Annotated in this window: 58 protein-coding genes (1 of these 58 running past the window's edge); 28 read left to right on the forward strand and 30 right to left on the reverse strand. The window is 63.8% G+C overall.

Annotated elements, in window-relative coordinates; translation table 11 throughout:
- Positions 1–41 precede the first annotated feature (41 nt).
- From CN311_RS33835 to CN311_RS10065, 7 genes are all read right to left on the reverse strand, one after another.
- Positions 42–116, reverse strand: coding sequence for a hypothetical protein (locus tag CN311_RS33835; RefSeq protein ID WP_425351062.1), 75 nt, complete (start codon positions 114–116; stop codon positions 42–44).
- A gap of 65 nt (positions 117–181) precedes the next feature.
- Entirely contained in the window at positions 182–418 is a 237-nt protein-coding gene (locus CN311_RS10040; RefSeq protein ID WP_097573280.1) for a DUF680 domain-containing protein, read from the reverse strand.
- Between the two features lie 351 nt (positions 419–769).
- A complete protein-coding gene (gene dapB, locus CN311_RS10045) occupies positions 770–1,552 on the reverse strand; it encodes a 4-hydroxy-tetrahydrodipicolinate reductase (RefSeq protein ID WP_097573389.1) in 783 nt (260 codons plus the stop codon).
- 100 nt (positions 1,553–1,652) lie between these two features.
- Positions 1,653–3,860: a cation:proton antiporter domain-containing protein gene (locus tag CN311_RS10050; protein WP_097573282.1), complete on the reverse strand. Its 2,208-nt coding sequence runs from the start codon at positions 3,858–3,860 to the stop codon at positions 1,653–1,655.
- 184 nt (positions 3,861–4,044) lie between these two features.
- Positions 4,045–4,743 carry a DUF2270 domain-containing protein gene (locus CN311_RS10055; protein WP_097573391.1) on the reverse strand — a complete coding sequence of 233 codons (699 nt, stop codon included), beginning with the start codon at positions 4,741–4,743 and terminating at the stop codon, positions 4,045–4,047.
- Positions 4,744–4,842: 99 nt separating this feature from the next.
- A complete protein-coding gene (locus tag CN311_RS10060) occupies positions 4,843–6,951 on the reverse strand; it encodes a molybdopterin-containing oxidoreductase family protein (RefSeq protein WP_097573284.1) in 2,109 nt (702 codons plus the stop codon).
- A gap of 136 nt (positions 6,952–7,087) precedes the next feature.
- Positions 7,088–7,990, reverse strand: coding sequence for a LysR family transcriptional regulator (locus CN311_RS10065; protein WP_097573286.1), 903 nt, complete (start codon positions 7,988–7,990; stop codon positions 7,088–7,090).
- A 195-nt stretch (positions 7,991–8,185) separates the two neighbouring features.
- Here CN311_RS10065 and CN311_RS10070 point away from each other — a divergent pair, with 195 nt between their 5' ends.
- The 3 genes from CN311_RS10070 to CN311_RS10080 are packed head-to-tail and all read left to right on the forward strand — an operon-like array spanning position 8,186 to position 11,236.
- Positions 8,186–9,466, forward strand: coding sequence for a serine hydrolase domain-containing protein (locus CN311_RS10070; RefSeq protein WP_097573288.1), 1,281 nt, complete (start codon positions 8,186–8,188; stop codon positions 9,464–9,466).
- 35 nt (positions 9,467–9,501) lie between these two features.
- Positions 9,502–10,383, forward strand: coding sequence for an NmrA family NAD(P)-binding protein (locus tag CN311_RS10075; RefSeq protein ID WP_097573290.1), 882 nt, complete (start codon positions 9,502–9,504; stop codon positions 10,381–10,383).
- 25 nt (positions 10,384–10,408) lie between these two features.
- A complete protein-coding gene (locus tag CN311_RS10080; protein WP_097573292.1) occupies positions 10,409–11,236 on the forward strand; it encodes an aldo/keto reductase in 828 nt (275 codons plus the stop codon).
- Positions 11,237–11,300: 64 nt separating this feature from the next.
- On the opposite strand, the gene CN311_RS10085 is transcribed toward CN311_RS10080, so the two are convergent.
- Positions 11,301–13,178: an ABC-F family ATP-binding cassette domain-containing protein gene (locus tag CN311_RS10085; protein WP_097573294.1), complete on the reverse strand. Its 1,878-nt coding sequence runs from the start codon at positions 13,176–13,178 to the stop codon at positions 11,301–11,303.
- 285 nt (positions 13,179–13,463) lie between these two features.
- Positions 13,464–13,637 (reverse strand): hypothetical protein, encoded by a 174-nt coding sequence (locus tag CN311_RS32525; RefSeq protein WP_097573393.1) that lies wholly within the window; start codon positions 13,635–13,637, stop codon positions 13,464–13,466.
- 119 nt (positions 13,638–13,756) lie between these two features.
- Here CN311_RS32525 and CN311_RS32530 point away from each other — a divergent pair, with 119 nt between their 5' ends.
- The 3 genes from CN311_RS32530 (at position 13,757) to CN311_RS10105 (ending at position 16,620) form a co-directional block, all read left to right on the forward strand.
- A complete protein-coding gene (locus tag CN311_RS32530) occupies positions 13,757–13,924 on the forward strand; it encodes a hypothetical protein (protein ID WP_097573296.1) in 168 nt (55 codons plus the stop codon).
- A gap of 105 nt (positions 13,925–14,029) precedes the next feature.
- Complete coding sequence (locus CN311_RS10100) at positions 14,030–16,111, forward strand: ATP-dependent helicase (protein ID WP_097573298.1); 2,082 nt, start codon at positions 14,030–14,032, stop codon at positions 16,109–16,111.
- Between the two features lie 206 nt (positions 16,112–16,317).
- Positions 16,318–16,620: a DUF982 domain-containing protein gene (locus CN311_RS10105; RefSeq protein WP_097573300.1), complete on the forward strand. Its 303-nt coding sequence runs from the start codon at positions 16,318–16,320 to the stop codon at positions 16,618–16,620.
- Between the two features lie 206 nt (positions 16,621–16,826).
- Here CN311_RS10105 and CN311_RS32535 read toward each other — a convergent pair whose 3' ends face one another.
- Both CN311_RS32535 and CN311_RS10115 read right to left on the reverse strand, forming a co-directional pair.
- Entirely contained in the window at positions 16,827–16,997 is a 171-nt protein-coding gene (locus CN311_RS32535) for a hypothetical protein (RefSeq protein ID WP_165779651.1), read from the reverse strand.
- 139 nt (positions 16,998–17,136) lie between these two features.
- Positions 17,137–17,649 (reverse strand): DinB family protein, encoded by a 513-nt coding sequence (locus CN311_RS10115; protein WP_097573304.1) that lies wholly within the window; start codon positions 17,647–17,649, stop codon positions 17,137–17,139.
- 67 nt (positions 17,650–17,716) lie between these two features.
- Here CN311_RS10115 and CN311_RS10120 point away from each other — a divergent pair, with 67 nt between their 5' ends.
- The 4 genes from CN311_RS10120 (at position 17,717) to CN311_RS10135 (ending at position 20,421) form a co-directional block, all read left to right on the forward strand.
- Positions 17,717–18,409, forward strand: coding sequence for a glutathione S-transferase family protein (locus CN311_RS10120; protein ID WP_097573306.1), 693 nt, complete (start codon positions 17,717–17,719; stop codon positions 18,407–18,409).
- A 107-nt stretch (positions 18,410–18,516) separates the two neighbouring features.
- On the forward strand, positions 18,517–19,152 hold the full coding sequence (gene bluB, locus CN311_RS10125) for a 5,6-dimethylbenzimidazole synthase (RefSeq protein WP_097573308.1): 636 nt from the start codon (positions 18,517–18,519) through the stop codon (positions 19,150–19,152).
- 104 nt (positions 19,153–19,256) lie between these two features.
- Positions 19,257–19,679 carry a nucleoside-diphosphate kinase gene (gene ndk / locus CN311_RS10130; protein ID WP_010915217.1) on the forward strand — a complete coding sequence of 141 codons (423 nt, stop codon included), beginning with the start codon at positions 19,257–19,259 and terminating at the stop codon, positions 19,677–19,679.
- A 136-nt stretch (positions 19,680–19,815) separates the two neighbouring features.
- On the forward strand, positions 19,816–20,421 hold the full coding sequence (locus tag CN311_RS10135; RefSeq protein ID WP_097573310.1) for a class I SAM-dependent methyltransferase: 606 nt from the start codon (positions 19,816–19,818) through the stop codon (positions 20,419–20,421).
- A 10-nt stretch (positions 20,422–20,431) separates the two neighbouring features.
- Here CN311_RS10135 and CN311_RS10140 read toward each other — a convergent pair whose 3' ends face one another.
- Positions 20,432–21,193 (reverse strand): YbaY family lipoprotein, encoded by a 762-nt coding sequence (locus CN311_RS10140; protein WP_097573311.1) that lies wholly within the window; start codon positions 21,191–21,193, stop codon positions 20,432–20,434.
- 365 nt (positions 21,194–21,558) lie between these two features.
- Here CN311_RS10140 and CN311_RS10145 point away from each other — a divergent pair, with 365 nt between their 5' ends.
- From CN311_RS10145 to CN311_RS10160, 4 genes are read left to right on the forward strand one after another with little or no spacing between them, the layout of a single operon-like run.
- Positions 21,559–21,882 (forward strand): BufA1 family periplasmic bufferin-type metallophore, encoded by a 324-nt coding sequence (locus CN311_RS10145; protein WP_165779655.1) that lies wholly within the window; start codon positions 21,559–21,561, stop codon positions 21,880–21,882.
- Between the two features lie 33 nt (positions 21,883–21,915).
- Positions 21,916–22,839 carry an MNIO family bufferin maturase gene (gene bufB / locus CN311_RS10150; RefSeq protein WP_097573313.1) on the forward strand — a complete coding sequence of 308 codons (924 nt, stop codon included), beginning with the start codon at positions 21,916–21,918 and terminating at the stop codon, positions 22,837–22,839.
- A complete protein-coding gene (locus CN311_RS10155) occupies positions 22,826–23,632 on the forward strand; it encodes an HvfC/BufC N-terminal domain-containing protein (RefSeq protein WP_097573315.1) in 807 nt (268 codons plus the stop codon). Before bufB ends, CN311_RS10155 begins: the two co-directional genes overlap by 14 nt.
- A complete protein-coding gene (locus CN311_RS10160) occupies positions 23,629–24,126 on the forward strand; it encodes a DoxX family protein (RefSeq protein WP_097573317.1) in 498 nt (165 codons plus the stop codon). Before CN311_RS10155 ends, CN311_RS10160 begins: the two co-directional genes overlap by 4 nt.
- 40 nt (positions 24,127–24,166) lie before the next feature.
- Here the strand turns inward: CN311_RS10160 and CN311_RS10165 are convergent, their stop codons facing one another.
- The 5 genes from CN311_RS10165 to CN311_RS10185 all read right to left on the reverse strand — a co-directional run bounded on the left by CN311_RS10165 (position 24,167) and on the right by CN311_RS10185 (position 28,490).
- On the reverse strand, positions 24,167–24,655 hold the full coding sequence (locus CN311_RS10165) for a molybdenum cofactor biosynthesis protein MoaE (protein ID WP_097573319.1): 489 nt from the start codon (positions 24,653–24,655) through the stop codon (positions 24,167–24,169).
- Position 24,656: 1 nt separating this feature from the next.
- Entirely contained in the window at positions 24,657–24,914 is a 258-nt protein-coding gene (gene moaD, locus CN311_RS10170) for a molybdopterin converting factor subunit 1 (protein WP_097573321.1), read from the reverse strand.
- A 1-nt stretch (position 24,915) separates the two neighbouring features.
- Entirely contained in the window at positions 24,916–25,512 is a 597-nt protein-coding gene (gene pgsA, locus CN311_RS10175) for a CDP-diacylglycerol--glycerol-3-phosphate 3-phosphatidyltransferase (RefSeq protein ID WP_097573323.1), read from the reverse strand.
- A 156-nt stretch (positions 25,513–25,668) separates the two neighbouring features.
- Positions 25,669–27,729 (reverse strand): excinuclease ABC subunit UvrC, encoded by a 2,061-nt coding sequence (gene uvrC / locus CN311_RS10180; RefSeq protein ID WP_097573325.1) that lies wholly within the window; start codon positions 27,727–27,729, stop codon positions 25,669–25,671.
- Positions 27,726–28,490, reverse strand: a complete 765-nt coding sequence (locus tag CN311_RS10185) for an SDR family oxidoreductase (RefSeq protein ID WP_097573327.1) — start codon at positions 28,488–28,490, stop codon at positions 27,726–27,728. Before CN311_RS10185 ends, uvrC begins: the two co-directional genes overlap by 4 nt.
- A 410-nt stretch (positions 28,491–28,900) precedes the next feature.
- Here CN311_RS10185 and CN311_RS10190 point away from each other — a divergent pair, with 410 nt between their 5' ends.
- The 6 genes from CN311_RS10190 (at position 28,901) to CN311_RS10215 (ending at position 35,117) form a co-directional block, all read left to right on the forward strand.
- Positions 28,901–29,551: an outer membrane protein gene (locus tag CN311_RS10190; protein ID WP_097573329.1), complete on the forward strand. Its 651-nt coding sequence runs from the start codon at positions 28,901–28,903 to the stop codon at positions 29,549–29,551.
- Positions 29,552–29,805: 254 nt separating this feature from the next.
- On the forward strand, positions 29,806–30,738 hold the full coding sequence (locus CN311_RS10195; protein WP_097573331.1) for a sugar ABC transporter substrate-binding protein: 933 nt from the start codon (positions 29,806–29,808) through the stop codon (positions 30,736–30,738).
- 123 nt (positions 30,739–30,861) lie between these two features.
- The gene (locus CN311_RS10200) at positions 30,862–31,860 is read left to right on the forward strand and encodes an ABC transporter permease (protein WP_245440797.1); all 999 of its coding nucleotides are present in this window, start codon (positions 30,862–30,864) and stop codon (positions 31,858–31,860) included.
- A gap of 5 nt (positions 31,861–31,865) precedes the next feature.
- Positions 31,866–32,657, forward strand: coding sequence for an ATP-binding cassette domain-containing protein (locus CN311_RS10205; protein ID WP_097573335.1), 792 nt, complete (start codon positions 31,866–31,868; stop codon positions 32,655–32,657).
- Positions 32,654–33,613 carry a cyclase family protein gene (locus CN311_RS10210; RefSeq protein WP_097573337.1) on the forward strand — a complete coding sequence of 320 codons (960 nt, stop codon included), beginning with the start codon at positions 32,654–32,656 and terminating at the stop codon, positions 33,611–33,613. The genes CN311_RS10205 and CN311_RS10210 overlap by 4 nt, the downstream gene beginning before the upstream one ends.
- 25 nt (positions 33,614–33,638) lie before the next feature.
- Entirely contained in the window at positions 33,639–35,117 is a 1,479-nt protein-coding gene (locus tag CN311_RS10215) for an amidase (protein WP_097573397.1), read from the forward strand.
- Positions 35,118–35,304: 187 nt separating this feature from the next.
- Here the strand turns inward: CN311_RS10215 and CN311_RS10220 are convergent, their stop codons facing one another.
- Positions 35,305–36,576 carry an ROK family protein gene (locus CN311_RS10220; RefSeq protein WP_097573339.1) on the reverse strand — a complete coding sequence of 424 codons (1,272 nt, stop codon included), beginning with the start codon at positions 36,574–36,576 and terminating at the stop codon, positions 35,305–35,307.
- Positions 36,577–36,678: 102 nt separating this feature from the next.
- Positions 36,679–37,275 carry a glutathione S-transferase family protein gene (locus CN311_RS10225; protein ID WP_097573349.1) on the reverse strand — a complete coding sequence of 199 codons (597 nt, stop codon included), beginning with the start codon at positions 37,273–37,275 and terminating at the stop codon, positions 36,679–36,681.
- A 255-nt stretch (positions 37,276–37,530) separates the two neighbouring features.
- Here CN311_RS10225 and CN311_RS32935 point away from each other — a divergent pair, with 255 nt between their 5' ends.
- Positions 37,531–38,016, forward strand: a complete 486-nt coding sequence (locus CN311_RS32935; protein WP_208866469.1) for a hypothetical protein — start codon at positions 37,531–37,533, stop codon at positions 38,014–38,016.
- A gap of 177 nt (positions 38,017–38,193) precedes the next feature.
- Here CN311_RS32935 and CN311_RS32205 read toward each other — a convergent pair whose 3' ends face one another.
- Both CN311_RS32205 and CN311_RS10240 read right to left on the reverse strand, forming a co-directional pair.
- Positions 38,194–38,580, reverse strand: coding sequence for a hypothetical protein (locus tag CN311_RS32205; protein ID WP_133117161.1), 387 nt, complete (start codon positions 38,578–38,580; stop codon positions 38,194–38,196).
- Positions 38,561–39,118: a DinB family protein gene (locus CN311_RS10240; protein WP_097573355.1), complete on the reverse strand. Its 558-nt coding sequence runs from the start codon at positions 39,116–39,118 to the stop codon at positions 38,561–38,563. Before CN311_RS10240 ends, CN311_RS32205 begins: the two co-directional genes overlap by 20 nt.
- 114 nt (positions 39,119–39,232) lie before the next feature.
- Here CN311_RS10240 and CN311_RS10245 point away from each other — a divergent pair, with 114 nt between their 5' ends.
- Positions 39,233–39,832, forward strand: a complete 600-nt coding sequence (locus CN311_RS10245; protein ID WP_097573356.1) for a TetR/AcrR family transcriptional regulator — start codon at positions 39,233–39,235, stop codon at positions 39,830–39,832.
- Positions 39,833–39,854: 22 nt separating this feature from the next.
- Here CN311_RS10245 and CN311_RS10250 read toward each other — a convergent pair whose 3' ends face one another.
- From CN311_RS10250 to CN311_RS10285, 8 genes are all read right to left on the reverse strand, one after another.
- Positions 39,855–40,691, reverse strand: coding sequence for an EamA family transporter (locus CN311_RS10250; protein WP_097573357.1), 837 nt, complete (start codon positions 40,689–40,691; stop codon positions 39,855–39,857).
- Complete coding sequence (locus CN311_RS10255) at positions 40,688–41,263, reverse strand: TetR/AcrR family transcriptional regulator (protein ID WP_097573359.1); 576 nt, start codon at positions 41,261–41,263, stop codon at positions 40,688–40,690. The genes CN311_RS10250 and CN311_RS10255 overlap by 4 nt, the downstream gene beginning before the upstream one ends.
- Positions 41,264–41,396: 133 nt before the next feature.
- Complete coding sequence (locus tag CN311_RS10260) at positions 41,397–41,846, reverse strand: hypothetical protein (protein WP_097573361.1); 450 nt, start codon at positions 41,844–41,846, stop codon at positions 41,397–41,399.
- 107 nt (positions 41,847–41,953) lie between these two features.
- A complete protein-coding gene (locus tag CN311_RS10265) occupies positions 41,954–42,814 on the reverse strand; it encodes a 23S rRNA (adenine(2030)-N(6))-methyltransferase RlmJ (protein ID WP_097573363.1) in 861 nt (286 codons plus the stop codon).
- Positions 42,815–42,822: 8 nt separating this feature from the next.
- Positions 42,823–43,443 (reverse strand): hypothetical protein, encoded by a 621-nt coding sequence (locus CN311_RS10270; protein WP_097573399.1) that lies wholly within the window; start codon positions 43,441–43,443, stop codon positions 42,823–42,825.
- A gap of 40 nt (positions 43,444–43,483) precedes the next feature.
- Positions 43,484–43,933, reverse strand: coding sequence for a DNA polymerase III subunit chi (locus CN311_RS10275; RefSeq protein WP_097573364.1), 450 nt, complete (start codon positions 43,931–43,933; stop codon positions 43,484–43,486).
- 80 nt (positions 43,934–44,013) lie between these two features.
- The gene (locus CN311_RS10280) at positions 44,014–45,525 is read right to left on the reverse strand and encodes a leucyl aminopeptidase (RefSeq protein ID WP_097573401.1); all 1,512 of its coding nucleotides are present in this window, start codon (positions 45,523–45,525) and stop codon (positions 44,014–44,016) included.
- A gap of 198 nt (positions 45,526–45,723) precedes the next feature.
- On the reverse strand, positions 45,724–46,893 hold the full coding sequence (locus tag CN311_RS10285; RefSeq protein WP_097573366.1) for a flavin-containing monooxygenase: 1,170 nt from the start codon (positions 46,891–46,893) through the stop codon (positions 45,724–45,726).
- Between the two features lie 352 nt (positions 46,894–47,245).
- Here CN311_RS10285 and lptF point away from each other — a divergent pair, with 352 nt between their 5' ends.
- The 6 genes from lptF (at position 47,246) to rsmA (ending at position 55,017) form a co-directional block, all read left to right on the forward strand.
- Positions 47,246–48,448, forward strand: a complete 1,203-nt coding sequence (gene lptF, locus CN311_RS10290) for an LPS export ABC transporter permease LptF (RefSeq protein WP_097573368.1) — start codon at positions 47,246–47,248, stop codon at positions 48,446–48,448.
- Complete coding sequence (gene lptG / locus CN311_RS10295; RefSeq protein ID WP_208866470.1) at positions 48,445–49,530, forward strand: LPS export ABC transporter permease LptG; 1,086 nt, start codon at positions 48,445–48,447, stop codon at positions 49,528–49,530. Before lptF ends, lptG begins: the two co-directional genes overlap by 4 nt.
- Positions 49,530–51,947, forward strand: coding sequence for an LPS-assembly protein LptD (locus tag CN311_RS10300; protein WP_165779652.1), 2,418 nt, complete (start codon positions 49,530–49,532; stop codon positions 51,945–51,947). Before lptG ends, CN311_RS10300 begins: the two co-directional genes overlap by 1 nt.
- A 251-nt stretch (positions 51,948–52,198) precedes the next feature.
- Positions 52,199–53,131: a peptidylprolyl isomerase gene (locus CN311_RS10305; RefSeq protein WP_165779653.1), complete on the forward strand. Its 933-nt coding sequence runs from the start codon at positions 52,199–52,201 to the stop codon at positions 53,129–53,131.
- Between the two features lie 13 nt (positions 53,132–53,144).
- The gene (gene pdxA, locus CN311_RS10310) at positions 53,145–54,173 is read left to right on the forward strand and encodes a 4-hydroxythreonine-4-phosphate dehydrogenase PdxA (RefSeq protein ID WP_097573371.1); all 1,029 of its coding nucleotides are present in this window, start codon (positions 53,145–53,147) and stop codon (positions 54,171–54,173) included.
- A gap of 10 nt (positions 54,174–54,183) precedes the next feature.
- Entirely contained in the window at positions 54,184–55,017 is an 834-nt protein-coding gene (gene rsmA, locus CN311_RS10315; protein ID WP_097573373.1) for a 16S rRNA (adenine(1518)-N(6)/adenine(1519)-N(6))-dimethyltransferase RsmA, read from the forward strand.
- Positions 55,018–55,154: 137 nt separating this feature from the next.
- On the opposite strand, the gene gmk is transcribed toward rsmA, so the two are convergent.
- On the reverse strand, positions 55,155–55,727 hold the 3' portion of the coding sequence (gene gmk / locus CN311_RS10320) for a guanylate kinase (RefSeq protein ID WP_097573407.1). 84 nt of this gene lie beyond the right edge of the window; 573 of the gene's 657 nt are visible here — the last part of the coding sequence; the start codon falls outside the window, past its right edge; it ends in the stop codon at positions 55,155–55,157.

Here is a 55,727-nt window from a genome sequence, read left to right on the forward strand (position 1 = left end):
GGACAAGCCCGCCGCTCTGAGGTCTTGGGGACCGGTGGCCGTCAGCGGTTGCCGAACAGGTTGCGGTCGCTGCCCTGGGTCACAGGCTTCTGGACGGACGCGTCCGACTTCTTCATCGAAGCGGTGAACGAGTTGTCGATGTTCGCGGCAACAGGGGCAGTCGGCTGGTTTTGGTCCGCGATTAGCGGCCCCAGATGCCCTGGCCGGATTGCGGCTGGACGGCATCGGACGTCGCCTTGGCGCCGCTATGCTCGACCGGCTTGCGGATCGAAGCCGTGTATGAATTGTCAACATTGGCAGGCGCGGTAACAGCGGATGCCGGCTGGTTGACATTGTCCGAACCATAGTGGTCGCTGCCGGCGAAAGCGCTGCCGGTGGCAACGAGGATGGCGGCGGCGGTGAGAGCGATCTTGGTCATTTTGGGTACTCCAGTATTTTCAGTGTCCGTCAAGTGGCGTGCCTTGGGAGGAATTCGCGTCGCTCGGACCACCCCGAGATGGGTCGGCAATGCTGCCGTTTCCAGTCACGAAGTTGTGCCTGAAAAAGCTCTGCTACGGCGGTTGAAAACCGGAGGATGATTACCTCCGCCATAATCTTTCCAAGCGATATCATATGGTTATGCGAATGCGCCGCGCGCGGGCCCCCAGATTTTCTGAGCCAGCGTTCACACCGTGCTGCACAATGCGTCAACATAATCGAACCGAACGGTTCGGTTTCGTTACCAATGTCGCGGAAAGTGATGCACTCCCTGGCAAAGAAGATTGGCGGCTCAGCGCCTGGGATCAAAGCCCAGTACGTCGCGCATGTCGTATTCGCCGGGCGTCCGCCCGGCCACCCACAACGCTGCGGCAATGGCGCCGCGCGCGAACATCGAGCGGTCCTGCGCCGCATGCGCAAGCGTCACGATCTCGCCCTCGGCGCAGAAGGAGACGCTGTGCTCGCCGACAATGCCGCCGCCGCGCATCGCCGCAAAGCCGATTTCGCCTTGTGGACGCGGGCCGGTGACACCGTCGCGACCGCGCCTTGCGACTGCGTCCAGCTCGACGCGGCGTCCCCTGGCGGCGGCCTCGCCCAGCATCAGCGCCGTGCCGGATGGCGCATCGACCTTGTGGCGATGGTGCGCTTCTGAGATCTCTATGTCGCAGATGTCGGGACCGAGCGCGCTTGCCGCCTGTTCGACCAGGCCGACCAGCATGTTGAGGCCGAGCGAATAACTGCCGGCACGCACGATGGCGATCGCTTTCGACGCGGCGGCGATGGCGGCTAGCTCGGCGGCGTCGAAGCCGGTCGAGCCGATCACCAGCGCTGGACCGCCACGCGCGGCGCAGGCTTGCGCCAACGCAGCCGAGGCGGCAGGCGTGGTGAAGTCGATAACCACATCGGCCGCAGCCAACGCCTCGTCTCGGCTGACCAGACCGTGGCCGGCAACCTCGGACCGATGGAAGCAAGCGGCAAGCGTCAGCCGCCGGTCGGTCTCGACGGCCTCGATCATCTGCCGGCCCATGCGGCCGCGCGCACCTGCGACGGCGATCCTGATCGGTGGCTGCGGCAAGGGCTGGCTCTCCAAAGACGACGCCCTATTGGAACAGGGAGTGGAACTCAACTGAAAATTCAGAGGTAGCGGCCGGTCTGGGATGCCATACCACACGGCTTCACGCGGCAACCGGTTCCGCGCCAGCGCCGGGATTGCGCTTGATGCGTTCGCTGGCCAGAAGCACAATCGGACAGTCGCAAGTCGCCACCACCGCGCTCGCCGTGTCGCCGAAAAACAGGTCTTCGCCGGGACGTTGAGTGACACCCATCACGACGATTGCAGCCCCTTTGGCCACTTCCCTGATAATCGCCTTGTCAGGTGTGACGCGGGTATGGATCGACGTGTCGACAGGCACGCCATAGCGGCTGGCCAGATCGGCTATATCCTTGAGCACAGCCTCCTCGCGGCGATGCGAGACAGGTGTCGCTCTGCGGCTCCTGGCTGATCCTTGCGAAACATAGAGAATCTTGACCCTTGCCCGATTTGGACGGGCGAGCGCGAGCGCGAAATCAGCCGCACGGCGGGCCACTTCGGTGCCGTTGACAGGGACCAGAATGCTCGTGCCGATCTTGAGCGTCGGCATCCTGTCTGTGGCGTCGCCGCCATTCAGTACCAGGCAGAGCGGACCATCGAACCCGTCGGTAATCTCGTTGAGGGCTCGGGTGAACGAGCCCTTTTCAGTCAGGGCATTGTCGAGACCGACCAGCAGCATGCCGAAACCCTTGCGGGCCTCCTCGGCAATGATCCCGGCGGTGGCCTCGGATTCGGTGCGTGCCGTCAGATGCACCTTGTCGACCAGCGTGTCTTCGGTTCTCTTCACGGCCTCGGCGCTCTTTTGCGCGCCCCTCTTGATCTCCTTCAACGCACGCTGCGGTCCCTTATTGGCGGCTGGTCTGTCGAGCCGGCCGTTCTTGAGATGCAGCAAGGTGGTCGGCATGCCGCTGCCGCCGCCGACCAGCCCGGCGAGATAGGCGGTGAACTTGCCGATCCGGCTGTCGTCGACCAGCACCAGCAACCGCTCCAGTTTGGAGACGAAGCCATATTCATCCAGCGCCTCGCGCTCGACACGCTGCTTCTCATCCTGGCCAACCGGCAGCCGGGCAAGCGCCCAGCGCAGCATGGGCGGCATGGCCAGCGTGGTGATGACGGCCATGGTGACGATCATGGTGAAGAGATTGTGCGACAGGATGTTCATCGACAGTCCGATGCTGGCGACGATGACCTCGGTCGAGCCGCGCGCGTTCATCGCGCAGCCCACCGCTGTCGCCTCCTTGAACGACATTCCGGCGAGCCTGCCGCCCAGAAAAGCGCCGCCGAACTTGCCAAGGCTCGCTATGACGACAAGGGCCACCGTAAGCAGCGCCAGCGTCGGGTCCGCCAGCACCGTGAGATCGGCCGAAAGTCCCGCCGTGCCGAAGAAGACCGGCATGAACAGCGCGGTGATAACGCCGCGAAGCTGGCCCTCGATGTGACTGGACAGAATGGGAGATTCGCCGACCAGGATGCCGGCGACGAAGGCGCCCAGCACGGTATGGACGCCAATCATGTTGGTGATCAGCGCCATCACTCCCATGATGATGAGGATCATGGTGATCACCGCATATTCGCTGCGAAAGGAATCGTTGGTCCAGCGGATCAGCGTGAACACCATTCGACGGCCAACGGTGAATGAGAACACCATGAATGCCGCCACGGCGGCAACGGTCGTGACGAGTGGCAGCAACTCCAGCCGGCCATTGGTGGCGATACCGAAGGTGATGGCGATGATCAGCCAGCCGATCGTGTCCTCGATGATCGCCGAGGAGACGATCACCTGGCCGAGATTGCGGCGCATGAAGTTCATCTCGCGCACCACCATGGCAACGATCTTGACCGACGAGATCGACAGCGCGGTGCCTATGAACAGTCCGGCGACGACGCGTTGCGTTGGATCGGGCAGCAGACTGTCCGGCAGGAATTGCGCCAGCGCAAAGCCGCAAGCGAACGGCACGACGACGCCGGTTACCGAAATGGACACGCAGGCCGCGCCGACCCGGCGCACCAGCCGCAGATCCGTCTCCATGCCGGTGAGCAGAAGCAGCATGAGGATGCCGAGTTGCGAGACGGCGTCGATCATGCCCTTCTGCGCGGGGTCGCTCGGGAAGATCAGGTGCTGCGCGGATGGCCACAGCCAACCGAACAGCGAGGGTCCGAGCAGGATGCCACCGATCAGCTGGCCCATGATCGCCGGCTGGCCGTAGCGCTGCAACACTTCGCCGAGACCGCGCCCGATCAGCAGAAGAAGAACGATTTCGGCAACAAGAATGCCTTCGCCCGAGCCGCCCATGCCTGACGGCTTTGCTCCGGCGATCACCGCTTCCGCTGCCCAACCCCCGCTCGCCGTCAGGAGCAGGAGTGCCCCCGCTATAGGCGCCAGGACAATAAAAGAACGTGTCGACGCCCGAGAATTCATGAAAGCTCCGCCGCAGGGCACGTGCCGAACAACGCGCAACAGCGATTTGCGTTGCCACCTACACGTGCACGTCGCCGAAGGAGAGCTCTCCGTCGTCACCGACGGTCAGGAAGGTGGTGACAACCAGGCCAGAATAGAGGGCGGCGACCAGTACGACAATGACCAGGCCCGGAATCGGCCCAAGCGCAGCCGCGCTGACCGCCTCGCGCAGCGAGCCGACGAAGCCGACACGGTCGCCTTCCGTGAGAAGGCTTGGCGTCGACAATTTGAGTATCCAGGCAAGCAGCAGGATCATCAGCATGTGGATATAGTTTCGGCGCAGGCGGCGCGCCAAGGCGACCCGCTGGGATATGAGAAATTTGGGAGCACGCAGGCTTTCGCCGACGATAAGCACCCAATCCGACGCGAAATCCGGCTGTGGCGAAAAGATCTGTGCGAAATAGTGGCGTTCCAACTGTCGCACACGGGCTCGGTAGAAGTCAAAGAAGCGATATCGCCGCGCCTCTATCCACAGCAACAGCAGGACAAGCAGCATGGCGAACAACAGCACGCCGTGATGCGCGCTGGCCGCCGAAAGCGAGACCGAGAGCATCGCCGCGACGACCGTTATCGCCCAATTGCTGGTGCGATCCAGACGGTCGCGCCATCCAGCCATGCGTGCGATCTCGGCGCGATGGAAATGCGACATCGTGGCAACGAGTTCGCCAGACGAAAGCGTTCCGCCGATGGGTTCCGGAGCCGCCAATGCATCCGCCATGGCCATATCTCCTCCACAGCCAAAAAACAGCCTGATGGGCATATCGTTCCGAACTGATACCCGGTTCGGCAATGCGCCGATCACTTTGGGTCCGATGCTTCAGCAGGCTTTGCGCAGCCAGACCTTGTTATCGTGCACGGCGGCGCCGCCATAAGGCGCCGGCGCGTCGGCGCCGGTCAGCACGTTGATGCCCTCGCCGCGCTCATGGGCGCTGTTCGGCCAGATGCCTTCGGCCACCACCACGCCGCGCTTGATGCCACCGAACAGTTTCGTGTGCAGCACCACCTCGCCGCGCTGATTGCCGACCTCGACGCGATCGCCGTCGGCAAGCCCGAGTGCTGCCGCGTCGTCCGGGTGCAGCAGGAGTTCCGGCCGCCTTTCCCTGGCCTTCGACACCGGCGTCTCGGCAAAGGTCGAGTTGAGGAAGTTGCGGGCCGGCGAGGTCGTCAGCCGGAACGGGTGCGCCTCGTCCGCAACCTCGATCAGGTCGACATGATCGGGAAATTCCGGCAACCGCTCCACAGGTCCGAACAGGCCCATGCTTTTGGGCGGCCGATTGGGCGCCGCCTGCCCGGTCCAGTTGGCGCGGAAATGGAACTTCTTGTCGGCATGGCCGAAGCCGGTGATGAAATGCGCGGCCTCGAAATCCGGCTGCAGGTCGACCCACTTGTCGTCCTTCAGACTGTCGAAACAGCCCAGCCCGCGCTTGCCCAGGATGATGTCGATGTGCTGCCTTTCGGTCAGGCCAAAGCCCGGCTGGTCTGCGACGCCGAGGCGCTTGCCCAGTTCCTCGATGACGAAATGATTGGTGCGCGGCCCTTCCGGCGGGTCGATCAGCTTCGGCCCCAGCGTGATGTGCTGGTTGCCGCCGCCCTTGTAGATGTCATCATGCTCCAGGAACATCGTCGCCGGCAGCACGACATCGGCGAGCTTTGCCGTGTCGGTCATGAACTGCTCATGCACGCAGGTGAAAAGATCGTCACGCAGGAAGCCCTGCTTCACCAGCCGCTGTTCCGGCGCGACATTGGCCGGATTGGTGTTCTGGATCAGCATCGCCGTCACCGGCGGGCCGCCATAGAGCGCATCCCCTGCGCCAGTCAGCACCGGGCCGATGCGCGAATGGTCGAGATGGCGGATTGAGGGATCGCGCATCTTCGTGCCCTCCAGCAGCTCCTGGTTGAGCTTGAAGATGCCGGAATTGGAATGGAAGGCACCGCCGCCCTCATACTGCCAGCAGCCGGTGACCGCCGCGATCGAGGCCGCGGCGTGCATGTTGACCGGGCCGTTGCGCTGGCGCGAAAAGCCGTAGCCGAGGCGGAAATAGGTCTTCTTGGTCGTACCGACCAGACGGGCAAAGGCTTCGATCTCGGCGACTGAAAGCCCGGTGATCGCGGCCGCCCATTCCGGCGTTTTTGTCCGCAGATGCGCTTCCAGCCCATGCGGATCGTCCGTGTACTTTTCCAGATAGACGCGGTCGGCAAGACCGTCGCGGAACAGCACATGCATCACCGCGCAGGCCAGCGCGCCGTCGGTGCCGGGCTTCAGCACCAGGCCGAGGTCGGCCTGATTCATCGTCGCGTTCTCGTAGACGTCGATGACGACGATCCTGGCGCCGCGTTCCTTGCGCGCCTTGACGGCATGGGTCATGACGTTGACCTGGGTGACCACGGCGTTGGTGCCCCAGATCACCACGCAGTCCGATTTGCCCATCTCGCGCGGGTCGGGACCGCGCAACGCCCCTGCCCCCATCATCCAGCCGGTCCAGGCCAGATTGGTGCAGATCGAACTGAAAAAGCCGGAATATCTTTTCGCATGGCGCAACCGTTCGATGCCGTCGCGCTGCACCAGCCCCATCGTGCCGGCATAGTAGTATGGCCAAACCGTCTCCGAGCCGTACTTCTCTTCCGCCGCGATGAACTTCTCGGCGACAAGATCAAGCGCCGCCTCCCAGCTCGCCTCCTTCCAGGCGCCATCGCCCTTGGCGCCGGCACGTATCAGCGGCTTCAGCAGCCGGTCGGGGTGGTGAATGCGGTCGGCATAGCGGGCGACCTTGGCACAGATGACACCTGACGTGTAGCTGTTGGCCTTGGCGCCATGGACGCGGCCGATGCGCTTGGCGTCGAGCAACTCGACTTCGAGCGCGCAGGTCGACGGGCAATCATGCGGACAGGCCGAATGGCCGATCCTGAGCTTGGCGTGTTGATTCATCCGAGCAAACTAGCCGTTTGTGACGGCGGCGTGTAGAGCCAGATACACGCGGCCAATGCGCTTGAATGGCGCACAATGGGCACCGCATCTCACGGCGATCCCGCGATGTGACGTCACCGCAGAAGCCGGGTATCAATCACAAGCCAACGGCAATCTCCTGAATAAAATCCAGAAATGCTCTGACTTTCGCCGGCGGCAGATGGCGCGAGGGATGGTAGGCGTAGAGTGGATAAAGTTCTTCCGACCACTCCGGCAGGATCGGCACGAGTTCTCCCCGTGCCAGGAACGGCGCCAGGCCGATGGCGAGGCTTTGGAAAATGCCTTGGCCGGCCACGCAGGCCGTTACCGCGACGGAAGGATCATCCAACACCAGGCGGCTTGAGACCTTGACCGCGACGATCTCCCCGCCTCGGTGAAACTCCCATGGAAAAGGAAGACCAGTCTGAGGATCACGGAAGAGAAGCGCCTCGTGATGGACGAGGTCGTGCGGCGATCGCGGCTTGCCGTGCCGTTCGAGATAGGCCGGTGCCGCAACCGTCAGGATCGGGGTTTCCAGTAGCTTGCGTATGATGAGGGATGATGCATCGGGCGGCCCGAACCGCACCGCCACGTCCACGCCGCTCATCATCTCCTCGCGATAATTGCTGGTTGAGAAATCCAATAACAGCAGCGGATAGCGGGCGAGGAACCGCTGCAGCCCGGCTGCGAGCACCATGCGTGCGAACCACGGGTCCACCGATACGCGGAGCCGGCCGCGCACGACCGCCGCCGCGCCCGCGGCATCGGCCGCCGCCTCATCCAGGCCTGCGAGAAGCGGCGTCACCTGCGCATGGAAGCGCCGGCCTTCCTCGGTCAGGCTGACCTCGCGCGGATTGCGATCGAAGAGCCGCACGCCAACCCGCGCCTCCAGACGCGCGACGGCCCGGCTCACCCCTGATGGCGTCAGGCCAAGCATCTCCGCGGCGCGGGCGAAATTCCCGGCCTCTGTAACCGCTACCAGGACCCCGACGCCGGTGAGAAGCCGCGTGTCGAAAACCATTCGATCTCCCTTCGCCTCCACGAGCCCCGTCTGCTTTCGCCGGATGGCGAAGAGCGGTGATTTTTAGTCATGATAACACTGATCTTATTGCGCGTGAATCACTCCATGGCGGGACGTACAAACACGGCGTCGCCGCAGCGCCGGCCAATAGAGCCCGGCAAGTCGGATTTCCTTCGATCCGGAAAGGAGTTAGCCATGACCCACCTCACACGCAGAACGATGCTTCAGCGCGGGGGAATGCTGGGGGCCGTTCTGGCTCTCGATACGGTCAGCCCCGCTTTGGCCAAAACAACGCCAGCCGGTTCGTCAATGCGGTTCAAGGCGATCGACGCCGCCTTGCGTGAAGGCGTTTCGAAGAACGACGTGGCCGGCGTCATCGCCGTCGCGGCCACGCCGAAAGGCATGGTCTACGAGAGTGCCTTCGGCAAGGCGAATGTGGCGACCGGCGCACCGATGACGCTCGACACGGTGTTCTGGCTGCTGTCGATGACCAAGGCCTTCACGGCAACGGCCTGCATGCAGCTGATCGAACAGGGCCGCGTGCATCTGGACGACGACGCGGCGAAGTACCTGCCCGAGCTCGCCTCTCCGCAAATCCTCGAGGGCTTCGCCGAGGATGGAACCCCGCGACTGCGGCCGGCCAAGGGCGCGATCAAGGTGCGCCATCTGCTGACGCATACCTCCGGCTATACCTACTCGATCTGGAGCGAGGCCCTGACCCGCTACGAGAAGGTGACGGGCATGCCCGACATCGCGACCTGCAAGAACGCCGCTTTCACCGCTCCGCTCGAATTCGAACCTGGCGAGCGGTGGGAATACGGCATCAGCATGGATTGGGTCGGCAAGCTGGTAGAAGCGGTGTCGGACCAATCGCTCGAAATCTACTTCCGCGAGAACATCTTTGCTCCGCTCGGCATGAAAGATTCAGGGTTCCTGATCGGAACCGGGCAGAAGCGGCGCGTCGCCAGCTTCCACAGCCGCCGTGCCGATGGCGGGCTGGAGCCGGCGCCCTTCGAGATGCCGCAGCGGCCGGAGTTCTTCATGGGCGGCGGCGGCGCCTTCTCTACGCCACGGGACTACATAGCATTCCTGCAGGCGCTGCTGAACGGCGGCGCGCTGCGTGGCGTCCGAATCCTGCGTCCGGAGACCGTCGCCATGATGATGCAGAACCAGATCGGCGAGCTGAACGTCCAGGAGATGCACTCGGCGCAACCGCCATATTCGCGCAGCTTCGACCAGTTCCCGGGACAGCCGCATAAATGGGGTCTGTCATTCGACATCAACATGCAGCCGGGACCGAACGGGCGCTCCGCCGGCAGCATCTCCTGGGCAGGTCTACTCAACTGCTACTTCTGGCTCGACCCGGTGAAGCACGTCACCGGCGCACTCTTCACCCAGATCTTGCCCTTCTACGACGAGCGGGTCGTCGCGCTCTACGGCGCGTTCGAGCGCGGCCTTTATGCCGGGCTCGCCTGAGCCCTCACAGTCGACATCAACATCTGGAGAACACCATGTATGCAATCACCGGAATCACCGGCAAGGTCGGCGGCGCGCTTGCGCGCAGCCTTCTCGCCGAAAGACTGCCTGTCCGCGCCGTTCTGCGCGACGAGGCCAAGGCGGCGGAGTGGGGAACCCGGGGCTGTGACATCGCCCTGGCCGAGATGGACGATGCGGCAAGCCTGACTTCAGCCTTCAGAGGTGCCACGGGCGTCTTCATCCTGCCGCCCTCCGAGTTCGATCCGGAGCCCGGCTTTCCCGAGGCCAAGCGCGTCATCGCGGCCGTGACGGCGGCTTTGGCCGAGGCGCGTCCCCGCAAGGTGGTCTGCTTGTCGACCATCGGCGCGGATGCGCCGCACGAGAACCTGCTGACCCCGCGCACGCTGATGGAACAGTCGCTGCAGGAGATCGGTCTTCCCATCACCTTCCTGAGGCCCGGCTGGTTCATGGAGAATGCACTCTGGGACGTTCCCTCGGTGTGCGACGAAGGCGTGCTGCGCAGCTTCCTGCAACCGGCCGACAAGCTGTTCGCGATGGTCGCGACGCAAGATGTCGGGCGCCTGGCCGCAGCGCTTCTCCGGGAGGATTGGATCGGGACGCGGATCGTCGAGCTGGAGGGGGCTGCCCGCGTCTCGCCCAACGACATCGCCCGCGCCTTCGCCACGGTGCTGGAGCGCCCGGTCAGCGTCGAGACGGTGCCGCGCGAGAACTGGGAGCAGATCTTTCGTTCTCAGGGCACGCAAAATCCGTTGCCTCGGATCCGGATGCTCGACGGCTTCAACGATGGCTGGATCGAGTTCAGCGATCACGGCCGGTCGGCGGTCAAAGGGACGACGACGCTCGACAGCGTCATCGCCGACCTCGTCGAGGCGAGCCGGCCAAAGGCAGCCGCCTGACATGATCACGACTTAGGAGACCAGAATGGAATCAATCATCACGCAGGGCGTTGCGATTCCGCGCCTCGGTTTCGGCACGTTCCGCATGCCAGGGGGCGACGCCCAGCCGATCGTCGAGAGCGCGATTGCGCTCGGCTACCGGCATATCGACACCGCGGCGATGTACGAGAACGAGGCCGCCGTCGGCGCCGCCATGTCGGCGTCCGGCGTACACCGGAACGAGCTCTTCGTCACGACGAAGGCTTGGTACGACCAGCTTGCGCCGGATGCGCTCCGCCGGGCCCTTGACACCAGCCTGGGCAGACTGCGGCTCGACCATGTCGATCTGTACATGATCCACTGGCCGTCGAGAGACATGGACATGGCGGCGACGCTGGGGGCGCTGATGTCACTGCGAGAGCGCGGCCTGACGCGTGCGATCGGCGTGTGCAACTTCAACCTGCAGATGATCCGCCGCGCCGTGGAGGAGATCGGCGCGCCGATCGCGAGCGTCCAGGTCGAATACCACCCATTCCTGTCGCAGGACCGGATGCTGTCCTACCTGGGCGGCAACGGCATCCCCTTGACGGCCTACGCACCGCTCGCCCAGGGCCGGGCCGCGAGCGACGCAACACTCGCTGCCCTCGGACGCAAGCATGGCTGCAGCGCCGCGCAGGTGGCCATCGCCTGGCTTCTGGATCAGGAGGGCGTCATCGTGATCCCGAAAGCCGCGCACCCCGAAAGCCAGAAGTCCAATATCGACGCGCTCGGCATCCGGCTCGATGACGAGGATCGCGCCGCTATCGCCGCTCTGCCGAAGGACCAGCGTTTCGTCCGGCCGCCTTTCGCACCGGAATGGGATGCCATTGCATGAACCGGGTCAACCTTCCCCTTCTCCCCTTGTTGTGCCCCTTGTGGGAGAAGGGAAGAATTCTCTCCTACTCCGCCGTGCCTTCCTCATACTCGGCCGACATGGTCAGCCATTTCTCCTCGTGGCCAGCCAGCTGTTGCGCGAGCTGCGAGCGTTCCTTGGCCAGCCGCGTCGCGGTCGAGGGATCCTTTTCGTACACCGCCGGATTGGCCAGTTCGTCCTCGATCAGGTCGATGCGCTTGCGGATGCGGTCCATCAGCGCTTCGGTGGCGCGGATCTCCTTGGCTAGCGGCTCGAAGGCGGCGCGGCGCGCCGCGGCCTCGCGACGGCGGTCGGCCTTGGACGCCTTTTCGGCCTCGCGCCGCTCGCGGCGGTCGCCGGACACGCCTGTCACCAGCGTCTTATAGTCCTCGAGGTCGCCGTCATAGGGATTGACCGCGCCGTCCTTGACCAGCCACAGCCGGTCGGCCGTCGCCTCCAAGAGATGGCGGTCGTGCGAGATCAGGATCACCGCGCCGGGAAACTCGTTCAGCGCATGGATCAGCGATTCACGGCTGTCGATGTCGAGATGGTTGGTCGGTTCGTCGAGGATGAACAGGTTCGGCCCCTCGAAAGCCGACAGGCCCATCAGAAGACGCGCCTTCTCGCCGCCCGACAGGTCCTTGGCGGCGGTGTTCATCTTTTCGGTGGTCAGGCCGAACTGGGCGACGCGGCCGCGCACCTTCGATTCCGGCGCCTCCGGCATCAGCCGGCGGACATGTTCATAGGCGTTTTCCTCCGGCCGGAGATCATCGAGTTGATGCTGGGCGAAGATCGCCACTTTCAAGCCAGGCGCCACCGTCATGGTGCCGCTCTCCTGCTTCAGACGGCCCGACAGAAGCTTGGCGAAGGTCGACTTGCCGTTGCCGTTGGCGCCGAGCAGCGCGATGCGATCATCGGCGTCGATGCGCAGGGTCATCTTCTTCAGGATCGGCTGCCCCTCGGTATAGCCGACATTGACATTGTTCAGCGCGATGATCGGCGAGGCCACCGTTTTCACCGGCTCGGGGAAGGAAAACGGCCGCACCGTGTCGTTCACGATCGCCGCGATCGGCTTCATCTTCTCCAGCGCCTTGATGCGCGACTGCGCCTGCCTTGCCTTGGAAGCCTTGGCGCGGAAGCGCTCGACAAAGGATTCCATATGCTTGCGCGCGGCTTCCTGCTTGACGCGGCCCTTCTCCTGCAATTCCTTCTGCTCGGTATATTGCCGCTCGAACTGGTCGTAGCCGCCGCGCCAGAAGGTCAGCTTCTTCTGGTCGAGATGGACGATCGAACTGACGGCGCGGTTGAGCAGGTCGCGGTCGTGCGAGATCAGCAGCACGGTGTGCGGGTATTTCGAGACGTAGTTCTCCAGCCATAGCGTGCCTTCGAGGTCGAGATAGTTGGTCGGCTCGTCGAGCAGCAGCAGGTCCGGCTCGGAAAACAGTACCGCTGCGAGCGCCACGCGCATGCGCCAGCCACCGGAGAAGGACGAGGCCGGGCGCCGCTGCGCGGCATCATCGAAGCCGAGGCCGGCAAGGATGGTGGCCGCGCGTGACTCGGCGGAATGGGCGTCGATGTCGGCCAGCCGCATGTGGATGTCGGCGATGCGGTGTGGATCGGTCGCCGTCTTTTCCTCTTCGAGCAGTGCCGAGCGTTCGAGGTCGGCCTTGAGCACGATCTCGATCAGCGGCTCTTCCGTGCCCGGGGCTTCCTGCGCGACCTGACCGATGCGGGTGTTCTTCGGCAGGCTGATCGAACCGGTCTCGGACGGGAAATCGCCGGTGATCGCCTTGAACAAGGTCGTCTTGCCGGTGCCGTTGCGGCCGACAAGCCCGGCCTTGGTGCCGGCCGGCAAGGTCAGCGAGGCATGGTCCAGAAGCAGACGTCCGGCCATCCGCAGCGAAAGGTCATTGATAACAAGCATGGCCGCGCTTTCGCACAGGACGTCGCCGCTTCGCAAGGCCCGGAGCGCCGGTTCGGTCGCATGGGGCGCAAAAACGGCAACTGTGGACGGCTCGATAGGTGGCTCTATGCCTTTGGCTCAGCTTGTTACCGGTGGAAGGCGGCTGGTCTTCCGTGATCGCGCCATGACGCAAGGGCAAGACTCAGCTATTTCTTGCTGTGCGGCGGATCTGATACCCGCCTGGCCGGCGCCATCTCTTCCCCTCCCAAGCGGCGCCGGCCACCGCTCTCATCTCACGGCAGCCAGTCACTGGGCCGGGGGCGTGCCGGGTTGGTCCCCGCCGGTGGTGGACTTGGGCACCGGGTTCTTGTCGACTTGCGGGTTTTGATCGACGGGGGCCTTGGTCGGCGGAATGTTGTTGTCGCAAGCCGCAACGGCCAGTGTAGCCGCCAAGGCCAGCAGGATTGAGAATCTCTTCATCGCGACCTCCTTTCGCCCCACCCTCTTCTCCTTGAGCAACGAGACGTGTGCCGATTTGGTTGCGTGGGGAACAAAATGCCTCCTCTCCGGTTGGTCCACACCAATGGAGGATTGCGATCATGATCCGTCTACTCCTAGCCGGGACTATCGCCTACGCGGCCTATCGCATCACCAAAAAGGTGATTGACGATGTGCCCGACGATTTCGAACCGTTCCTGCCGCCACCGGACGATCGGAAGGTTCTAAGACGTCAGTCGGCGGCGATGGGAGTGGAACCCCGGCGTTAGAACCTGCCGCGCAGCCAAACTTCTTCCCGCTCAGCCAATAACTCGGTGAATGCAGTCCTGCGCTGAAACCGTTGCGAACAAAGCAGAAACGATGCTTGATGGGCAATGAACCTCGCTGCCCGTGATTCGACCTTCATGCCTGCCTACCTCGCCAAGCTCAACGCCGAGCAGCGGCTGGCGGTCGAACATGGCGACGGCATGGTCTCCCGGCCGCTGCTGGTGATCGCCGGCGCCGGTTCCGGCAAGACAAGCACGCTGGCGCATCGCGTGGCGCATCTGATCGTCCGGGGCGCCGATCCGCGCCGCATTCTCCTGATGACGTTTTCGCGCCGCGCGGCATCCGAAATGGCCAAGCGGGTCGAGCGCATCGCAGGCGAGGTGCTGGGCCGCGATGCCTCAGTTATCACCGATGCGCTCACCTGGACCGGCACCTTCCACGGCATCGGCGCCAGGCTGCTGCGCGACTATGCTATGGAGATCGGCCTCGACCCGGCCTTCACCATCCATGACCGCGAAGATTCCGCCGACCTGATGAACCTTGTCAGGCACGAGTTCGGCTTCTCCAAAACCGAAGCTCGTTTCCCGACCAAGGGGACGTGCCTGGCGATCTATTCGCGCACCGTCAACGCCCAGGCGCCGCTCGGCGGGGTCCTGGGTTCGGTGTTTCCGTGGTGTGCGGGCTGGGCCGAACAGTTGAAGGCGCTGTTCGCCGGCTATGTCGAGGCCAAACAGGCGCAGAACGTGCTCGATTACGACGACCTGCTGCTCTATTGGGCTCAGATGGCGAGCGAGCCGGAGATATCGGCGCATCTCGGCGGGCGTTTCGACCATGTCCTGGTCGACGAATACCAGGATACCAACCGGCTGCAGGCCTCGATCCTGACGGCACTGAAGCCCGACGGCTCCGGTCTCACGGTGGTCGGCGATGATGCGCAGTCGATCTATTCGTTTCGCGCGGCTGAAGTGCGCAACATCCTCGATTTCCCCAAGCAGTTCGCGCAGCCGGCCGAGATCGTCATGCTGGAGCGCAACTACCGCTCCACGGAGACCATCCTGGCCGCAGCCAATGCGGTCATCGGCGAGGCGTCGGAACGCTTCACGAAGAACCTGCGGTCGGAGCGCAAATCGGCGGAAAAGCCGAAGCTGGTCAATGTCCGCGACGAGACCGAGCAGGCGAGTTACGTCTGCCAGGCGATCCTGGCCGAGCGCGAGACGGGCACGGCGTTGAAGGCGCAGGCCGTGTTGTTTCGCGCCTCGCACCACAGCGGCCCGCTGGAGATCGAACTGACGCGCCGCAACATCCCGTTCGTCAAGTTCGGCGGCCTCAAATTCCTCGATGCCGCCCATGTCAAGGATATGCTGGCCGTATTGCGCTTCGCCGAGAATCCGCGCGACCGCGTCGCCGGCTTTCGCGTGCTGCAGCTCTTGCCCGGCATCGGCCCTTCGGCGGCCAATGCCATCGTCGAGACGATGGCGACGTCGCTCGACGAGGCGATGGGCCTTGCCCGCTATCGGCCACCGCAAAGGGCCGCCGAGGACTGGCCGGGTTTCGTCACGCTGTTCTCGCAACTTCGGGCCGGGTCGAAGAAATGGCCGGCCGACCTCGAACAGGTCAGGCTCTGGTACGAGCCGCATCTGGAACGCATCCACGAGGATGCAACGATGCGCCGGGCGGACCTTTTGCAGCTCGAACAGATCGCCGCGGGCTATGCCTCGCGTGAGCGTTTTCTGACAGAGCTGACGCTTGACCCGCCGGACGCGACCAGCGACGAAGCCGGGCCGCCGCATCGCGATGAGGATTATCTGATCCTGTCGACCATCCATTCGGCCAAGGGCCAGGAATGGAAGAATGTCTTCGTGCTCAACACCGTCGACGGCTGCATTCCGATCGACCTCGGCGTCGGCTCGAAGGAGGAAATCGACGAGGAGCGCCGGCTGCTCTACGTGGCGATGACGCGTGCCAAGGACAGCCTGCATCTGGTCATGCCGCAGCGGTTTTTCGTCCATGGTCAGGCAGCGCGCGGCGACCGCCACGTCTATGCCTCGCGCAGCCGTTTCATCCCAGCCTCGATCCTTAGCGCTTTCGAGCAGACGGCTTGGGCAAGCGTCCAGCCAAAGGACGATCCGCGCCGCCAGCCGCAGGTTCGCATCGATCTCGGCGCCCGCATGCGCGGCATGTGGAAGTGATGAAAGTGAATGGTGAATAGTGAATAGTGAATAGTGAAAGCATCCAACGAAGCCGCAAAGAACGACTGTTTCCAACTCCCCTACTCCGAAATCCGAATTCTTCCCGCGCGATGGAACCCTGTGCCGCCATCCGCGTTTCAAGGCGTCCGATCCCCAGCCTGAAGAAAGGCGTCCGCCTTCTTCTTCGCCCACATCGAGAGGTCCGTATGCACGACAGGATGTTCTTCACCCCGGTTGCAGTCAGTGTCGGCGCCGGTCACAAGCGCATGATCGCGTCGCTGTTCGACATGCACGAATTCCTGACCGAATTCCCGCCGTCGCGGCGGCGGCTGAGCTATGGCGCGGCGGTGAAGGCCTGTGAGGCGGCACGCGCCGGCGAAATCTCGATCGAGGCGGCGCGCGATGCGTTGATCACCTTTGCAACGACGGCCGGCATACTGTGGCCGCCCGCCCAGCCCGCCGTGTCGGTCAAGCCGGTCGCGCGCGGCTTTGGCGGCTACGCCGCCTGAGATCGGGCAATCAATCCTCGGGGTGAGGCTGCCGTTCGGTGCGGGAAAGTCACTTCGTCTTGTCGGCAGCCAAAGGGCCGGCCATTCGGTTTGGCCTTGTAGAGAGATGCTTGTCCGGCGTCACGAACCTTTCGGCATTGGTGGTCGGACCGCTGAAGGCGACGACGCCGATCGCAAAACCGCTGCGCACTTTTGCGCGACATACATTAGATCAGGCGCCTCCTGACGCTCAGCCGGGTCACCGCGGTCACGAGAATGGCGCCGACCATGAAATACAGGGTCGCCACGACGTCGCCCTGGTGGAAGTGGTATCCGGAATTAAGAAGCGCCAGAACCACGGCAAGGAATGCCACGAGGCGCAAGGGTTCATTGGTCATGCGTGCCAACTTTCGCTGTTGCTGCAGAGCGGCCACCCTCAAGGCCGCGTGCTGAATAAGGCGTTTGGGCGCGTTTTGCAATCTCGCCAATCACCCATCGTTCGTCTCTTGGGGCATCTGTTGCGTTCCGGCCCAGAAATCAGGCGAAGGCCCTGCCCTCCTCGCTGCGCTGGAACAGCATCAGGTCCAATCCCAGGCTCGGGCGACCCAGAATGGTCAGGATCGCATGCGCCTGGCCGCGGTGATGGGTCTGGTGGTTGAAGACATGATCCAGCGCCGGCGCCAGCCGCTGCGAAACCGTGCGCATGTCGGACACGGTCATGTAGGTGAAGCGGCCGGCAAGCGCCTTCTCGCTCAGGGCCCCGACCCAGTCGATGATCCGCTTGTCCTCGGCCTCGCGCGCCATGCGCAACACGGGCAAGGCCCGGTGCAGGACGGTGTCGAGACTGGTCGGCGCGTCGCCCTCGCCGGTGAAGCGCTTCATCCAGATGCGATCGGCGGTGAGCAGATGGTTGAGCGTTCGCATCATCGATCCGAAGAAGGCGCCGACATCGCGATTGAACTCTTCATCGGTCAGTTCGTCCGCGGCATCGTAGATGCGGCCATTGGCCCATTGATTATAGGCCGCAAACATCATGAAATGCTGCTTCATCTATTTCTCCCGACCCCATGAAATGCCGTTTCGGGTGCTTAACTAGACCGCAAGGACGCCGCCGCCAATGACCATTCTGCTCTATGACCTCGTCGGACGCGATACCGCGCGTCCGTTCAGCCCGCATTGCTGGAAAGCGGCGATGGCGCTTGCCCACAAGGGGCTCGACATATCAAGCGTGCCGACCCGATTTCTCGAAGTGCCCGCCGTCGAAGGCGGCATCTCGAAGACCGTTCCGGTGATCCGTGACGGCGATCGTGTGGTCGCCGATTCCTTCGCCATCGCGCTCTATCTCGACGAAGCCTATCCCGAGCGACCGACATTGTTTGCCGGCGAAGGCGGCAAGGCGATGGCGCGCTTCATCGAACGCTGGTCGCAACTGACCATCCATCCCTATGTCACGTCAGCGGCGATCATGGACCTGCACGCCATGCAGGATGAGGCGAACGCCGCCTATTTCCGAACGAATCGCGAGCAACGCTTCGGCAAGAGGCTGGAAGAGGTCGTGGCGGCGCGTGACGCCGGGCTGGCCGCCTTCCGTGCCGCGCTCGAGCCGCTGCGCTCCACGCTCGCCTACCAGCCTTTCATCGGCGGCCAGTCGCCGCTGTTTGCCGACTACATCGTCTTCGGCGCACTGCAATGGGCGCGCATCGCTACACCCTACCGCCTGCTCGACGACAACGACCTCGTGGCGCAGTGGTTCGAGCGCTGCCTCGACCTGCATGATGGCCTCGGCCGCAAGGTGGCGGCGGCAGCATAGGGCAGTAAGGCAATAGGGCAGTAGGGCAGTAGGTCTGCGCGCCGTAGTGACTTTTCCCTACTGCCCTACTGCCTTACTCCCTCCTCCCTTACAAAGGCAGCGACGCATTGACGCCAAGTCCGCAATTCCCCGACGATTTTCGCGCCGCGCTGGTCAATCTCTTCCTGTGGCGCCGGGATGTCAGGCGGTTTGAACCGACGCCGCTTCCGGAAGGCGCGCTGGAACGGTTGCTCGGCCTCGCCAGCCTTGCGCCCTCCGTCGGGCTGAGCCAGCCCTGGCGCTTTGTCGTGGTCGAGAGCCCGGAGCGCCGTGAGACCATCAAAGCCTGCTTTGAACGCTGCAATGCGGAGGCATTGGCATCGTTCTGCGGCGAACGCGCCGCGCTCTATGCCCGCCTGAAGCTCGCCGGCCTGAATGAGGCGCCTTGTCAGTTCGCGGTTTTTGCCGATCACACAACCGGGCAAGGGCACGGGCTCGGCCGCATGACGATGCCCGCCACCATCGAGTACTCGGCGGTGATGGCGGTCCACACATTGTGGCTGGCGGCGCGCGCCGAGGGCCTAGGCATGGGCTGGGTCTCGATCCTCGATCCGGTCGAGATGGCGACGATCCTCGACACGCCGCCGCAATGGACACTGATCGGCTACTTCTGCCTCGGTTACCCCTCGCAGCAACAGAACGTGCCCGAACTGGAACGAGAGGGCTGGGAGGTCCGGCGACCTCCCATCATCATGGTGCGCTGACCACTACCGGCGCGAGTCTACCGCCGCGGGCCTTGGCAATGGGCCGGGCGGCTTGTATAGAGCCCGCCACCTCAAGTTCCACTTCTCATCACAAGGACCATCGCATGGCGCTCGAACGCACCTTTTCCATGATCAAGCCGGACGCAACGCGGCGCAATCTTACCGGGGCCATCACCAAGATGCTGGAAGATGCCGGCTTGCGCGTCATCGCCTCGCGCCGGGTGTGGATGAGCCGCCGCGAGGCGGAAGGCTTCTATGCCGTCCACAAGGACCGTCCGTTCTTCGGCGAACTGGTGGAATTCATGTCGTCCGCACCAACCATCGTGCAGGTGCTGGAAGGCGAGAACGCCATCGCCAGGAACCGTGAAGTGATGGGCGCCACCAATCCCGCCAATGCCGCCGAAGGCACCATCCGCAAGGTGCATGCGCTGTCGATCGGCGAGAATTCCGTGCACGGCTCCGACGCACCGGAAACCGCCGCGCAGGAGATCAAATACTGGTTCTCGGACACCGAGATCGTCGGCTGAGCCGGCATCGCCAAATCCGATCGAAAAGGCCGGCGTTTCGTCGGCCTTTTTATTGGAATGCCGAACCGTCCGCACTCCCGCCGGGGTCTCGGCTACGATAAGGTAGGTTGGGACACAAAGTGGAACCAACCCGACCATGACCAGCGCCATTCCCGGCTTCTTCCAGGGCACGGAGATGCCAAGCAGCGGCTGGTGGGAAGCGCTGTGGCCCGACCCCGCAGGCGTGCTCTCTGTAATCGGGCTGACGCCAGGCATGGATGTGGTCGATCTCTGCTGCGGCGACGGCTGGTTCACCCTGCCGATGGCGAGGATGGCCCGCCACGTTATCGCCATCGATATCGACGCCGGTCTGCTCGAGATCGCCCGACGCCGGCTGATCGACGCCGGCGTGACCAACTGCGAATTCATCGCGGGCGACGCCTACGACCTCGCCAGCCTGGTGTCTCGACCGGTCGACTTCGTCTTCATGGCCAATGCCTTCCACGGGGTGCCTGACCGGCCGCGGCTGGCGCGCGCCGTGGGCGCGATGCTTGGCCCGGCGGGGCGCTTTGCCATCGTCAACTGGCACCAGCGGCCGCGCGAGACAACCACGGTACTGGACGAGCCGCGCGGGCCGAGGACCGAATTGAGGCTGTCACCGGAACAGACCATCGCGGACGCCGAAGCGGGCGGGCTCAAGCTCGTCGAATTGGTCGAGGTGCCGCCCTATCACTATGGGGCGGTGTTCGAGCAGCCGGCCTGAGGGCGTCTGCCTAGCTCGCGGCGTTGAACCGCAAAATATCTCGGCCGTCCTTGTCGGCGATGGTGAGCTTGCCGGCATCGACATGATAGGACGCCGCCTTGGCCAGCGCCTCGAACAGCGCTTTCTCTTCGGCCATGACATCGGGTGCGCAGGCCTTGAAGGTCGAGCCGATGCCGCTGACGACGATCGCCGAGCCGTCGACCTTGGCGGTGGCGAAGTAGACGTTGCAGGGGCCGCTGCCACCGGCCTTGCCGTCCTCGCTGATCCTGAACGTCGCCTGCGGTTCTGGAATCACGCCGATGCCGTCGATATATTCGACAAGCCAGCTCTGCCCGAACACCGCGGCCGGCTTGTCCTCCGGCGCCACCATCTTCAGCATGACGGTCTGGGGCGCGTCGCTCAGCGGATCGACCCGATGGCGCATGTCGGTGACGAACAGCAGCCGGTTGTCGACTGTGATGCGCGCCTGCAGCGCATAGGTCATGTTGGGCCGTATCACCTGAGGATCGAAGCTGATCTCGAACTTGATCGGCACCTGGCCGGCCGGCGCCACCTTGCGCTCGCCGAGGATCGCCGCCGGCGCATCGGCCAGCGAGACATCGGCAAGCTGCACCGACAGCACGGCGTTGGGCGGCAACGCGATGCGCTCGCGGTACAGCACTTCACCCTTCAAGACTTTCTCCGCGGCCACGGACGGCTCCGGAACGGCCAGCATGCCGACGACCAGCGGCACGAAACCGAAGATGAAGAATTCGGCGATCCTGTCCAGCATGATCCTGCTCCCTGGACTCTGTTCCATCCCGATAGATCGGGATGGGCTCTATCTCTTTGTTTGAGCATGATCTTTTCGAAAACCGGATGCCACTTTTCGGGATATTGCTCTGCACACCCAACCGGACAGAAGTTCTCGTAGGATTGCGGTGGTTCCGTGGCATCGGTCGAGTGGCGGCTCCCTGGGGCTTGCAGCCTCGCCATCCGTCTTCCCGGCGTGCGCGGCAAGGTGTTGCTGAAGCCTGGCTTCAGGGCGATCACGAAGTCGTGTTCCCAAGCAGAGGTAACGCAGCGAGCCTCCTGACCGAACTGGTCGATGCGCGCTTGAGGAACGGCGTGCTCAACAACCCAATCGGAGGTGAAATCATGTCGACGAGATCAACCGTGAGCGCGGCCTTGCTGGCCAGCGCCGTTGCCACGGCTCTTGCTTCTTTTGCGACGGCCGCGCCGCTGACCGAGGCACAGGCCAAGGCGGCGATGGATGCCGGCAAGGAGAAGTGCTTTGGCGTCGCCCTGAAGGGGCAGAACGATTGCGCGGCAGGTGCGGGAACCACATGCCAAGGCACGTCGACGATCGATTATCAGGGCAACGCCTGGAAGTTCGTCGACGGCGGCACCTGCATGACGATGGATCTGCCGGGCGGCCGCAAGGGCTCGCCTACGGAACTGACCCGCGACATCCCGTCGTAGGCAATGCAACCTGCCCGGAAAGCGGAGGGGAAGATGAACGGACTGGCCACCCGCCTGGCATCCCGCATGTCGAAAACCTCACGCTTTCCGGCGCTCCCGGTCGCCGGCTTTGCCGGCACCAGTTTCAAGCATGAACATCTGCCCGCGATCCTCGGCGACGGCCCGAAGCACGGTTTCTTCGAGGTCCATGCCGAAAACTACATGGGTGCCGGCGGCCCGCCGCACGACGCGCTGACCAGAATCCGCTGCGACCATCCTGTCTCGCTGCACGGGGTGTGCATGTCGATCGGCGGACCGCGGCCGCTCGACAAAGCGCATCTGGGCCGTTTCAAGGCGCTCGTCGAGCGCTATGAGCCGGCGCTCGTTTCGGAGCATCTTGCCTGGTCGACCCACGACAGCACCTACTACAACGACCTGCTTCCCCTGCCCTACACGCCAGCAACGGTTTCGCGCGTGGCGGACCACATCGACGAAGTGCAGGAGGCGATCGGCCGCCCGATCCTGCTCGAGAATCCCTCGACCTATGTCCTTTTCGCGGAATCGACGATGGGCGAGACGGATTTCATCCGCGCGCTGGTGCGGCGCACCGGTTGCGGCCTGCTGCTCGACGTCAACAATGTCTTCGTTTCGGCCACCAATCACGGCTATTCAGCCCTTTCCTACCTGGCGGATTTCCCGCTCGATCACGTCGGCGAAATCCATCTGGCCGGCCACGCCGAGCAGGAGGATGACGAGGGCGATCCGCTGCTCATCGACAGCCATGACGGCCCGGTCGCCGACGCGGTCTGGAAGCTCTTCGACATTGTCATCGGCCGATGCGGGCCGCTCCCCACGCTCATCGAATGGGACAGCGATATTCCCGATTGGCCGCTGCTCAAGGCGGAAGCCGATGCCGCCCAGGCGATCCTCGACCGTCATGCCCGCGATATGCTCGGAAAAGCCCATGCCGCGGGATGAGTTCCAGTCAGGCGATCCCGGTCGCGGGTTCGACTATGCAGCGGCTTTCGCCACCGGTCTGCTCGATCCCGACCGTGCCCCGCCCGACGCTGTTTCGGGGCCGAACGGGAAGGCCGCGGTCAAGCGATATGCCGTCTATCGCAACAACGTCACGGTCAGCCTGATCGATGCGCTGGCCGCCAGCTTTCCGGCGACGCTGCGCATCACCGGCCCGGACTTCTTTCGCGCCATGGCGCGCTTCCATATCCGCGAAACACCACCCACCTCGCCGCTTCTGTTCGAATATGGCCGCGACTTTCCCGATTTCATCGAGCGCTACGAATACGCGCGATCGATGCCCTGGCTGGCCGACGTGGCGCGCATCGAGCGAGCCTGGCTCGACGCCTATCATGGCGCCGACGCCGAACCGTTGGCTTCCGGAGCACTGGCGTCGATCCCGGCCGAACGACTGGCCGATACCGTGCTTGTGCCGCACCCGGCAACGCGCGCCATACGCTCGCTCTATCCGGTCGTGACGATCTTCGCGGCAAACCGGAGCGACGGTCCCGTCGGGCGGATCGAGGCTGCCGGCCCTGAAGATGCGCTGGTCACGCGGCCTGGCCTCGAAGTCTTTGTTCGCCATCTGCCGCCCGGTGGCGCGGTTTTTCTGGATCGTCTCATGGCGGGCGAGCCGCTCGGCGCTGCGGCTGCGGCAGCACTTGCGGAGACCACCGAATTCGACCTTTCCGCCAACATTGCCGGCCTGTTGCAAGCAGGCGCCTTGACCGCGGCACACCAGGGAGGGCGAGCATGACGGACCATCGGTCAAACGCGAGCACCGAGCCGCGAGGGGCGGCCGCCCTGGTCGAGAGGGTGAACGCCACCCTTCGCAAGATTGCCACGCCATCATTGACGCAGCTTGTCCTGCGCTGCGGGCTTGCCGTTCCCTTCTGGCGGTCAGGCATCAACAAATGGGACGGTTTTCTGCAGCTGAATGATGTCGCCGTGCTGCTTTTCAGCTCGGAGTTCAAGCTGCATCTGCCGGGCGGCCCTTACGACTACCCCGCACCCGCGCTGGTGGCGTTCGCCTCAGGATCGGCGGAAATCCTGCTGCCAATCCTTCTTGTTCTCGGACTGGCGACGCGGCTGGCGGCATTCGGGCTGCTCCTGATGACGCTGGTGATACAACTCACCGTTCCGGATGGCTGGCCGCTGCACATCACCTGGGCGGCGATGGCGCTCGGCATCATGGCGTGGGGATCCGGCCGGATTGCGCTCGATCATTGGATTGGCGCCGACAAAGGCTGAAGCCAGTCCGGCCTTCCGCGCTTAAATTGCCTTGAGGAGATCATTTTCGTTTCGACGCAGCCTGCCTCCAGCGGCTAGCGGCCTTGTCGTCGCTCTCCTTGGCGTCGACCCAGCCGCCTTCCGAGCCGTCGCCATGGTGTTCCTTCTTCCAGAAAGGCGCACGCGATTTCAGGTAATCCATCAGGAAGTTCGCCGCCTCGAATGCCGCCTGCCGGTGCGCGGAGGCCGCGACCACCAGCACGATGTTCTCGCCAGGCCGGACCTTGCCATGGCGGTGGATGACGGTCAGCCCCTGCAGCGGCCAGCGTTCGGTTGCCTCGCCGGCGATACGGGCGATCTCGGCCTCGGCCATGCCGGGATAATGTTCGAGTTCGAGTGCCGAAAGCCTGCCCGCCTCGTCGCGGCAAAGGCCCGAGAACGTCACCACGGCACCGATATCGGCACGGCCTTTAGTCAGCCGGGCGATCTCGGCGGCGACATCGAAATCCTCCGCCTGGATGCGCACCGTCGGCACCACCGCGCCGGGCATTTCAGCCACCCGTCATCGGCGGAAAAAGCGCGATCTCGCGCGCGCCCGATATTTTCTCGCGGTGCTCGACATGTTCCTGGTTGATGGCGACGCGGATCACATCGGGGTATCGCAGCGCATGCTCATATTCCTCACCGCGCGATTTCAGCCAGCGCAGGAGGTCGGCGACCGTCTCGACGCCATCAGGCAGTTCGACATCCTCCTGCGGCTTGCCGATCCGCTCGCGCACCCAGGCAAAATAGATGAGCCTCGTTGACATGCTACTCATCCATGATGTGCTTGAGGCCGGCGCGGAAATAATCATAGCCGGTGTAGAGCGTGACAAGTGCGGCGATCCACAGCAGCACCAGACCGGTCTGCGTGGTCAGCGGGAAGATCTTGTCGCCGGCCGGACCGGCGAGCAGGAAGGCGATGGCGACCATCTGGATGGCGGTTTTCCATTTTGCCAGCTGGGTCACCGGCACCGAGACCTTCAGTGCCGCCAGATATTCGCGCAGGCCCGAGACCAGTATCTCGCGGCACAGGATGATGATCGCCGCCCACAGCGACCAGCCGGCGATGCCGGCATGGCGGTCGGTATCGGCGGCCAGCAGCAAGAGACAGGTGGCGACCAGCAGTTTGTCGGCGATCGGGTCGAGCATCTTGCCGATATTCGAGGTCTGCTGCCAGGCGCGCGCCAAATAGCCGTCGAGATAGTCGGTGATCGAGGCCAGCAGGAAAATGATCAGGGCCGACCAGCGGGCGAAGTCGCTCGACTTCAGATGCCCCTCGAGAAAAAAGCACAGCACGACCAGCGGCACCGCTATGATGCGGGCGTAGGTGAGCATATTGGGCAGGTTGAACGCGCGCTGGGCCATATTTTTGGGACTCTTTCTGCCTGCCTACTCAAATCAGAAGCGAATGTGGGGGGTCAACAGGCCAGATTCGATTGGCCAGCCGAAAATAACGACCAAATCGACTTTTAAAGTGAGTCTTAGGCATGTCGTTATCCCAAAACCGCTGGGCGACATGCATCAGTTCTCATGAAAATGATTGTAAACCAGCTTCGCCACCTGCTCGGAAATGCCGTCGACCTTGACCAGATCCTCCATCGCCGCCCGGCTGACCGCCTTGGCGGTGCCGAAATGCAAGAGCAGCGCGCGCTTGCGGCCGGGACCGATGCCGCTGATCTCGTCGAGCGGGCTCTTGACCATTTCCTTCTTGCGGCGGGCGCGGTGTGAGCCAATGGCAAAGCGGTGGACCTCGTCGCGCAGCCGTTGGACGAAGTAGAGAACGGGATCGCGCACCGGCAGCGAAAACGAGTCCCTGCCCTTGACGAAGAAGCGCTCGCGGCCGGCGTCGCGGTCCTGGCCCTTGGCGATGCCGATGGCCACGACGCGATCCTCGATCCCGAGATCGGCAAGGATCTTGCGCACCGCCGTCATCTGGCCCTGGCCGCCATCGATGAGGATGACGTCGGGCCAGGCCGGAAAACCGCTGACGCCCTCGATGTCGTCCTCCGTCTCGCCCTCTGTTTCGGCGCTTTGCGGCGTATCGCCATGTTCCTTCAGCAGCCTGGAGAAGCGCCGCTCCATCACTTCACGCATCATGCCGAAATCGTCGCCCGGCGTGATCTCGGTCGAGCGGATGTTGAATTTCCGGTACTGGTTCTTCACAAAGCCTTCCGGTCCGGCAACGACCATCGCCCCAACCGCATTTGTGCCCATGATGTGCGAATTGTCGTAGACCTCAATGCGTACCGGCGGCTTTGCCAGGCCGAAAGTCTCGGCAAAGCCGGTAAGCAGCCGCGCCTGCGTCGAGGTTTCGGCCAGCCGGCGGCCGAGCGCCTCGCGGGCATTCTGCAACGCATTGTCGGCCAGGTCCTTCTTCTCGCCGCGCTGCGGCACCGAGATCGATACTTTGCGGCCGGCGCGGGTGGAAAGCGCCTCGGCCAGCAGTTCCTGCTCCTCGACGGCGTGCGAGAGCAGTATGGCGCGCGGCGGCGGCTTGTCGTCATAGAACTGCGCCAGGAACGAGCCCAGCACTTCCGATCCCTCCAGCGCCGGATCGGCCTTGGGGAAATAGGCGCGATTGCCCCAGTTCTGGCCGGTGCGGAAGAAGAACACCTGGATGCAGACCTGGCCGCCTTCCTGATGGATGGCGAAGACATCGGCCTCGTCGACGGTCTGCGGGTTGATGCCCTGGTGGCTTTGCACGTGCGACAGCGCCGCCAGCCGGTCGCGATAGATGGCGGCGCGCTCGAAATCGAGGTTTTCCGAGGCCTGCTGCATGGCGGCGGAGATTTCCGTCTTCACCTTCTGGCTGCGGCCGGAGAGGAAATCCTTGGCCTCGGCGACCAGCTCGGCATAGTCGGTGTGCGAGATCTCGCCGGTGCAGGGCCCGGCGCAGCGCTTGATCTGGTAGAGCAGGCAGGGCCGGGTGCGGTTTTCGTAGAAAGAGTTGGTGCAGCTCCTCAGCAGGAAGGCGCGCTGCAGCGAATTGATGGTGCGGCCGACCGCGCCCGCCGAAGCAAAAGGGCCGAAATAGTCACCCTTGCGCGAGCGCGCGCCGCGATGCTTGTAGATGCCGGGCGAGACATGGTCGCCGGTGAGCAGAATATAGGGGAACGACTTGTCGTCCCGCATCAACACATTGAATCTTGGCCGCAAGCGCTTGATAAGATTGGCTTCGAGCAGCAGCGCTTCGATCTCGGTGCGGGTGACGACAAATTCCATCGTCGCCGTCTCGCGCACCATGCGGCCGATGCGGCTGGTGTGGAAACGGCCCTGGGCGTAGTTGGTCACCCGCTTCTTCAGGCTGCGCGCCTTGCCGACATAGAGCACGTCGCCGGCGGCGTTCATCATGCGGTAGACGCCGGGCGCATTCGGCAGCCGCTTAACCAGCGTCTGGATGACCTCGGCGCCGACCATGCCGTCGGCATCGCCGGCATGCGGCGTCCAGTCGATGGCGGTGAAGGCCACATCCGGGCCGGCCGGCGTGACGATCTCCTCGACAGCCTCGTCCTCGAGATCGACATCGGGGGCCAGGTCGTCAGCGGTGCCGCGTGTCTTGGGTTTCTGGTCTACGGGACTCATTCCACCATGCCTGTCACATCCGGCGTCTGCCATGCAAGGTGCTGGCCGCCATCGAGCGCGATCATCTGGCCAGTGACCGAGCGCGCCGCCCAGAGATAGCGGATGGTGGCGCCGAATTCCGGCAATTCCGGGCCGCGTTTCAGGATCAGGCCGGCGACCTGCTTATCGAAATCATGGTCTTCCTGGCGCATGTTCTTCAGCGTCGGGCCAGGACCGATGGCGTTGACGCGAATGCGCGGTCCCAGCGCCTGCGCCAGCATCTGGGTTTGCGTCCACAGCGTCGACTTCGACAGCGCATAGGAGAAATAGCGCGGCGTCGGCCGCCAGACGCGCTGGTCGATCATGTTGACGATCAGCCCCTCCTGCCCCTGCGGCAGCGCGCGGGCGAAGGTCTGAGCCAACAGCGCCGGCGCCTTGACATGGATGGCGAAGTGCCGGTCCCAGGCAAGCCAGTCGAAATCCTGAACCGTATCGTTTGCGAATAGCGAGGCATTGTTGACCAGCAGCGTAACCGGCCCGAGCGCCGCTTCGGCGCGACCGATCAGGTCGCCGACCGCTGCCATGTCGGTCAGGTCGGCGGCTACCACCGCGGCGCGGCCATTCTGGCCCTTGATCTTTTCCGCCAGCGCCTCCGCCTCGGCTCGCGAGCGGTTGCAGTGAATCGCCACGGCAAAACCGTTTGCGGCCAGATCCTCGACGATCGCCTTGCCGATCCGCTTGCCTCCGCCTGTTACCAGCGCCGTTCCTGCGGCCTTGTTCATCCTGTCAATCCTTAATCGGGGCTCCAATTTCAGCCCGCCGGCAAAATATGGCCGGCCAAGGGTTAAATGCCGTTCGTACCTTGGGCAGCATTGTGGCAAAGCGGCCTGACCGGCCTTTCGTCTCTGGCCGGGACTCGGCCTGCCGGACCGCAATATAGGGCGCTGGACTCCTTGCACCAAGCGGTGTGCAGCGCAGCATGGCAAAGCCTCCTGACACCATCTGTTGCGCGGATGCAACGTCAAGGTTCGGCCTCATTCGTGCCGGGGAATGACCCAAGTTCAGGTTCGCTTCAGCCGCATTTTGACACGACATTTGGAACTGTAGAGCGCCAGACCCGTTTATCCCCCCGGACGGGTCGAGGGCGCTCGTAAAAGCAAGCCTGTGCCTGTGGCTTAAGGAGTAAAGAACAATGCAAGCCAATCTTAAATTCGCGCGACCGCTGGCGGTAGCGCTCGGGCTCTTCGCCCTCAGTGGAACCGCCTATGCCGCGGACGTCGTTTCGGAAGAGCCGCCGGCCCCCGCGCCGATCGCGGAACTACCCGTCGCCTCCTGGGCCGGTCCCTATGCCGGTGTGAGCGTTGGCTACGGCTTCAGCGGCCATGCCGATGCCAAGGATGTCGGCGTCGACGTCGGCACCAAGGGCTTCGTCGGCGGTGTCTTCGGCGGCTATCAGTGGCAGCAGGAGAACTTCGTCTACGGTGCTGAAGCCGATCTCGGCTACACCGGTATCAAGGGCGACGATGCCGGCATCGAGTCCAAGGGCGGCTTCGAAGGCTCGCTCCGCGCTCGTCTCGGCTACTCCGTCACCCCTGAGATCCTGCTCTATGGCACCGCCGGTGGTGCGCTCAGGAACCAGAAGATCGAAGCCGCTGGCATCAGCGACACCAACACCATGCTCGGCTGGACGGCCGGTGTCGGTACCGACATCAAGATCACCGACAATGTGTTCGGCCGTGTCGAATATCGCTACACCGATTTCGGCGATAAGGACTTCGACGGTATCGGCAAGGTCAAGTCGACCGACAACCGCGTCACCTTCGGCGTCGGTATGAAGTTCTAAGTCGCTCAAGCCACGACACGAAAAAGCCGGGCCTCGCGCCCGGCTTTTTTATGTCTGGCGCTGCCCTGTTCCTTCTCCCCTCGTGGGCGAAGGGAAGCCCCAAAATAGCCGTTGCGCCCCTTCCCGGCTTGTGCCTATAGTTAGTACGTGGCTCGCACGAACAAACAGTTTGATCTGTGAGGACCCCTTTGGCCCGTGGGCTGACAAGCGGTCAGGATGTGAGCAGGAACACTCGGTCAAAAAAGGGGAATGCAGTGAACCGCTTTCAGAAATTCTCGGCCGCGGCGCTCGTCGCGGCATCCTTCGCGCCGGCCGCACTTGCCGCCGATGACAAGCTTACGATCGGCATCATCACTTTCTCGACCTCCGACGTCGACACCAACCAGATGGTTGACACCATGACCAAGCAAGCCCAGTCCAAGGGCTGGGCTGTGGAAACGCTCAATGCCAATGGCGACCCGTCGCAGGCGATCACCAGCATCAAGCAACTGGCGACCAAGAAGGTGAACGCCATCATCGTCACGGTGTTCGATTCGACCGGCCTCGCCGCCGGGCTCCAGGCCGCGGCGGATGCCAAGATCCCGGTGCTTTCGGCCGGCGGCGGCATGGCCGACGGCATCGCGCTTTCGGCAAGCACCGGCGCCGCGCCTCCGCTGATCGATCTGATGCTGAAGGACATCGGCAATTCCGGCACCCTGCTCGACCTCACCTACCACCCCGGTATCCCGTGCCGCGAGCGCGCCGATGCTTTCGATGCGGCGGTCAAGGCCAATCCGGGTCTCAAGGCGACGTCACATGAGATCAGCATCCCGGGTGCGGCCGAATCCTCGCAGGCCGCGACCAGCGCCTGGCTTGCCGCCAATGCCGACTCCAAGGGCCCGTTCGCGATCTTCAACTGCTATGACGACAACGCCATGGGCGCGATCGCCGCGCTGAAGCAGAACGGCCGCAGCGACGTGAAGGTCTATTCCTTCAACGCCACGGCGCCCGCCGTGCAGGCGGTCAAGGACGGGACGATGACCGCCACGCTCGGCGTCGACCTGACGTCTGCCGGCAAGATGCTGGTCGACCAGATCCCCGACATATTGTCGGCCCGCGACCAGTGGCAGCCGAAATCCTTCGTGCCGGGCTACACGCTCGTCACCAAGGACAATGTCGACCAGTTCATGAAGGACAATCCGCAGTAAGCTCCGCGGATTACGGATCTGGCCGGGCTGGCCCGGCCAGATCGAAGTCCGATCATGAGAGCCGCCATGCAAGCTGACCGTTCACTGCCCGAAACCTCCGCTCCTGCAGAGGCGCCCCGCGCCTTGCCGTCAACGCAAGCCGGATATCCGTCACCCGGCGCGCGCGAACGCCGCGCCATGCTGATGCGCCTGCTCGGCACCTACGGCACCATCATCGTGCTGGGCTCGATGCTGCTGATCTTCTCGGTCCTGCAACCGGGAACCTTCGCCACGATCGGGAATTTTCGCAATATCATCAATGACATGGCGATCGGCACCATCGTCGCCGCCGGCCTCACCGTGCCGCTGGTGGCCGGCGATTTCGACCTCAGCATCGGCTATGTCGCAAGCTTCTGCGGCCTGCTCGTCGTCGGGTTGTTGAGCTTCAGCGGGCTGTCGATCCCGCTCGCCATCGTCCTTGTCGTCGGCCTCGGCACGCTGATCGGCATCGTTAACGGCATCGTCGTGTCCAAGATCGGCGTGAACGCCTTCATCGCCACGCTTGGCACCGGCACCATCGTCGTCGGGCTGAACTATGCCTATTCCGGCGGCATTCCGCTGCAGCTCACCCAGAGCCGGGAATTCACCAATATCGCCATCGGCCGCATCGCCGGGGTGCCGCACCTCGTCATCATCATGGCCGTCGTGCTGGCACTGCTATGGGTGATACTCAACCGCACGGTACAGGGCCAGCACATCAAGGCGATCGGCGTCAGCCCGGAATCGGCGCGCCGCGCCGGCGTCGCCGTCGACCGCAGCCGCATCGTCGCCTTCGCCATCGCCAGCACCTGTGCTGCCATCGGCGGCGTGCTGATGGCTTCCAATCTCGGCTCCGGCCAGGTGACGGCGGGCGACAGCTTCATGCTGACCTCGTTCTCGGCCGCCTTCCTCGGCTCGGCGGCGCTGCGCGAAGGCCAGTTCCACATAATCGGCACCTTGATCGGCGTGCTGACGGTCGCCGTCGGCAACAACGGGCTGGCGATGATCGGGGCGCCGATCTTCACCCAGTTCCTGTTCACCGGCTGCCTGCTCGTCGTCGCCGTGGCGCTCGGCGGCATCGGCCGCCGCTACGGACGGGGGTGAGCGAGATGGCACAATCAACGCTGCTTTCGCTCCGCCACATCTGCCGAAGCTTCGGCGGTATCCAGGCGCTGGACGATGTTTCGCTAGATATTGCCAAGGGCGACATCGTCGGCCTGGTCGGCGACAATGGTGCCGGCAAGTCGACGCTGATCAAGATCCTGGCCGGCGCGCATGATCCGACGTCCGGCGAGGTGATCTTGGAAGGCCAACCGCGAAGACTGTCGCCGCCCGCCGAGGCGCAGCGGCTCGGCATCGAGACAGTCTATCAGGATCTGTCGCTGATCGGCACTTTCACCGCGGCCGAGAATTTTTTCCTCGGGCGCGAGCTCGCGCTCGGCCGCGGCCCTGCCCTGCTGCGCTGGATCCGCCTGAAATCGATGGGCGACACCGCGATCAAGGGTCTCGATGAATTGCACATCGACATCCCCGGCGTGCGCTCAAAGACGGTCGAACGCATGTCGGGTGGCCAGCGCCAGTTGGTGGCGATCGCGCGCGGCGCCTTCTGGGGACATAAGCTGCTGTTGCTCGACGAGCCGACCGCGGCACTTGGCGTGCGCGAATCGCGCGAGGTGCTCGACCTCATCAGGAGGCTCGGTGCCAAGGGGTTGACCATCGTCATGGTCACCCACAATCTCGATCACCTCTGGCAGGTCTGCAACCGCGTTGTGGTGATGCGCCGGGGCCGCAAGGCCGCCGATCTTCCGAGCGCCGCCACCAACATGGAAGAGGTCGTCGCCTACATCACCGGCGCCAAGGAGGCGATGCCGGCCGCCGCAATGCTGGAGGCCGGCGCATGAGTGCGACCGACACAATGACGCTGACCCGGCTGCTGGCCGATGCGCCCAACCGCTGGGGCCACTGGGGCGCCGACGACCAGATCGGCGCCCTCAATTATCTGACATCGGACGAGGTCAAGCGCGGGCTCTCGGCGGCGCGGGATGGCCGTACCTTCACCCTCGGCGTGCCGATCGCCACGCAGGAGGGCGACCCGGTGTTTCCCGGCCGCTGGCCGGCCAAGCATTTCATGGTTGCCGACAAGGCCGGCTTCGAGAATGGCCATTGGCAGCCGCTGGCCGGCGGCCTCGAATTCGCCGACGACTATGTCACCGGCTTCGCCCAGGCCGGCACCCATTGCGACGCGCTGGGCCATATGTGGTTCGACGACACGCTGTGGAACGGATTCCCGGCCAGCAGCACCAGTGGCGGTATGACCAGAGCCGGCATCATGCCGATCGCCGAGCGCGGGATCGTCGGCCGCGGCGTGCTGCTCGACGTCGCCCGCTTCCGCGGCAAGTCGGCGCTGGAGCGAGCCGAGACTTTTACGCATCACGACCTGATGGAATGCGCGCGGGCGCAAGGCGTCGACATCCTGCCGCGCAGCATCCTGCTTGTCCGAACCGGCTGGGTCGGCGCACTGGCGGCGGGACAGCAGCGCGTTGGCGAAGATTACTGGGAGCCGGGCCTGACCTTCAGCCTTGAACTGGTGCGCTGGTTCGACGAGATGCAGATCCCGAGCCTGGTCACCGATACGCTGGCCAACGAGACCACCTATGAGCCTGGGACAGGGCTGATGCTGGTGCTGCACGCAGCGCTGATGCGCAATCTCGGCATCGTCTTCACCGAAATGGCGTCGCTCGACGCGCTGGCCGCCGACTGCGCCGAGGATCGACGCTACGAAGGTTTCTACTGCGCGAGCCCGGCCAAGGTCAGCAAAGGCACGGGCGGCTCGGCAAATCCAGTGTTCATCAAATAGAACCCAACAAGACGGAATGACTTTCATGACTTCTGCGGACGACCAGCTCTGTTTCCTGCCGGCCACCGAACTGGCCGAGCGCATCCGGCGCCGCGACCTGTCGCCGGTCGAGGTGACGGAGGCGTATCTGCGCCGCATCGAGGCGCGCAATCCGGTCGTCAACGCCTATACGCTGGTGCTCGGCGACGAAGCTATGGATGCCGCGCGCGTCGCCGAAAAGGCCGTGATGGCAGGCGTTCCGCTCGGGCCGTTGCACGGCGTGCCGGTCGGCATCAAGGATCTTGATGATCTCGCCGGCGTGCCGACCTCGATGGGTTCGCGGGCGGTCGAGAACCGGGTACCCAAAGACAGCGCGGCGGCGGTCGATCGGCTGCTCGATGCCGGCGCCATCGTACTCGGCAAGACCAACACGCCGGAGTTCGGCCACAAGGGCATCACCGACAATCTGCGCTTTGGGCCGACCAGCACGCCTTTTGCGATCGGCTACAATTCCGGTGGCTCGTCGGGCGGCAGCGCTGCCGCGGTGGCAGACGGCATGGCGGCGCTGGCGCAAGGCACGGATGGCGGCGGCTCGGTGCGCATTCCGGCCTCGTTCAGCGGCACCGTCGGCTTCAAGCCTTCCTTCGGCCGCATCCCCTCGGTGACGCGTCCCGACGGCTTCCTGTGGGGGCATCCGCTGGTCCATATCGGACCGCTGGCCCGAACCGTTGCCGACGCGGCGCTGATGACCAAGGTCATGGCCGGGTCGCACAGCCGCGACCCGCTCAGCTTGCCCGACGACGGCGTCGATTATGTCGGCGCCGTCAGCGGGCCGGCACGAAAGCCGCGGGTCGCCTACAGCCCGCGCCTCGGCAATTTCCCTGTCCACCCCGATGTCGCAGCGGTCGTTGCCGATGCGGTCGATGTCATGCGCCGGAACGGCATCGAGGTCGATGAGGTCGAACCCGATTTCAAGGCGGACCACAAGGAACTGGCGGCGCTCTGGGTGCGCACGATCTCGATCCACTACGCGGCGATCGCCGTATACTGGAAACAGGAAGGCATCGACCTGATGGGCGAGCACGCGGCGGTGCTGACGCCGCAGTTCCGCGCCATGCTGGAGGGCGCCTACAAAGTGTCGGCGGTCGAGCACGCACTCGACGACCTGCTGCGCACCAACGTCTTTGATGGCCTTCAGGATCTGTTTGAAACCCATGACCTGATCGTCTCGCCGACGCTGGCCATTCCACCGGTCAAAAATGCGACCGACGGCAACACGATCGGACCGACGTCTATCAATGGCGAGGCGGTCGATCCGCTGATCGGATGGTGCATGACCTATCCGATCAACTACACCGGCCATCCCGCGATCTCGGTGCCGGCCGGGCTGACGGCGCAGGGCCTGCCCGTCGGCCTGCAGATCATCGGGCGGCGGCACGCCGATGCGAGCGTGCTCAATATGGCGGCGCGGTTCGAGCGCATGCAGCCGTGGTTCGGGAGTTATTTGAAGCTGGCGGGGCGGTGATCTCCCCCCTTGAGGGGGAGATGTCGCCAAAGGCGACAGAGGGGGTCGCCGCGCGTGGAGCGCCGGCGCCTTCCGCGACGACAGAGGGTGTCGGCGATCTATGCGAGACGACCCCCTCTGGCCTGCCGGCCATCTCCCGCTCAAGGAGGGAGATTACGCACTCCGCCGCATTCGCTAATCGCCAAGGTCAGATCGGCAGCTGCAGCAGCTCCGAGATCACCAGCCCTGCGGCGCCGAGCAGCGCCGCGCCATCGCCCGCATCGCCGGCGATGAATTCGATCGCACCGCCTGGCCGCGCCGGGACCATAGCGCGGACGTGGTTGGCGATGGCGCCGAGCAGGCGGTCGCCGCCGAGCACGACATCGCCATGCAGGATGAAGATGTTGGGCGCCACCGTCTGTTGCAGGTTGGCGATGCCGACAGCGACGTTGCGGGCGTAGCGGTCGAGCAGCTCGGCCGCTCCCGGCAACCGGTGCTGCGCCATGTCGACGAGGCGAGCCGAATCGATCAGCTCAGGCTCGGGCAGAGCCGCTCGGCTGGCCTCGCGCCGCAGCCAGCTCAGTGTGGCGATGGTATCCCAGCAGCCGCGCCGGCCGCAGCGGCAAAGCTCGCCGTCGAGTTGTACGAAAGTGTGGCCGAGCTCGCCCCCTGCCCCGGCGGTGCCGCGATAGAGATGACCATCGAAAAAGAACGCGCCGCCGAGCACTTCACCGGTATAGACGACGGCGAACTGCCTGACGCCGCGCCCGGCGCCGAACCAGCGGTCGCCGACCAGCAAGGCGCGCGGATGGTGGTCGAGCTTGACCGGCAGGCCGAAGCGGCGGCCGAGTTCGTCGGCGAGCGGATAGCGGTCGAGCGCCGGCGCCAGGTTGACGGTGACGATCGAGCCGCGATCGGTGTCGACCATGCCGCCGACGCCGACACCGATGCCGAAAGGCGTGCGCCGCGCCTTGGCGAGTGTGTCGCCGACGCATTCGGCGATGGTCTCGATGATCGGCCCGACCGGTCCCCTGCCGTCCGGCAGCGCCATCTTGCGCTCCGCCTCGATCTTGCCGTCGAGCGTCGCCACGCAGGCATGGACCGCGTCCGGCATCAAAAGCACGCCGCAGATCGGACGGGCATTGGGCGAGAACCATAGCGGCCGCGCCGGCTTGCCGCCGCCGGGATTGGCGGGGATCGGATCGCTCTCAACCAGCACCTGGTCGTCGATCAGCGGCTGGACGATGCCGGAAATGGTGGTGCGATTGACGCCCGCAAGCCGGGCCAGCTCGGCGCGGCTGGTGGGACCGAGATCGAACAGCGCCTGCAACACGCGGCCGCGATTGGTCGAGCCGACCATGGAGGAGGACAGCAGTGCCTTGCGCGGGCGCGAAACCGGTTCCGCCCCCGACGCGTCGCCAGGCGGCGCAAACAGCGCGCTGCGTCCGCCATTCGGGCTGTCGTCATCAGTCTTGGTCATTGCAGGGTTCACACAGGCATTGCTGGAAACCGTTGTAGCCCAAGAGCTTGCCGGTTTCGAGAACTTTGTGCGAGACGGCAACAAACCGGTCGCAGGATGTGCTCAGCCCGGAATCGCCGGCTTCAACTCCGGAAACTTCTCATCAAAACGCGCCGCCCAGCGGATCAGCCGGCTGCGGCCCTTCTCCCATTTTCCGGCAAAGCGCAGCGAGAGATAACCGAGGCAGGCGCGCAGCGCTATCTGGCCGGTGGTGATCTTCTTCGGCAGCTTCGGCGGATTGGCGTTGAGCAGATCGAGTGCCGCGGTGATCTTTGCCCACTGGCGGTCGAGCCAGGGCTGATAGACCATGTCCTCAGGGCGGGTGCGCCGCTCATAGACCATCGACAGCGCGCAGTCGCAGATACCGTCGGCCAGCGCCTCCAGCACTTCAGCATCGAGACGCTTGTCGGGATTGCGCGGCAACAGCGCGTTCTTCGACACCCGGTTGAGATGCTGGGTAATGGCGCGGCTGTCGTGGATCGAGCGGCCATCGTCCAGCACCAGCACCGGGATCTTGCCAAGCGGATTGGCGCCGGTCAGCTCGGCCGGCTTGTCCTCGGTCCTGACAGGCACGAGGTCGATGGCGATGCCTGCATAAAGCGCCGCCATGCGCACCTTGGAGCTATAGGGGGACGTGGACGCATAAAGCAGCTTTGGCATGATCGGTTTCCTGTTTGTGGACAGTGCGTTTTACCGATCGCCTTTGACGAGGCAACGGCCAGCAGCGGAAAAATCGGCTGCCAGAGGCGACATCGATCGTGAGCGCGATCCGCCGTCGAGACACAACAAAAAAGCCCCGCCGGACTTCGCCCCGTGGCGAAGTCCTGGGAGCTGCGAAAGATACCTCCGCCCCTCTTTTCGAGCGCATCAATACCGAAACAAAGAGCGCGGCACCTTGACGGTATCCGCCCTCATATGTTCCGGCACCGGCGCGCGAAGAAACGCGACTACTTCTTCGCCTTGGCCTTGGCAGGCGCAGCTTTCTTCACTGCTGCCGAAGACTTCGCCGCGGCGGCCTTTGCCGGAGCCTTGGCCTTGGCGGGTGCTGCCTTCTTCGCGGCGGGCTTCGCCGCTGCCTTTGCAACGGGCTTCTTAGCCGGCGCCGCTTTCTTAGCCGGTGCGGCCTTCTTTGCTGGTGCAGCCTTCTTTGCCGGTGCAGCCTTGGCCTTGGCCGGCGCTGCTTTCTTCACTGCTGGTTTTGCCGCGGCCTTTGCGGCCGGCTTCTTGGCCGGCGCAGCTTTTGCCTTAGGCTTGGCAGCAGGTGCTGCTTTCTTAACTGCAGTTGCTGCTTTCGCCGCCGCTGCCTTTACTGGTGCTTTCTTTGCCGGTGCCTTGGATGCCGGCGCTTTGGATGACGTCTTAGCCATGCGATGCCCCTTGCGTTGTGCCGATGGCCATTAGTGACCCGGCTTGTCATGCATATCTGACTCGCGTGCTTCTAGCCAGCGAAGCATCACAATGATTTTCGCAGCTTAAATTTCGGTTACGTCACGCGCACGACCATGCAGATCGTCGCAGAAATCCACCGGGGATCTTCGACCCGCGTGGTGAAATTCTGCGGTGAAAATTCCGCGCGCTCTATCTTGGCCGGTCTTGTCGATAAGCGAAGGAACTTTTTCGAACGGCCTTCACCGCAAGCATTGGCTGCTGATCGCGACCACCATGAAGAGCTGCAACGCAGCTCGCTTCGTCTTGACCAACACGGCGAACTACAGGTGCGGACAGAAGCAACACGACGAGTGCCGCCGCATCACCTTGCGCGACGAAAGTGAGCTTTAAGCTCATATTTTTCGAGATCGGGATTTTGCTTTCGGCAGTCGAGTTGGCGTTGTGAAAAATTGGCAATCTCCAGTCGGTCGAGCACCGGTGCATCAGCCCGAAAATCGGAATCCGTTTTTTGCCATACTGATCTCTGCTTTCGAAAATAATAAGCATATTCAAAGCGTTATAGCGCAGTTTGCGCATCCAAATGGACGTACGCCGCTCCAAGCGGTTCGACCTGCAGCCGGCGTGAAGGCTCGGACTGATGGAGGTGGGCGGCGAAGGTGTCCCATGGCGGCGTGATGGAAAGCTGCACCAAGATGCGGCCGATCTCGCCACGATGGTAGCTAGCGTGGAGAGCAACATGCATCAACATTTCCTGGCGTGACATCGACCCCTTGTCACCATCGGTGAACACGAAAGGCACGAGTTCCGATAGCTGTTCCGGTGAGACGATTTCGAGATAGTCGCGGTACCAGCGATCGGACGCTGCGACCGCCACGCGCAATTCGGCGAGCGCCGGCGTGTCCGCCGTGTTGTCAGCGTCATAGCTGTGGCTCCCGCCGACGAGATGCGCCGAAAAAATCAGCGCCACCACATGGCAATGATTGATCAGCCGTATCGCGGCGTGGCGTTCCTCATAGTGCACGTGCTGATCCAGGCTCGCGATTTTCTCCAGCAGTTCGTCGCTGGCCCAGGCCTGATAGGCGAAAAGGCCGCGAAGCAAGATCGAGGCGCTCATGATTCGTTTTCCTTCCGGTCCGGAAAATGTGAGTATGTTGTTTATATTTCCATATCCGTATTTTCATGGGGACAAGCAAACGTGTCTACTCGCATTGCAAAATCGCGTCCGCGCATGCGCAAGCAGCCGCGCCAGGCGCGCTCGATCGCGACCGTCGAAGCAATCATCGAAGCCGGTGCTCATATTCTGAGCGAGCTTGGCTGGGCCGGCTTCACGACAAACAAGGTGGCCGAGGCGGCCGGCGTCAGCATCGGCTCGCTCTATCAATATTTCCCCGACAAGCTCGCCTTGGTCGAGGCGATCCGACGCCGCCATTTCGATCACGTGCTGTCAGTCATCAGCGAAGCGGCGGCGGACGAGAAGCCGCTCAGGCAATTTGCGCGTGAGCTGGTGCGAGGCATGATCTCGGCGCACAGCATCCACCCGACGCTGCACCAGGTGCTGCTCGACGAGGCGCCGGGCGACCGCGGCTCACGGGCCGCCCATGCCGCATTCCAATCCCGCTATCTCGAACACTACACTGCCGCCGTGGCGCAGTATCGCAGGCGCAGGAAAGACAACGAGACCGTCGCACGAGTATTGTCATCGGCGATCGAGGGCGTGATCCACAATGCGGCGCGCCGGGGCATGCTGGATGCCGCCGATTTGCGGAAGCAGCTCGTCGAGCTGATCTCGGCCTATCTCTCTGGTGCGGGCAGTGCACGAACCGGGTAGCGCGGTCGGGCGCCCTCGGCGCTCACGCCTGATAGCCGAGGCAGATGGCGCCGAGCGCGACGACAGCGCAGGCACCGACGCGCCTTGGCGTCAGCGCCTCGCCGAGGAACAGCCTGCCGATGAACGCGGCGAAGACGACGCTGGTTTCTCGGATCGCGGTGATCGGGCCGGCCGGTCCGAGCGCGAAGGCGGCGACCACGACGCCATAGGCGAGCAGCGCAAACAGTCCGCCGCCCAGCGCCTTCCAGGTTTCCGGCGCTCCGAAATCGACTGCAAGCCTGCCGCGCAAGGCGACGAAGGTCGCCGGCAGCAAAGCGCCGTAGAGCACCAGCACCCATGCCGTATAGGCGCCACTGTCTTGTGAAGCGCGAACGCCGATGGCGTCGACCGTCGCATAGGCGGCGATGATCGCGCCCGTCGCCAGCGCGTAGAGGATCGAAATCGTCGACGCCCTTCCCTTACCCAGTGAAAGCGCCATGATGCCGCCGGCAACGAGCGCAACGCCGAGGATCTCCGGCACGCTGAGTTGCTGGCCGGCCAGAAAATAGCCGCCGAGCGTGACCAACAGCGGCACGCTGCCGCGCACGATCGGATAGACCTGCCCCAGTTCGCCGTATCTGTAGGCGGCCACCAGGAAGACGCTGTAGCCGACCTGCAAGCCGGCCGAGAGCACGACATAGGGCCAGGCCGCTGCCGCCGGGAGTGCATGGAGAAGCGCGAAGGGAATAGCAATCAGCGTGCTGGAAAAACTCATGACGGTGACCGTCCACAGCCTGTCGGCCCCTGTCCGCAGGAAGGCGTTCCAGCCGGCATGGAGGACGGCCGCGAACAGCGCAAGCGCAATGACCGTCGCGCTCATTGCGGTGTGTGCGCGCTGGCGATGATGGCGGCGGCCGCCTTGCGGGCATCGTCGATGGCGGGCTGTCCCATCTGCGCCATCAGCGTCGCACCCTCGATCAGCATCAGCAGCGCCGCAGCAGCGCTCTCGGCCTGCTTGGGCGCCATCACCTTCTCGAGGATCGACTGCATGTGCAGCTTGAAGGCGTTCTTCTGCCTGGCAACAGCCTTGAACACCGGATGGCCGGGATCGCCGAATTCAGCCAGCGCATGCGCGAACAGACAGCCGTGGAAATCGTCGCTGCGGAACCAGCGCTCGTGCCAGTCGAAGATTTTTCCAATCTTCTGCTCGGGCGTGGCGGCCTCTTGCGCGAGGCGGTCGAGCTGGCGCTCGAAACGCCGGGCGCGATGCTCCAGCACCTCGACGATCAGTTCGTCCTTGCTCGGGAAATGGCGATACATCGTCATCTTGGCTATGCCGGCTTCGGCGATGATCCGATCGATGCCGGTGGCATGGAAGCCGTCACGCTTGAATAGCGTATAGGCGGTGTCGACGACATGCTGGCGTTTACCAGGCGTGGGCGATGACATCATGGCATTCACTTAGTAGTGAGACAGGTCTGTCTCATATCTATGCGACGGATCGCGCCGGCTGTCAACACGCCAAAAGAAAGCCTGCGGTGATGTCGCCGCAGGCTAAAGAGGAAATAAAAGAGGAATGCCGCGCTCAGCGCAGGACGCGGCAGCGGCCGTTATAGACCATCCAGCGGTCGAAGCCCGAGACGCAGAATTCGACATTGTCGCCGATCGAGGCAAAGCCCTGCCCTTCCTCGATCAGATACCAGATGGTGCGGGCGCGGCCGTCGGACAGGCTGACGGTAGCGCCGCAATAGCGGCGGCCGATCGGCCAGGTTTCATCGGCCGGCAGATAGCGATGCTGGTGAATGCGCTGGAAATCGACAATTTCGACATCCGGCAGATGCGGCACGTGATGCACCTGATAGCTGAAGCGGTTGGTGATCTTTTTCAGCACCCAGTCCTCGCCGCAGACGCTGCCGTCGTCGGAATAGACGCCAAGGTCGGCGGCGTGCACGGCCTGTGTGACGCCAAGCGACGTGCCGAGCGGTGTGCAAAGGGCAATCAGTGCGGCAAGGGCGGATCTGGCGAAGCGAGTCATGGCAGCCTCTTATGGTCGACTCAGCGCACTGTGCGGATTCGCCCGGCGGCGGTCAAGCCGTTGCACAGTCATCTTGGTGGCGTCGATGAACAAAGGGTTGCTGGCGTTTACTCCCCCGCCAGCCACTCCATCCTCCAGTCCGCCGGCTTTTCGACGACCAGCAGCCGGTGCAGGGCTGGCAGCACAATGCGCAATTCGTCTTCCAGCGTGAATGGCGGGTTGACCACCACCATGCCGCTGCCGTCGAGGCTGGGTTCGGCCGACGGGGGTTTGATCTCGAAGTCTATGTCGAGCAGCTTCGGGATACCCGATTGCTTGAGCGCCTTCCTGAAGGCGATCACCGCCTTGCGGTCCTTCACCGGATACCACAGCGCATAGATGCCGCCTGGCCAGCGCTTGTGCGCCTTTTGCAGCCCGTCGACGAGCCGGCCGAACTCGCCCTGCTCCTCGAAGGGCGGATCGATGAGCACGAGGCCGCGGTTCTCCTTGGGCGGCAGATGCGCGCCAAGCGCCAGCCAGCCGTCGAGCTCGATCACCCGTGTCTGGAAGTCGCCGGCAAACAGCACCTTCAGCTTCGCGGCATCGTCCCGGTGCAGCTCGACCGCGGACAGCCGGTCCTGCTTGCGCATGAGTTGCCTGGCGATCAGCGGCGAGCCCGGATATTTCTTCACCTTGGGATTCGGGCCACCCTCCGGATTGAGCGAGCGAACCACATCGAGATAAGGAGCCAGCAGCGCCGCCGCCTTGGCGTCGAGCGGGGCATCGATCAGCCGGCCGATGCCGCCTTGCCACTCGCCGGTCTTTTGGGCTTCGGTCGAAGACAGATCGTAGCGGCCGATGCCGGCATGGGTGTCGATGACGCGGAATGCCTTGTCCTTCTGCTTCAGATATTCGACGAGCCGGCTCAGCACGACATGCTTGACGACATCGGCGAAGTTTCCGGCGTGATAGGCGTGGCGGTAGTTCATGCCATCAACTAACTCGACGAACCGTTGCGGCCCCAGCGTGGCGGTGGCGGCTGCGAGTTCGGGTTTTGCGGCCGGCCGCCGCCGAAGCGAAACGCCAGTACCAACCCGATCAGGCCAACCGCCATCAAGGAGAAGCCGACCGGCTGCGCGCGGCTGTCGATCTCGCCGGCGCCGGCGCGCAGCACGAGGTCCACGGCGCGCATGGGGATGTCCTCGGCGTCGCCGGGACCGGCCGTGAAGGTATAAGGACCGGGACTGACCGTCTGGATCACGCCCGCTTCATCGCGAAAGATCTTGTCCGGCGATTGCGGGCTGGGCTGGCGCGGGTTTTCGGAATGGTTGAAGGCAAGCGTCGAGGCGAGCACGGTCCGGCCGCCGGTGGCGGCGGTCAATGTCAGCAGGGTGCGCTGTTGCGAGGCGACGATGCGCTCGGCCCTGGCGGTGAGGTCGACCAGCACCCTGACCGGCGCGTCGCTTTCGGCAAGCAGCACCGTCACCGGCTTGAACCGGCCCTGCTCATAGACCCGCCAGGTGCCGATCTCATGGCCGGAGAAATTGCTCATCGCCCATGGATAGGCGATGCCGATGGCAATGCCGGCGAGCAGGATCAGGAGAAACAGAAAGCGCATCATTCATTCCATGAGATAGGAGCGGGCGCGGCGGCGCACCTCACGCCTTGCGTTCCCAGCGCCGGTCCGGCGTCTGCTGCCAGTAGGTCACTGTGTGGCCTGCGTCCTTCATCGTCTTCCAATGGGTGCGCGCGGCCTCGACCTGGGCCGCGTCGTGGCCGTCGAACAGGAACACGGCGCGTTCATAGCCGGCAAGTTCGGGCGGCGGCGCGCCATCGACGAGGAAGCGGATCTGCGCCTCGTTCGGGTTTTCCTGGCCGGTGGTCAGAAGGATCGGCTGCTCGGCAGGATAGGCTTCGCGATCGGTCGCATGCGCAAGGAACGAATCGTCGCGGAACGTCCACAGATGCTGGTCCAGCGCGTCGCGCCGCTCCTCGGTGCCGGTCTGCACCACGGCGCGCCAACCGCGATCGACGCTGCGCTCGAGCAGGCCGGGCAGCGCATCCTCCAGCGTCGATTCGGTCAGGTGATAGAACAGGACTTCGGCCATGGTTGTGCCTCTGGAGCAATTCCAGGAAAAGTGTGTAGCGGTTTTCCGTCAGGAATTGCGTAAAAACAGAGATTAAGGCCTCACCCCTCATAGTTGTCGCGCACCAGACGGTCGAGCAGCCTGACGCCGAAGCCGGAACCCCATGACTGGTTGATCTCGCTGGGAGGCGCGCCCATCGCGGTGCCGGCGATGTCGAGATGGGCCCAGGGCGTGTCCTTGACGAAGCGCTGCAGGAATTGCGCCGCGATGATGGCGCCGCCGTAGCGGCCGCCGATGTTCTTCATGTCGGCGTTTTTCGAATCGATCAGCTTGTCGTATTCGGCGCCGAGCGGCATTCGCCACAGCCGTTCCTGCGTCGACTGCCCGGCCGTGGTCAACCTGTCGGCCAGTTCGTCATTGTTGGAGAACAGGCCGGCATAGTTCTGGCCGAGCGCTACCATGATGGCGCCGGTCAGCGTCGCCAGATTGACCATGAATTTCGGCTGGAAACGGTCGTTGCAGTACCACAGCGCATCAGCCAGAACGAGCCGGCCTTCGGCATCGGTGTTCAGCACCTCGATGGTCTGGCCGGACATCGAGGTGACGATGTCACCCGGGCGTTGGGCATGGCCGTCGACGGCATTTTCGACCAGTCCGATGACGCCGACGACATTGGCCTTGGCCTTGCGTGAGGCCAGCGCATGCATCAGTCCGGTCACTGCGGCCGCACCGCCCATGTCGCCCTTCATGTCCTCCATGCCGGAGGCCGGCTTCATCGAATTGCCGCCGGTGTCGAAGGTGACGCCCTTGCCGACGAAAGCGACCGGACTGTCCTTGGCCTTGCCGCCGTTCCACTGCATGACGGCCATGCGGGCGCCGCGCGGCGAGCCTTGCGCGACGCCGAGCAACGAGCCCATGCCGAGCTTCTTCATCTCCTTCTCGGCCAGGATCTCGACCTTGACGCCGAGCGCTTCCAGTTCGCTGGCGCGGGCGGCGAATTCCACCGGGCCAAGGATGTTGGCCGGTTCGTTGACCAGATCGCGCGCCAGGAGCACGCCGTCGATCACCGCCACCTCGTCGGCAAAGGCCCTTTTCGCAGCCGCCGGATCGGTGGTGTGGATGGTCACCTTGACCGGCTTCTTGGGTTCGGCCTTCTTGCCGCCATGCCGGCCGTCGCCATTGTCCTTTTTCGTCTTGTATTTGTCGAAGGCATAGCTGCGCAGCAGGATACCAGCGGCAAGTTGCGCCGCCTGCGTGCCGCCGCCGGCTGCACCCGGCAGGTCGAGCACGACGACCACCTCGGTCGCCTTGCGCAGGGACGCGGCGATGGTGCCGCCAAGCTTCAGCCAGGCATGGTCGTCGAGCCCCGACTCCTTGCCGGCGCCGACCGCCACCAGCCGGTCGAGCGATGTCCCCTCCGGCGCCAGCACTTCAACCAGGCTGGCGAATTTGCCGGAAAAGTCGGCCACCGGAAACGCCCGCTCCAAGGTCTTTGCCGGATCGCAGGCCTTTGCCGCCTCGCCGAGGCTGCTATCGTCGGCCACCAGCACGAAGACGCTGCCCTTTTTGGGCGCCGCGAATTTGGCGAAGGCGATCGAAGGTCTCGAAGTCATCATGTCCTGCTTTCGGCGAAGTGCGTTGGGTTTTCAGGGGAGCGCGTTGAAGATGCACGACATTTGCCCGTTTTCCGATCAAAAAAACCATCCTCTTTTTCGACCCTTGATTTTGTTCACCTTTTTGCCGGTTTTTGCCCTGCTATTCCTCGTGACAGTTCCGGGCTCCCACGGGCGACGATCGCGGCGCGCTGCAAATCACCAGCCCCGGCCGACGATCTGCTGCGTGATCGCCTTGGCTTGGATACGGGCATTGGCGAAACAGCCACGAATGCTTGGCCGCATGCCGGTAAACCACAGGCCGGGCAGTTTCGGGTCGGTCTCGCCGCCATTGAAAAGCGGCACGCCATTGCCGTCCAGCACACCAAGCTTGCCGACCATGCGTTCGAGCCCGGTGCGATAGCCCGTCGCCGCGATGACGATATCGGGGGCGATCAGCTTGTCATTGCCCAGGATCACGCCGTCGCGGGTGAATTCGCGCACTGTCGGCACCACGATGATCTTGCCGCCCTTGATGGCGCGGACGGCGCCGTCGTCGGTTGCGATTGCGGTGTAGTCGTCAGTCAGGCGGCTCGCGCCTCCCGAGGGCGCTTTCGGCATGCCGAATTTCGTCAGGTCGCCGAAAACCAGGCGCTGTGTCGCGGCCATCGCCGCATCGGCGAGCCACAACGGCAGGCGGGCCATGAACGGCGAAAGCCTGTGAACGGCGATCTTGCCGATACGCTTGGGCAGGATCGAGGGACCATTGCGAGCCGACAGCCAGATGTTTCTGGTCTCTATACCTGCAAGATGATTGAGCACGTCGAAGCCCGAATTGCCGGCGCCGACGACCAGCACTTTTTGTCCAACATAGTCCTCGGCTCTGCCAAAATCCGCCGAATGGATGATCCGGCCGGCAAAGGCGCCTGCCCCCTTCCACGCGGGAATGAAAGGCTGCCGGTCGCGCCCGGTGGCGATGACGACATGGCGCGCCAACCGGGGACCGATATTGGTCCCTACAACCCAATGATCGCCTTTGAACGCGATCTCCTCGACGGCGGCGTCGAACTCTACCGGCAGGCTGTGTGTCCGGCTGAAATCGTTCAGATGGCGGATGACAGCGGTTTTGTGGGGAAAAGCCGGTGTGCCGACGGGAAAGCCGACGCCAGGCAGCGTCGAGAGATCGCGATGCGAATTGAGGTGCAAACGTTCGTGCCGCCGATGCCAGGGTTCGGCGAGCCGGCTTTCCTTCTCCAGGATGACCGTCGGGACGCCGGCCTCGATCAGTGCATGGGCGGCCGCCAGCCCGGCAGCGCCGGCGCCAATCACGATCACACCGTGCGAGTGCGATACCTCCCCGGTTTGACCGCGCAATTCCCTGACGTCCATACCTGCACCTGTCACAGTCACGGCGGCCGCAACCTTGGTCGGCGCGACATTTGGTCGTTTTCCCTCATTAGGCAAGACTTTGCCGGAATCACACCCCATATGGCACATGGAATCGATGGGCGATTCGTCGCGGCCCGGCCCCGCTTTCCTGCCGCAACCTCTTGTTAACCATCGATGTTGGCCTTTTCTTATCCATTGCCGCCGACACTGCGACCCGCTGAACGGGCGTGGGACGGGAGCCGGATCGAGCCGCTTGAGGGAACCGTCCAATGGAGCCAGTTGTGCGGCCGCCGCCGGGCGACTACCTTGTCCGGAGGCATGATGCCGTTCGGCAAAATCGAGAAAAGCCTTCATGAGGGTCGTTGAACGCTACATCATGCGTCGCGCGCTGGCGGTCTTCCTCGCGGCGCTCATCTGGACGCTGGCAATCGTGTGGACGACGCAGGTGCTCGCCCGCATCGACCTCGTCACAGACAGCGGCCAATCGGCGCTGACCTTTTTCGAGGTCGCGGCGCTGATCATTCCATCGATCGTTCCGATCGTCGTGCCGTTCGCCCTGGTGGTGGCGGTCGCCCAGACGCTCAGCGTCATGAACACCGATTCGGAACTGGCGGTGATCAACGCCGCCGGCGCCTCGCGCTGGACGGTCGTCAGGCCGATCATGCTTCTGGCGCTGGCAGCCAGCGTCTTTTCGTTCGCCGTCGACAATGGCATCGATCCCTATGCCCGCCAGAAAAACCGCGAGCTGGTGGCATCGTCGCGCGCCGACCTGTTGTCGCTGATCATCCAGGAAGGCACTTTCCGCAAGATCGACAATGGCCTGTTCCTGCAGATCGGCGAGCGGCTTCCGGACAACCGGCTCGGCGGCATCTTTGTGGCGGATTCACGTGAGGAAGGCGTCAACCTCATCTACTACGCCAAGACCGGCAGCATTGTCGAACGCGGCGACGAGAAGGTGCTGATGATGAATGACGGCGTCATTCATCGCGAAACGCTGACCGGCGACCTGTCGGTCATCCGCTTCACCTCCTATGCCTTCGATCTGTCCGCCTTCATGTCGGCTTCCTCGGACATACTGCTTTTGCCGAAGGATCGGACGACGCAGTACCTGCTCAACCCGAGCCCCAACGACAAGATATACCAGCAAAGGCCGAACAGGTATCTGGCCGAGCTCAATCAGCGCTTTTCCGAATGGTCCTATTCGCTCGTTTTCGCGCTGATCGCGCTTGCCGTCGCGGGAGACGCACGCTCGCACCGCGAGGCGCGCGTCCACCCCTTGATCACGGCCATCGCGATTGCGCTTTTCGTGCGCTGGCTAGGCTTCTTTGCCGCGGGAAAGGCCGACAAGGTTCCGCAATACGCCTATATGGTCTACGGCGTTCCAATCGTGTCATCCGCGGTCGCAATATGGTTCATCGTCTCCAACCGGACCATGGAACTGCCGGTCGCCTGGGCCGACTGGATGACGAATTTCGCCAGCCGCTTCACTGATGGCTGGAACGCTTTCAAGGCCCGCTTTGCCAGGCGCGGCACTTCCGGCCAGGAGGTCGGCTGATGGGTTGGACTCTAGGTCGCTACTTCTTCTTCCGCTATGTGACGATTACCGTCTGGTTTTTCATCGGCCTGCTGGCGCTGGTGTTCCTGATCGATTTCACCGAACTTTCCGGCCGCACGACCGGCCTGCCGGGCTTCACCTACGGGACGGCGCTTGCCATTTCAGGCCTGAGGATGCCGATGATCATGCTGCAGACGGTGCCGTTCGTCGGCCTGTTCTCGGCGATGGCGACGCTGGTCTCGCTCAATCGCAAGTATGAGTTGGTCATCGCGCGTTCCGCTGGCGTTTCCGCATGGCAGTTCCTGCTGCCGTGCTGCATCGGGGCACTGCTGTTCGGCGTGCTGTCGGTGGGGATCATCAACCCGATCGCCGCGCATGCCTTTTCCTGGTCCGAGCAAATCGAGGCCCAGCTCCGTTCCGGCAAGTCAAACGCCGTGTCGGCCGACGCAGCGCCATGGATCCGGCAGAAAACCAGCGCGGGCGACACAATCATCGGTGCGCGCTCGATCCTCAACCAGGGCCTGGAGATGGCCGACGCCGTCTTCTTCGTCCTCAGCCCGCAGGGCGATATCGTCGAACGCAAGGACGCAGCGCACGCCTTTTTGCGGGATGGTTACTGGGAGTTGCAGGACGTCAAGGTGTTTCGCGACGGCAACATTGAATCGCTGGCGAGCGACCGGGTCGCGACCAATCTCAAGCCCGAATTCGTGCAAGAGCGGCTGGCGCGCCCCGAAACCATCCCGTTCTACGATCTGCCCGGCAAGATCGAAGTTGCCCGCTCCTTCGGCCTCAAGGCAAATGCCTTTGCCATGCAGTTCGATTCGCTGGTGGCACTGCCGTTCCTGCTCGTCGCCATGACGCTGATTGCGGCAACAGTTTCAATGCGATTTGCGAGGATGGGGCAATCGGCGACGATGATTCTGGGTGGCGTCATGGCCGGGTTTCTGCTTTATGTCGTATCGGTGCTGGTCAAGGCATTCGGCGTAGCGGGATTCGTACCCACGGCCGTGGCTGCTTGGGTTCCGGTTGTCGTGGCTATGTTCTTCGGGGTGACGTTCCTGCTGTACAAGGAAGACGGCTAGTGAGGGAAGCGGTTTTGCCCAGCCATAGGCAGGCCGGTTTGGCACGCCTCTATGGGGCGAGCGCCTTGGCGTGCCTGTTTGCCTGCGTCCCCGTCAATGTCCCGGTTTTGGCCCAGGAAATCGGCGACATGGCAGCGAGCGTTCCCGCCGGCTCGCAAATGCTGCTGGCTGCCGATACGCTGGTCTATGACAACGACAACAACACGGTAACGGCCGTCGGCGGCGTCCAGATCGATTATGGCGGCAACCGCCTCGTCGCCCAGCGGGTCGAATATGACCGCAACACCAAGCGCCTGGTCGCCAGCGGCAATGTCGCGGTCGTCAACAGCGACGGCACCAAGATCTACTCGCAGCATGTCGACATCACCGACGATTTCGCCGACGGTTTCGTCAATGCGCTGCGTGTCGAGACCGTCGACAAGGCGTATTTCGCAGCCGAAAGCGCCGAACGCATGGGCGGCGTGCTGACGACGTTCCACAATGGCGTCTACACGGCGTGCGAGCCGTGCGAGGACAAGCCCGACAAGGCGCCGACCTGGCGCATCAAGGCCAGGAAGATCATCTGGAACGGCGAGAAGAAGACGGTTCGCTTCGAGAATTCGAATTTCGAGTTCTTTGGCTTTCCGCTGGCCTATCTGCCGGCCTTCGAGATCGCCGACCCGACCGTCAAGCGCAAGAGCGGCTTCCTGATCCCCGGCATCGCTTACAAGAGCGACCTCGGCGTTGGTATCAAGGTCCCCTATTATTTCGCGCTCTCGCCCACCTACGACCTCACCGTCACCGGCAGCGGCTACACCAAGCAGGGTTTCCTTGGCGAAGCCGAGTGGCGCCAGCGCTTCAACAATGGCCAGTATAGCCTGAAGATCGCTGGCATCCGCCAGCAGGACCCCGACGAGTTCATCGACAGCAACGGGCACAATGTCGATTCGGGCGCCCCCGGTGACCCCAACAAGTTCCGCGGCATGATGGGCACCAAGGGCCAGTTCGCCATCAATCCGCGCTGGGACTTCGGCTGGGACGTGTTGTTGCAATCCGACAAGAACTTCTCGCGTACTTACGCCATCGAGGACTTCAACGATTACGTCCACCAGTCCTCGATCTACCTGACCGGCCTCAATGGCCGCAACTATTTCGACGTGCGCGCCATGCGCTTCGAGGTTCAGGAAAACACGCTTGCCAGCGATCCGACGGCACGCTCCGCCAAGCAACCCTGGGTGCTGCCCTCGCTCGACTACGCCTATATTCCCGACATGGCCGTGGCCGGCGGACAATTGTCGTTCAACGTCAATGCGCGGGCCATCAGCCGCGACAGGCTGGATACGGCTCTGGCCAACTCGGCCGACCCCAGTTCCATCAACAATGTACGCGGCATCGAGGGCCAATCCGGCCGCCTCACCGCCGAGGCCGAGTGGAAGCGCACATTCACCACCGATGGCGGACTGCTTCTGACGCCGCTCCTGGCGCTGCGCGGCGACGCCAGCTATCTCAACGCCTCTTCGGGCTCGCTCGCCGCGGTCAACCAGATGGCGACCAATCTCGGTGTCAGCGACGATTTGGACTCCTCGCTCGCCCGTTACATGGCGACCGCCGGGTTTGAAATGCGCTGGCCGGTGCTGTTCTCGATGCCAAGTTCGAGCCATATCCTCGAGCCGATGGCGCAAGTCTTCGTGCGTCCGAACGAGCAATATGTCGGCGGCCTTGCGGTTCCCAACGAAGACGCCCAGAGTTTCGTCTTCGACGCCACGACATTGTTCGAACGCGACAAGTTCTCCGGTTACGATCGCATGGAAGGCGGCAGCCGCGCCAATGTCGGCCTGCGTTATTCCGGCGCCTATGACAATGGCTGGAGCACCAACGCGTTGTTCGGCCAATCCTACCAGCTTGGCGGCCAGAACTCCTTCGCCGCGCCGGACCTGGTCAATGTCGGCGCTTATTCAGGCCTTGAGACCTCGACCTCCGACTATGTCGGCCTCGTCGGATTCAATAGCCCCAGCGGCTTCTCCGGTTCGATCAGCGGCCGTTTGGACGAGCAGACCTTCGAGGTCCGCCGCGCGGAGGTGAAGGCCGCCTATTCCGGCCTGCCGATTTCGCTCAGCGCCAAATATGCCTTCATCCAGGCGCAGCCGCTCTATGGCTTCGAAACCGATCGCCACGAGGTCACGCTCGGCGCGTCGACGCATCTTGCCGAGAACTGGCGCGTCTTCGGCACCGGCACCTACGACCTGGAGCAGAGTGTCCTGGTCAAGGACGGGGTCGGCTTTGCCTATAATGATTCTTGCTTCACCTATTTGATGACGTTCTCGGAGACCCGGGACCTGGACACCAAGGAGGTGTCGCAGAACATCGGCTTCAACCTGTCGTTCCGCACGCTCGGCGATTTCGGCTCGTCGCAAAGCTCCATCGACACCATCCAGTAGCGCGACTGGCCAGTAGCGCGACTGGCCAGTAGCGGCGACGGGCCAGTAGCAGCGACTCGATGGACAGCGCCCGCGCAGCCTTTCGGACACGCAAAGGACGCTATAGAACTTTAATTTGGCGTATGATCGTTGCCGAAATCGATTCCGATTCCGGAATGATGCGCCGACGACATCGTTTCGCCGCATAGAGTAGGCACGGCTTTCGGCTCCCTTGATTAGAATAGAATGAGCCAAGCTGAGATAGAATTGGGATGCTTTCGATGAGGAATTACCTCTTTTCGGCAGGGTTGGCGCTGCTGGTGGCGGCGGCCTCTGTCTCGATCACCGCGACGGCGTCGCCGGCTTTCGCCAGCGAGATCAAATATGTCGTCAACAACATACCGATCACCACCGGCGACATCGCGCACCGGGCCGCGTTCCTGAAACTACAGCGCAAGAAGGGCAGCGCTTCCGACGAAATGATCGACCAGACGCTGCGCGTCGCGGAAGCCAAGCGTCTCGGCATCCGCATCAGCGACGCCCAGGTCAATGCCGCCTACCAGCGCTTTGCCACGACCAACAAGATGCAGCTCAAGCAGCTCGATGGCGTCATGGCGCAGTCCGGCGTCAGCAAGGAGCACTTCAAGGAATTCATCCGCGCCCAGATGGCCTGGAACCAGGCGCTGAGCGCTCGCTACCGCTCCGGCGAAGGCGGCTCCGTGAGCGAGCAGGACGCAGTCAGGCGCATGCTCGACAAGGGCGGGGCCAAGCCCTCAGCCATGGAATACATGCTGCAGCAAGTCATCTTCGTGGTGCCGGCGGCCGAGCGCAGCGCGACGCTGGCCAAGCGCAAGCGCGAGGCCGACGCCATGCGCGCGCGTTTCAATGGCTGCAACACCACGCGCGAATTCGCCAAGGGCCTGATCGACGTCACCGTCCGCGACCTCGGCCGGGTGCTGGCGCCGCAATTGCCGCCGGATTGGGCCGAGCAGATCAAGGCCACCAAGGTTGGCGGCGCTACCGCAACGCGCGAGACGGACCGCGGCGTCGAGTTCATCGGCATCTGCTCGTCGCGCGAAGTGTCGGACGACAAGGCCGCCCAGATGGTGTTCCAGAGCGAAGGCTCGAACGACAAGAACGCCGACGAACTCTCCACGAAGTATGTCGAGGAGTTGCGGAAGAAAGCCCGCATCGTCGAGCGCTGAAGTCGACATAGCCGTGCCGGACGAAAAGCTTCCGCTGGCGTTGAGCGTCGGCGATCCGTCCGGCGTGGGGCCGGAGATCGCCATCGCCGCCTGGCAGGCGCGTGATAGCGCCGGTCTGCCGCCTTTTTATCTCCTCGCCGATCCCGCACTGATTGATGCAAGGGCGCGTCGGCTCGGCGCCAGCGTGGCGATGGTGGAAACCACGCCGGCCAAAGCGCCAGAAGTCTTTGTCCACGCGCTGCCGATCGTGCCGCTTGCCGCCCGCTCCATCGATAGTCCCGGCCAGCCGGATCCGGCCAACGCCGCCGGCATCATCGAGGCTATCGACCGCGCCGTTGCCGACTGCCTTGGCGGCCGCGCCGCAGCGGTCGTCACGTGCCCGATCGCCAAGAAGCCGCTCTACGATGCCGGCTTCCGCTTTCCCGGCCATACCGAATACCTGGCGCATCTGGCATCGCTCCATACCGGCGCGGACGCCATGCCGGTGATGCTGCTTGCCGGCCCGGAGCTGCGCACCGTCCCGGTCACCATCCACATTGCGCTCTCCGAGGTGCCGAAAGCGCTGACGAGCGACCTGATCGTCGCGACCGCCCGCATCACCGCCACCGACCTCGAACATCGCTTCGGCATCGCCAGGCCGCGGCTTGCCATTGCCGGCCTCAATCCGCATGCCGGCGAAGGCGGCGCGATGGGCGCCGAGGACGAGCATATCATCCGCCCGGCAATCGAGAGGCTGAGGGCGGAAGGCATCGACGCTTTCGGGCCATTGCCGGCCGATACGATGTTCCATGCCCGTGCACGGGCCGGCTACGACGTGGCAATCTGCATGTATCACGACCAGGCGCTGATCCCCGCCAAGGCGCTGGCTTTCGACGAAGCGGTCAACGTGACGCTCGGCCTGCCCTTCATCCGCACGTCGCCGGACCACGGCACCGCCTTCGACATCGCCGGCAAGGGCCTGGCCCGGCCCGATAGCCTGATTGCGGCGCTGAAACTCGCCCGCCGGCTGGCCGATAGCGAAACGAAGGCCGCGGCCGCATGAGCGTCCTTGCATGAGCATGGACGGCCTGCCGCCGCTGCGCGCGGTGATCGAGAGCCACGGGCTGCAGGCGAAGAAGTCGCTCGGCCAGAATTTCCTGCTCGACCTCAACCTGACCGGCAAGATCGCGCGCGCCGCCGGCGACCTGACCGAGGCAGCGGTGATCGAGGTCGGCCCCGGCCCCGGCGGGCTGACCAGGGCGCTGCTCTTCAGCGGCGCACGACGGGTGATCGCCGTCGAGCGCGACGAGCGGTGCCTGGAAGCGCTCGCCGAAGTCTCCAACCATTATCCCGGTCGGCTTGAGGTCATTGCCGGCGATGCGCTGAAGATGGATTTCGCCTCCCTTGCCGGCGCGGCAAGCGGCGGTCCCGTGAAGATCGTCGCCAACCTGCCCTATAATATCGGTACCGAACTCTTGATCCGCTGGCTGACGGTCACCGAGTGGCCGCCCTTCTATGCGTCGATGACACTGATGTTCCAGCGCGAGGTGGCCGAGCGCATCGTCGCCCGCCCCGGCAGCGATGCCTATGGCCGGCTCGGCGTGCTGGCCGGCTGGCGGACAGAGGCAAAAATCGCCTTCGACGTGCCGCCACAGGCGTTCACGCCACCGCCCAAAGTGACATCCTCGGTGGTGCACCTTGTGCCGCGCGCCAGTCCCCTTCCTGCTGAAGTGAAAAAACTCGGCCGCGTCACCGAAGCAGCGTTCGGCCAGCGCAGAAAGATGCTGCGGCAAAGCGTGAAAAGCCTCGGCGGCGAAGCGCTGCTCATTCGCGCCGGCATCGATCCGACACGGCGCGCCGAGACGCTCAGCGTCGAGGAATTCGTGCGGCTCACCAACTCGGTTTAGCTCTCTTCTCCCCGTTCACGGGGAGAAGATGCCGGCAGGCAGATGAGGGGCGGCGCGAACCAGCCAAAGTATGGCTCTGCCCCTCATCCGGCCCTTCGGGCCACCTTCTCCCCGTGAACGGGGAGAAGGCAGGAAGATCAATCCGTCTGCTCGTCCAACAGCCCTGACACAAAATCGAACAGGCCGGGCCGGCGGTCGCGCCTCAGCCGCTCGGCGGTGACGATGCCGCGGACCTCGGCGAAGGCACGGTCGAGATCGTCGTTGACGATGACGAAATCATATTCCTTCCAGTGCTCGATCTCGTTGCGGGCGTTCTTCAGCCGCGTCTCGATCACCTGCTCCTGGTCCTCGGCGCGGCGCTTCAACCGCGCCTTCAACTCCTTCATCGACGGCGGCAGGATGAAGATCGAGACGATGTCGGCGCGCATCTTCTCCTTGAGCTGCTGGGCGCCCTGCCAGTCGATATCGAACAGCATGTCGCGGCCTTGCGCCAGCGCCAGTTCCGCCGGCTCGCGCGGCGTCGCGTAGCAATTGCCATGCACTTCGGCCCATTCGAGAAGCGCGTCGGAATCGCGCAGCCGCTCGAATTCGCGCATGGTGCGGAAGTGGTAATGGACACCCTCGATCTCGCTGCCGCGGCGCGGTCGCGTGGTGACGGAGACCGACAGTTCGAGGCTGCCATCGCTTTCCAGCAGATTGCGCGCGATCGT

Source organism: Mesorhizobium sanjuanii (assembly GCF_002529485.1).
Classification (GTDB): Bacteria; Pseudomonadota; Alphaproteobacteria; order Rhizobiales; family Rhizobiaceae; genus Mesorhizobium; species Mesorhizobium sanjuanii.

Coding starts and splice junctions, on each gene's coding strand:
- CN311_RS10085 (WP_097573294.1), bottom strand. CDS start 13,178: ATGCTTGTTATCAATGACCTTTCGCTGCGGATGGCCGGACGTCTGCTT.
- ndk (WP_010915217.1), top strand. CDS start 19,257: ATGGCGCTCGAACGCACCTTTTCCATGATCAAGCCGGACGCAACGCGG.
- CN311_RS10305 (WP_165779653.1), top strand. CDS start 52,199: ATGCTTTCGATGAGGAATTACCTCTTTTCGGCAGGGTTGGCGCTGCTG.
- CN311_RS10185 (WP_097573327.1), bottom strand. CDS start 28,490: ATGAACAAGGCCGCAGGAACGGCGCTGGTAACAGGCGGAGGCAAGCGG.
- CN311_RS10040 (WP_097573280.1), bottom strand. CDS start 418: ATGACCAAGATCGCTCTCACCGCCGCCGCCATCCTCGTTGCCACCGGC.
- CN311_RS10265 (WP_097573363.1), bottom strand. CDS start 42,814: ATGAACTACCGCCACGCCTATCACGCCGGAAACTTCGCCGATGTCGTC.
- CN311_RS10065 (WP_097573286.1), bottom strand. CDS start 7,990: ATGGTTTTCGACACGCGGCTTCTCACCGGCGTCGGGGTCCTGGTAGCG.
- CN311_RS10105 (WP_097573300.1), top strand. CDS start 16,318: ATGCACGACAGGATGTTCTTCACCCCGGTTGCAGTCAGTGTCGGCGCC.
- CN311_RS10075 (WP_097573290.1), top strand. CDS start 9,502: ATGTATGCAATCACCGGAATCACCGGCAAGGTCGGCGGCGCGCTTGCG.
- CN311_RS10135 (WP_097573310.1), top strand. CDS start 19,816: ATGACCAGCGCCATTCCCGGCTTCTTCCAGGGCACGGAGATGCCAAGC.
- CN311_RS10225 (WP_097573349.1), bottom strand. CDS start 37,275: ATGCCAAAGCTGCTTTATGCGTCCACGTCCCCCTATAGCTCCAAGGTG.
- CN311_RS10285 (WP_097573366.1), bottom strand. CDS start 46,893: ATGGACGTCAGGGAATTGCGCGGTCAAACCGGGGAGGTATCGCACTCG.
- CN311_RS10250 (WP_097573357.1), bottom strand. CDS start 40,691: ATGAGCGCGACGGTCATTGCGCTTGCGCTGTTCGCGGCCGTCCTCCAT.
- CN311_RS32205 (WP_133117161.1), bottom strand. CDS start 38,580: ATGCGCAAACTGCGCTATAACGCTTTGAATATGCTTATTATTTTCGAA.
- rsmA (WP_097573373.1), top strand. CDS start 54,184: ATGAGCATGGACGGCCTGCCGCCGCTGCGCGCGGTGATCGAGAGCCAC.
- pgsA (WP_097573323.1), bottom strand. CDS start 25,512: ATGGCCCAGCGCGCGTTCAACCTGCCCAATATGCTCACCTACGCCCGC.
- CN311_RS10060 (WP_097573284.1), bottom strand. CDS start 6,951: ATGAATCAACACGCCAAGCTCAGGATCGGCCATTCGGCCTGTCCGCAT.
- moaD (WP_097573321.1), bottom strand. CDS start 24,914: ATGTCAACGAGGCTCATCTATTTTGCCTGGGTGCGCGAGCGGATCGGC.
- CN311_RS10160 (WP_097573317.1), top strand. CDS start 23,629: ATGACGGACCATCGGTCAAACGCGAGCACCGAGCCGCGAGGGGCGGCC.
- CN311_RS10220 (WP_097573339.1), bottom strand. CDS start 36,576: ATGACCAAGACTGATGACGACAGCCCGAATGGCGGACGCAGCGCGCTG.
- CN311_RS10240 (WP_097573355.1), bottom strand. CDS start 39,118: ATGAGCGCCTCGATCTTGCTTCGCGGCCTTTTCGCCTATCAGGCCTGG.
- CN311_RS10210 (WP_097573337.1), top strand. CDS start 32,654: ATGAGTGCGACCGACACAATGACGCTGACCCGGCTGCTGGCCGATGCG.
- CN311_RS10215 (WP_097573397.1), top strand. CDS start 33,639: ATGACTTCTGCGGACGACCAGCTCTGTTTCCTGCCGGCCACCGAACTG.
- CN311_RS10120 (WP_097573306.1), top strand. CDS start 17,717: ATGACCATTCTGCTCTATGACCTCGTCGGACGCGATACCGCGCGTCCG.
- CN311_RS32535 (WP_165779651.1), bottom strand. CDS start 16,997: ATGACCAATGAACCCTTGCGCCTCGTGGCATTCCTTGCCGTGGTTCTG.
- CN311_RS10140 (WP_097573311.1), bottom strand. CDS start 21,193: ATGCTGGACAGGATCGCCGAATTCTTCATCTTCGGTTTCGTGCCGCTG.
- CN311_RS10270 (WP_097573399.1), bottom strand. CDS start 43,443: ATGCGCTTTCTGTTTCTCCTGATCCTGCTCGCCGGCATTGCCATCGGC.
- CN311_RS32525 (WP_097573393.1), bottom strand. CDS start 13,637: ATGAAGAGATTCTCAATCCTGCTGGCCTTGGCGGCTACACTGGCCGTT.
- CN311_RS10275 (WP_097573364.1), bottom strand. CDS start 43,933: ATGGCCGAAGTCCTGTTCTATCACCTGACCGAATCGACGCTGGAGGAT.
- CN311_RS10055 (WP_097573391.1), bottom strand. CDS start 4,743: ATGGCGGATGCATTGGCGGCTCCGGAACCCATCGGCGGAACGCTTTCG.
- CN311_RS10050 (WP_097573282.1), bottom strand. CDS start 3,860: ATGGGCGGCTCGGGCGAAGGCATTCTTGTTGCCGAAATCGTTCTTCTT.
- CN311_RS10115 (WP_097573304.1), bottom strand. CDS start 17,649: ATGAAGCAGCATTTCATGATGTTTGCGGCCTATAATCAATGGGCCAAT.
- CN311_RS10280 (WP_097573401.1), bottom strand. CDS start 45,525: ATGACTTCGAGACCTTCGATCGCCTTCGCCAAATTCGCGGCGCCCAAA.
- CN311_RS32935 (WP_208866469.1), top strand. CDS start 37,531: ATGTTCCGGCACCGGCGCGCGAAGAAACGCGACTACTTCTTCGCCTTG.
- uvrC (WP_097573325.1), bottom strand. CDS start 27,729: ATGAGTCCCGTAGACCAGAAACCCAAGACACGCGGCACCGCTGACGAC.
- CN311_RS10260 (WP_097573361.1), bottom strand. CDS start 41,846: ATGACTCGCTTCGCCAGATCCGCCCTTGCCGCACTGATTGCCCTTTGC.
- CN311_RS10080 (WP_097573292.1), top strand. CDS start 10,409: ATGGAATCAATCATCACGCAGGGCGTTGCGATTCCGCGCCTCGGTTTC.
- CN311_RS10100 (WP_097573298.1), top strand. CDS start 14,030: ATGAACCTCGCTGCCCGTGATTCGACCTTCATGCCTGCCTACCTCGCC.
- CN311_RS10155 (WP_097573315.1), top strand. CDS start 22,826: ATGCCGCGGGATGAGTTCCAGTCAGGCGATCCCGGTCGCGGGTTCGAC.
- CN311_RS10205 (WP_097573335.1), top strand. CDS start 31,866: ATGGCACAATCAACGCTGCTTTCGCTCCGCCACATCTGCCGAAGCTTC.
- CN311_RS10190 (WP_097573329.1), top strand. CDS start 28,901: ATGCAAGCCAATCTTAAATTCGCGCGACCGCTGGCGGTAGCGCTCGGG.
- CN311_RS10070 (WP_097573288.1), top strand. CDS start 8,186: ATGACCCACCTCACACGCAGAACGATGCTTCAGCGCGGGGGAATGCTG.
- CN311_RS32530 (WP_097573296.1), top strand. CDS start 13,757: ATGATCCGTCTACTCCTAGCCGGGACTATCGCCTACGCGGCCTATCGC.
- bufB (WP_097573313.1), top strand. CDS start 21,916: ATGAACGGACTGGCCACCCGCCTGGCATCCCGCATGTCGAAAACCTCA.
- CN311_RS10165 (WP_097573319.1), bottom strand. CDS start 24,655: ATGCCCGGCGCGGTGGTGCCGACGGTGCGCATCCAGGCGGAGGATTTC.
- CN311_RS10245 (WP_097573356.1), top strand. CDS start 39,233: ATGCGCAAGCAGCCGCGCCAGGCGCGCTCGATCGCGACCGTCGAAGCA.
- CN311_RS10255 (WP_097573359.1), bottom strand. CDS start 41,263: ATGATGTCATCGCCCACGCCTGGTAAACGCCAGCATGTCGTCGACACC.
- lptF (WP_097573368.1), top strand. CDS start 47,246: ATGAGGGTCGTTGAACGCTACATCATGCGTCGCGCGCTGGCGGTCTTC.
- CN311_RS10145 (WP_165779655.1), top strand. CDS start 21,559: ATGTCGACGAGATCAACCGTGAGCGCGGCCTTGCTGGCCAGCGCCGTT.